The 57,671-nt window shown below is 69.2% G+C and carries 46 protein-coding genes, 2 tRNA genes and 1 pseudogene (2 of these 49 only partly in view); 12 read left to right on the top strand and 37 right to left on the bottom strand.

The annotated features are described in order from the left end of the window. Positions 1-1,086, bottom strand: the 5' portion of a protein-coding gene (locus E0L17_RS01905) for a homoserine dehydrogenase (RefSeq protein ID WP_167929594.1). It extends 39 nt beyond the left edge of the window; the window shows 1,086 of its 1,125 coding nt (coding positions 1-1,086); the start codon lies at positions 1,084-1,086; its stop codon lies beyond the left edge, outside the window. 108 nt (positions 1,087-1,194) lie between these two features. Between E0L17_RS01905 and thrC the strand changes: the two genes are divergently transcribed. Both thrC and thrB read left to right on the top strand, forming a co-directional pair. Further along, a complete protein-coding gene (gene thrC / locus E0L17_RS01900; protein WP_167929593.1) occupies positions 1,195-2,679 on the top strand; it encodes a threonine synthase in 1,485 nt (494 codons plus the stop codon). Then, positions 2,676-3,584 (top strand): homoserine kinase, encoded by a 909-nt coding sequence (gene thrB, locus E0L17_RS01895; RefSeq protein ID WP_353652930.1) that lies wholly within the window; start codon positions 2,676-2,678, stop codon positions 3,582-3,584. The genes thrC and thrB overlap by 4 nt, the downstream gene beginning before the upstream one ends. On the opposite strand, the gene E0L17_RS01890 is transcribed toward thrB, so the two are convergent. The 16 genes from E0L17_RS01890 to E0L17_RS01815 form a co-directional block, all read right to left on the bottom strand. Beyond that, positions 3,581-3,772 carry a hypothetical protein gene (locus E0L17_RS01890; protein WP_167929592.1) on the bottom strand — a complete coding sequence of 64 codons (192 nt, stop codon included), beginning with the start codon at positions 3,770-3,772 and terminating at the stop codon, positions 3,581-3,583. The genes thrB and E0L17_RS01890 overlap by 4 nt on opposite strands. A gap of 178 nt (positions 3,773-3,950) precedes the next feature. Beyond that, entirely contained in the window at positions 3,951-5,015 is a 1,065-nt protein-coding gene (locus tag E0L17_RS01885) for a hypothetical protein (RefSeq protein WP_167929591.1), read from the bottom strand. Positions 5,016-5,406: 391 nt separating this feature from the next. Continuing rightward, entirely contained in the window at positions 5,407-6,114 is a 708-nt protein-coding gene (locus tag E0L17_RS01880; RefSeq protein WP_167929590.1) for an ABC transporter ATP-binding protein, read from the bottom strand. Then, positions 6,115-6,969 carry an ABC transporter ATP-binding protein gene (locus E0L17_RS01875; protein ID WP_167929589.1) on the bottom strand — a complete coding sequence of 285 codons (855 nt, stop codon included), beginning with the start codon at positions 6,967-6,969 and terminating at the stop codon, positions 6,115-6,117. Next, on the bottom strand, positions 6,962-8,122 hold the full coding sequence (locus tag E0L17_RS01870; RefSeq protein ID WP_167929588.1) for a branched-chain amino acid ABC transporter permease: 1,161 nt from the start codon (positions 8,120-8,122) through the stop codon (positions 6,962-6,964). The genes E0L17_RS01875 and E0L17_RS01870 overlap by 8 nt, the downstream gene beginning before the upstream one ends. 12 nt (positions 8,123-8,134) lie before the next feature. After that, positions 8,135-9,007 carry a branched-chain amino acid ABC transporter permease gene (locus tag E0L17_RS01865; protein ID WP_167929587.1) on the bottom strand — a complete coding sequence of 291 codons (873 nt, stop codon included), beginning with the start codon at positions 9,005-9,007 and terminating at the stop codon, positions 8,135-8,137. A 105-nt stretch (positions 9,008-9,112) separates the two neighbouring features. Beyond that, positions 9,113-10,309 (bottom strand): ABC transporter substrate-binding protein, encoded by a 1,197-nt coding sequence (locus E0L17_RS01860; RefSeq protein ID WP_167929586.1) that lies wholly within the window; start codon positions 10,307-10,309, stop codon positions 9,113-9,115. A gap of 125 nt (positions 10,310-10,434) precedes the next feature. Next, positions 10,435-10,908 carry a VanZ family protein gene (locus tag E0L17_RS01855; protein WP_167929585.1) on the bottom strand — a complete coding sequence of 158 codons (474 nt, stop codon included), beginning with the start codon at positions 10,906-10,908 and terminating at the stop codon, positions 10,435-10,437. Next, positions 10,905-12,152, bottom strand: a complete 1,248-nt coding sequence (locus E0L17_RS01850; RefSeq protein ID WP_167929584.1) for a hypothetical protein — start codon at positions 12,150-12,152, stop codon at positions 10,905-10,907. Before E0L17_RS01850 ends, E0L17_RS01855 begins: the two co-directional genes overlap by 4 nt. A gap of 351 nt (positions 12,153-12,503) precedes the next feature. Further along, positions 12,504-14,480: a transcription termination factor Rho gene (gene rho / locus E0L17_RS01845; RefSeq protein ID WP_206108954.1), complete on the bottom strand. Its 1,977-nt coding sequence runs from the start codon at positions 14,478-14,480 to the stop codon at positions 12,504-12,506. A gap of 196 nt (positions 14,481-14,676) precedes the next feature. Beyond that, complete coding sequence (locus tag E0L17_RS01840) at positions 14,677-15,384, bottom strand: MarR family transcriptional regulator (RefSeq protein ID WP_167929583.1); 708 nt, start codon at positions 15,382-15,384, stop codon at positions 14,677-14,679. Positions 15,385-15,627: 243 nt separating this feature from the next. Next, positions 15,628-17,472 carry an arginine--tRNA ligase gene (gene argS / locus E0L17_RS01835; RefSeq protein WP_167929582.1) on the bottom strand — a complete coding sequence of 615 codons (1,845 nt, stop codon included), beginning with the start codon at positions 17,470-17,472 and terminating at the stop codon, positions 15,628-15,630. A 398-nt stretch (positions 17,473-17,870) separates the two neighbouring features. Continuing rightward, a complete protein-coding gene (locus E0L17_RS01830; RefSeq protein ID WP_167929581.1) occupies positions 17,871-19,358 on the bottom strand; it encodes a nicotinate phosphoribosyltransferase in 1,488 nt (495 codons plus the stop codon). 8 nt (positions 19,359-19,366) lie between these two features. Further along, a complete protein-coding gene (locus E0L17_RS01825; protein WP_167929580.1) occupies positions 19,367-19,657 on the bottom strand; it encodes a hypothetical protein in 291 nt (96 codons plus the stop codon). Between the two features lie 38 nt (positions 19,658-19,695). Beyond that, the gene (locus E0L17_RS01820) at positions 19,696-20,682 is read right to left on the bottom strand and encodes a radical SAM protein (protein WP_353652929.1); all 987 of its coding nucleotides are present in this window, start codon (positions 20,680-20,682) and stop codon (positions 19,696-19,698) included. 1 nt (position 20,683) lies between these two features. After that, entirely contained in the window at positions 20,684-21,853 is a 1,170-nt protein-coding gene (locus tag E0L17_RS01815) for a glycosyltransferase family 4 protein (RefSeq protein WP_206108961.1), read from the bottom strand. 498 nt (positions 21,854-22,351) lie between these two features. Between E0L17_RS01815 and E0L17_RS01810 the strand changes: the two genes are divergently transcribed. Next, a tRNA-Ala gene (locus E0L17_RS01810) sits at positions 22,352-22,427 on the top strand. A 149-nt stretch (positions 22,428-22,576) separates the two neighbouring features. Here the strand turns inward: E0L17_RS01810 and E0L17_RS01805 are convergent. After that, positions 22,577-23,410, bottom strand: a complete 834-nt coding sequence (locus tag E0L17_RS01805) for an ABC transporter ATP-binding protein (RefSeq protein ID WP_167929577.1) — start codon at positions 23,408-23,410, stop codon at positions 22,577-22,579. Positions 23,411-23,530: 120 nt separating this feature from the next. Between E0L17_RS01805 and ilvA the strand changes: the two genes are divergently transcribed. Continuing rightward, positions 23,531-24,751 (top strand): threonine ammonia-lyase, encoded by a 1,221-nt coding sequence (gene ilvA / locus E0L17_RS01800; protein ID WP_167929576.1) that lies wholly within the window; start codon positions 23,531-23,533, stop codon positions 24,749-24,751. 74 nt (positions 24,752-24,825) lie between these two features. Here the strand turns inward: ilvA and E0L17_RS01795 are convergent, their stop codons facing one another. Next, positions 24,826-25,530, bottom strand: a complete 705-nt coding sequence (locus tag E0L17_RS01795; RefSeq protein ID WP_353652928.1) for a transposase — start codon at positions 25,528-25,530, stop codon at positions 24,826-24,828. Positions 25,531-25,995: 465 nt separating this feature from the next. Here E0L17_RS01795 and ilvD point away from each other — a divergent pair, with 465 nt between their 5' ends. The 4 genes from ilvD (at position 25,996) to ilvC (ending at position 31,148) form a co-directional block, all read left to right on the top strand. Then, on the top strand, positions 25,996-27,660 hold the full coding sequence (gene ilvD, locus E0L17_RS01790) for a dihydroxy-acid dehydratase (RefSeq protein ID WP_167929575.1): 1,665 nt from the start codon (positions 25,996-25,998) through the stop codon (positions 27,658-27,660). Continuing rightward, positions 27,657-29,537 (top strand): biosynthetic-type acetolactate synthase large subunit, encoded by a 1,881-nt coding sequence (gene ilvB, locus E0L17_RS01785; RefSeq protein WP_167929574.1) that lies wholly within the window; start codon positions 27,657-27,659, stop codon positions 29,535-29,537. Before ilvD ends, ilvB begins: the two co-directional genes overlap by 4 nt. Continuing rightward, positions 29,537-30,016, top strand: a complete 480-nt coding sequence (gene ilvN / locus E0L17_RS01780; protein ID WP_075280381.1) for an acetolactate synthase small subunit — start codon at positions 29,537-29,539, stop codon at positions 30,014-30,016. The genes ilvB and ilvN overlap by 1 nt, the downstream gene beginning before the upstream one ends. Before the next feature lie 133 nt (positions 30,017-30,149). Further along, positions 30,150-31,148: a ketol-acid reductoisomerase gene (ilvC, locus tag E0L17_RS01775; protein WP_167929573.1), complete on the top strand. Its 999-nt coding sequence runs from the start codon at positions 30,150-30,152 to the stop codon at positions 31,146-31,148. Positions 31,149-31,741: 593 nt separating this feature from the next. Here the strand turns inward: ilvC and E0L17_RS01770 are convergent. The 5 genes from E0L17_RS01770 to E0L17_RS01750 all read right to left on the bottom strand — a co-directional run bounded on the left by E0L17_RS01770 (position 31,742) and on the right by E0L17_RS01750 (position 35,329). Further along, complete coding sequence (locus E0L17_RS01770; protein WP_167929572.1) at positions 31,742-33,103, bottom strand: LuxR C-terminal-related transcriptional regulator; 1,362 nt, start codon at positions 33,101-33,103, stop codon at positions 31,742-31,744. A gap of 177 nt (positions 33,104-33,280) precedes the next feature. Continuing rightward, on the bottom strand, positions 33,281-33,646 hold the full coding sequence (gene rplT / locus E0L17_RS01765) for a 50S ribosomal protein L20 (RefSeq protein ID WP_075280384.1): 366 nt from the start codon (positions 33,644-33,646) through the stop codon (positions 33,281-33,283). A 46-nt stretch (positions 33,647-33,692) separates the two neighbouring features. After that, positions 33,693-33,890, bottom strand: coding sequence for a 50S ribosomal protein L35 (gene rpmI / locus E0L17_RS01760; RefSeq protein WP_075280385.1), 198 nt, complete (start codon positions 33,888-33,890; stop codon positions 33,693-33,695). Position 33,891: 1 nt separating this feature from the next. Then, on the bottom strand, positions 33,892-34,464 hold the full coding sequence (gene infC, locus E0L17_RS01755) for a translation initiation factor IF-3 (protein WP_075280386.1): 573 nt from the start codon (positions 34,462-34,464) through the stop codon (positions 33,892-33,894). Between the two features lie 346 nt (positions 34,465-34,810). Beyond that, positions 34,811-35,329, bottom strand: a complete 519-nt coding sequence (locus E0L17_RS01750; RefSeq protein WP_167929571.1) for a ferritin — start codon at positions 35,327-35,329, stop codon at positions 34,811-34,813. 110 nt (positions 35,330-35,439) lie between these two features. Here E0L17_RS01750 and E0L17_RS01745 point away from each other — a divergent pair. Continuing rightward, positions 35,440-35,521 (top strand) — tRNA-Leu (locus tag E0L17_RS01745). 296 nt (positions 35,522-35,817) lie between these two features. Here E0L17_RS01745 and E0L17_RS01740 read toward each other — a convergent pair. The 6 genes from E0L17_RS01740 to E0L17_RS01715 form a co-directional block, all read right to left on the bottom strand. Continuing rightward, a complete protein-coding gene (locus E0L17_RS01740; RefSeq protein ID WP_167929570.1) occupies positions 35,818-36,453 on the bottom strand; it encodes an MBL fold metallo-hydrolase in 636 nt (211 codons plus the stop codon). A gap of 148 nt (positions 36,454-36,601) precedes the next feature. Continuing rightward, entirely contained in the window at positions 36,602-38,965 is a 2,364-nt protein-coding gene (locus tag E0L17_RS01735; protein ID WP_167929569.1) for a RelA/SpoT family protein, read from the bottom strand. 17 nt (positions 38,966-38,982) lie between these two features. Further along, positions 38,983-42,273: a single-stranded-DNA-specific exonuclease RecJ gene (gene recJ / locus E0L17_RS01730; protein WP_167929568.1), complete on the bottom strand. Its 3,291-nt coding sequence runs from the start codon at positions 42,271-42,273 to the stop codon at positions 38,983-38,985. Continuing rightward, the gene (locus E0L17_RS01725) at positions 42,274-43,689 is read right to left on the bottom strand and encodes a SecDF P1 head subdomain-containing protein (protein WP_167929567.1); all 1,416 of its coding nucleotides are present in this window, start codon (positions 43,687-43,689) and stop codon (positions 42,274-42,276) included. It abuts the gene before it with no gap. Positions 43,690-43,802: 113 nt separating this feature from the next. Continuing rightward, the gene (gene tgt / locus E0L17_RS01720; RefSeq protein WP_167929566.1) at positions 43,803-44,942 is read right to left on the bottom strand and encodes a tRNA guanosine(34) transglycosylase Tgt; all 1,140 of its coding nucleotides are present in this window, start codon (positions 44,940-44,942) and stop codon (positions 43,803-43,805) included. Between the two features lie 227 nt (positions 44,943-45,169). Next, positions 45,170-45,442: an HPr family phosphocarrier protein gene (locus E0L17_RS01715; protein ID WP_075280393.1), complete on the bottom strand. Its 273-nt coding sequence runs from the start codon at positions 45,440-45,442 to the stop codon at positions 45,170-45,172. A gap of 247 nt (positions 45,443-45,689) precedes the next feature. Between E0L17_RS01715 and E0L17_RS01710 the strand changes: the two genes are divergently transcribed. Continuing rightward, positions 45,690-46,961, top strand: a complete 1,272-nt coding sequence (locus E0L17_RS01710) for a coiled-coil domain-containing protein (RefSeq protein ID WP_167929565.1) — start codon at positions 45,690-45,692, stop codon at positions 46,959-46,961. 17 nt (positions 46,962-46,978) lie between these two features. On the opposite strand, the gene queA is transcribed toward E0L17_RS01710, so the two are convergent. The 4 genes and pseudogenes from queA to E0L17_RS01690 form a co-directional block, all read right to left on the bottom strand. Continuing rightward, on the bottom strand, positions 46,979-48,145 hold the full coding sequence (queA, locus tag E0L17_RS01705; RefSeq protein ID WP_167929564.1) for a tRNA preQ1(34) S-adenosylmethionine ribosyltransferase-isomerase QueA: 1,167 nt from the start codon (positions 48,143-48,145) through the stop codon (positions 46,979-46,981). Positions 48,146-48,359: 214 nt separating this feature from the next. Further along, positions 48,360-49,334: a magnesium transporter CorA family protein gene (locus tag E0L17_RS01700; protein ID WP_167929563.1), complete on the bottom strand. Its 975-nt coding sequence runs from the start codon at positions 49,332-49,334 to the stop codon at positions 48,360-48,362. Between the two features lie 183 nt (positions 49,335-49,517). Continuing rightward, a pseudogene (locus E0L17_RS01695) lies at positions 49,518-50,117 on the bottom strand (epoxyqueuosine reductase QueH); the annotation flags it as partial. Between the two features lie 125 nt (positions 50,118-50,242). After that, positions 50,243-50,773 carry a DUF3267 domain-containing protein gene (locus E0L17_RS01690; RefSeq protein WP_167929561.1) on the bottom strand — a complete coding sequence of 177 codons (531 nt, stop codon included), beginning with the start codon at positions 50,771-50,773 and terminating at the stop codon, positions 50,243-50,245. Positions 50,774-50,938: 165 nt separating this feature from the next. Between E0L17_RS01690 and E0L17_RS01685 the strand changes: the two genes are divergently transcribed. Then, entirely contained in the window at positions 50,939-52,966 is a 2,028-nt protein-coding gene (locus tag E0L17_RS01685) for a class I tRNA ligase family protein (protein ID WP_167929560.1), read from the top strand. A gap of 405 nt (positions 52,967-53,371) precedes the next feature. Next, positions 53,372-54,865: a bifunctional alpha/beta hydrolase/GNAT family N-acetyltransferase gene (locus E0L17_RS01680; protein ID WP_167929559.1), complete on the top strand. Its 1,494-nt coding sequence runs from the start codon at positions 53,372-53,374 to the stop codon at positions 54,863-54,865. A 167-nt stretch (positions 54,866-55,032) separates the two neighbouring features. Here the strand turns inward: E0L17_RS01680 and E0L17_RS01675 are convergent, their stop codons facing one another. The 3 genes in view from E0L17_RS01675 to E0L17_RS01665 are tightly spaced (at most 51 nt apart) and all read right to left on the bottom strand, a layout consistent with a single transcriptional unit that may run on beyond the window. Then, positions 55,033-56,424: a sensor histidine kinase gene (locus E0L17_RS01675; protein ID WP_167929558.1), complete on the bottom strand. Its 1,392-nt coding sequence runs from the start codon at positions 56,422-56,424 to the stop codon at positions 55,033-55,035. 51 nt (positions 56,425-56,475) lie between these two features. Continuing rightward, entirely contained in the window at positions 56,476-57,174 is a 699-nt protein-coding gene (locus E0L17_RS01670; RefSeq protein WP_206108951.1) for a response regulator transcription factor, read from the bottom strand. Between the two features lie 20 nt (positions 57,175-57,194). After that, a protein-coding gene (locus tag E0L17_RS01665; RefSeq protein ID WP_167929557.1) for a phosphate signaling complex PhoU family protein crosses the window boundary here: on the bottom strand, positions 57,195-57,671 show its 3' portion. The gene runs 219 nt beyond the window's last position; the window shows 477 of its 696 coding nt (coding positions 220-696); its start codon lies beyond the right edge, outside the window; the stop codon is at positions 57,195-57,197.

Below are 57,671 nucleotides of genomic sequence, written 5' to 3'. Positions count from 1 at the left end.
GAGCGCGGCGTCGAGAAGGGCGCGGGCGCCCGCGGCGGTGACGTCGCGGACGACCACGGCGCCCGGCGCGAAGGGCTCCGCGCCGGGGATCGCAGCGTCGGTGCGGAATACGTGGTCGGAGCGGAGCAGCTCCGGGTCCCACGCGAGGCCGCGCGAGAAGTCGTAGGCGGGCCGGCGAACGCCGCGCACGCAGTCGAGCACGTCCTGGACGATGGCGTTGCCCGTGGGGAGGCTGCCGGCGCCCTGGCCGTAGAAGCGCAGCTCGCCCACCGTGGTGGCGTCGAGGGTCACCAGGTTGAAGTTCGAGGGGACGCTCGCCTCGAGCGAGTCGAGCGGCACGGCGACCGGCTCCACCGCCGCGGCGTAGCGCCCGTCGCGGCAGACGCCGCGCCCGAGGAGCTTGGCCGTGCGGCCGCACCCGGCCAGGAGGTCGAGGTCCGACTTCCTGAGGTTGCGGATGCCCGTCACCGGGAGGTCCTTCTCGCACGCCACGTCAAAGGCCACGGAGGCCGAGATGATGGTCTTGTTGGCCACGTCGACGCCGTCGATGTCGGCGGAGGGGTCGCGCTCGGCGTAGCCGAGGCGCTGCGCCTCGGCAAGCACCTCGGAGAAGTCCGCGCCCTCGCGGCGCATGGCGTCCACGATGTAGTTGGTCGTCCCGTTCATGATGCCCGAGAATGACGTGACCTCGTCGATGCGACGGACCTTCTCGACGCTCGCGATCCAGGGGATGCCGCCTCCGACGGACGCCTCGATGTAGAGGCCCGCCCCCGAGGCCGCCGACGCCGCGGCGAACTCCGCGAAGTGCGCCGCCACGACGGCCTTGTTGGAGGTCACGACGTGCTTGCCCGCCTCGAGCGCCGCCATGATGTAGGTGCGGGCGGGCTCGACGCCGCCCATGCACTCCACCACGAGCCCGATCTCGGGGTCGGACACGATGTCGTCATAGCTGGAGGTCATCCTGGGATCGGTGAGGCGGTCGGGCAGCTCGAGGATGCGCGCGACCTCCACGTCGGGCACGCGCTCGGAGATGATCTGGTCTACGCCGCGGCCGACCGTGCCAAAGCCGAGGAGGGCGATCTTCATGCGTCTCGTCCAATCTTTCGAATGTGTATCCAACGCGCGGCGGGAGCGCGCCCCGCGGCTATGATACTTGCAAGCAAGGCACGGGTACCTCGGACGCAAGGAGCCACAGTGACCCCGTTCTACCACAGCACGCGCTCGGACGCGCAATCCGTAACAAGCAAGCAAGCTATCCTCGCGGGCATCGCGCCCGACGGCGGCCTCTACGTCTCCGACGCGCTCGGCGAGAAGGGCGTGGGCCTGGACGTCGTCTGCGGCCAGGGCTTCCGCGAGACCGCGCGCCTCGTCCTGGGGACGCTCCTGCCGGACTACACGGCCGACGAGCTCGCGGGGTGCGTCGAGGCCGCCTACGGCGCGCAGTGGGACGCGCCCGGCGTCTGCCCCGTCACGCCGCTCGGCGCGGACTGGCTGCTCGAGCTCTATCACGGGCCCACCCGCGCCTTCAAGGACGTCGCCCTCCAGATGCTGCCGCAGCTCATGCGCGTCGCGCGCGCGGACGACGGGCGCAAGATCATGGTGGTCACCGCCACCTCGGGAGACACCGGCAAGGCCGCGCTCGACGGCTTCGCGGGCGTCGACGGCACGGGCGTGACGGTCTTCTACCCGCACGGCAAGGTGTCCGACATCCAGCGCCTCCAGATGGTGACGCAGCTCGGGGGCAACGTCGCCGTGTGCGCCGTGCGCGGCACCTTCGACGACTGCCAGGGCGAGGTCAAGCGCATCTTCGCCGACCGCGAGCTGGCGGCACGCCTCGCCGAGGGCGACGTCGTGCTCTCGAGCGCCAACTCCATCAACGTTGGCCGCCTGGCGCCGCAGGTCACCTACTACTTCGACTCCTACGCGCAGCTCGTGCGCGCGGGAGCCGTCCGCATGGGCGACGAGGTCACGTTCTGCGTGCCCACCGGCAACTTCGGCGACGTCCTCGCCGGCTACTACGCCAGGCGCCTCGGCCTGCCCGTGCGCCGCCTCATCGTGGCGTCCAACGCCAACGACGTCCTCACGGACTTCCTCACCACCGGCACCTACGACCGCCGCCGCGAGTTCCACAAGACCATCTCGCCCTCGATGGACATCCTCGTGTCGTCCAACCTGGAGCGCCTGCTGTACTTCGCCTCCGACGGGGACTGCGAGCTCGTGTCCTCCCTCATGGGCGACCTCGCCGAGAGGGGCGTCTACACCGTGCCCGACCGCGTCATGGACGAGATCCGCTCCGTGTTCTCCTGCGGCCGCGCCGACGACGCCGACACACGCGAGACGATCCGCTCGACCTGGGGCGAGCTCGGCGTCCTCATTGACCCGCACACCGCCGTGGCGAAGCACGTGCTCGACGCCACGCCCGCCGACGGCTCGGCGCGCGTCTGCCTCTCCACGGCGAGCCCATACAAGTTCTGCGCGGACGTCCTCTCCGCCCTCGGCGAGGTCACCGACGGCATGAACGGCTTCGCCTGCATGGACGCCCTCGAGCGCCTCACGGGCACCGTCGCGCCCGGCCAGCTCTCCGGCCTGCGCGCGGACGCCGTCCTGCACGATGACGTCTGCGACCGCGAGCGCATGGGCGCCTTCGTCGAGTCCGCCTGCGCCCGGGTGTTCCTGTGATCGGTGCCGACGGCCGCGAGCGGCCCATGGTCATCGTCCGCGTGCCCGCCACCTCGGCCAACGTGGGCGTGGGCTTCGACTGCCTCGGCCTCGCGCTCGACCTCACGGCGACCTTTCTCATGACGCCGGCCGAGCGGCTCGAGGTCGTGGGGTGCGAGGAGCGCTTCCGCGGCGAGGACAACCTCGTCTGGCAGAGCTACCTCGACGCCTGCGGGCGGCTCGGCACGGACGCCGTGCCCCTGCACATAACGATCCTCTCGCCGATCCCGCTCTCGGGCGGCCTCGGCTCCAGCTCCGCCTGCGTGATCGCCGGCGTCGGCGCGGCGATGGCGCTCTCGGGCGAGGGCTTCTCGCGTGAGAGGGCCCTCGAGCTCGCCGTCGCCATGGAGGGCCACCCCGACAACGTGGCGCCGGCGCTCCTCGGCGGGCTGGTGAGCTCCTTCGTCGACGGCGACGTGACCACCTCGACCAGAATGGACGTTGCCGGCAACCTGCGCTTCGTCGCCGTTGCTCCCCCATACGAGGTTCGCACCGCCGACGCGCGCCGCGTCCTGCCCGAGGAGGTCTCCCGCGAGACGGCCGTCTGGCAGATGGGCCGCTGCGTCGCCGTGGTGCGGGCCCTCGAGCTCGGCGACGCCGACCTGCTCGCCGCCGCCTGCCACGACCGCCTGCACGAGCCGTACCGGGCGAGGCTGATCCCCGACTACGAGACCCTGCGCACAGCGGCCCGCGAGGCCGGGGCCTGCGCCTTCTTCATCTCCGGCTCGGGGTCCACGATGATCGCCGTCGCCGACGGAGACGCCGCGGCGGCGAAGGTGGCCTCCGCGCTTGCCGAGGCCTGCCCCGGCTACTGGCTGCAGACCCTTCCCGCCAACACCCTCGGCACCACCGTCGAGGTCCACTAGCGCACGGCGAGAAGGGCGTGCGACTCGACGCGCCGTTCTTCTCGCCGGTCCTTATCGCCGTCCTTCTCGCCGGTCCTTCTCACCGGCTCTTCTCGCCAGCCCTTATCGCCCGCTGCGGCGCCCCGCAGCCTTGCTGCCGCCCGCCTCCCCGCCCCGCATCGCTTAGGTGAGCAAATTCCCTCAACCATCCTGCATGGATTTCTTAGGTGAGTCGAAGATGGGCAGGTGATTCACCATCTCGCTCCTTAGGTGAGTCGCGACCGTTCGAATTATTTGCTCACCTAAGCGAGTGGGAATCCGAGCGGGAATCCGAGTGGAGGTCGTCCGCGCTCACCTAAGCAAGCGTGGGTCGTCCGGTCGGCGCCGTCACGGCTCGACCCAACGCCCGAGGAGGTCCCGGCGAAGCTGCAGGCGCTGCGTCATTGCCTCCCTGCCGCCGAGGACGAACGCCACGCCGAGCCGCTCCGCGAGCATCCTCGCGAGCTCGTTCATGAGGTCGATCTTCGAGAGCTGGTACTTCTCGAGAATGAGCACCTCGTAGCCGAGGTGGTTCAGGATGTTGCCCTTGCGTGCGTCGGAGAGCTTGGTCGCCCGCTGCTTGTGGACAAGCTCGCCGCGATACTCGACCATCGTTCGTCGGTCCGCCCACGTGAGGTCGCAGACGTATCCCTCGACCCCGTACGTCGCCGCGTCCGACGCGGACAGCGGGGTCAGCACGTTGAGGCGCGGCCTCTGCAGCCCGTACCCTCCGCGGGCAAGCGGTAGCGAGAAAAGCAGTGACGACCTCACCTCGCCCGGCGATGCGGCGCGCTCAACCGCCAGGTCGACAAGGGAGAGCAGGCGCCCCGTCCCATGCGGCATCCTCAGCCCCTCCCGTGACCTGAGATCGCGCGCCGCCCTGACCCAGTCCCTGATTCCGGTGGCCGTGACGAGCGGCGGGCCGTGGCGAAGGCCCGTCTCCGAGGCGTCGTCGATGACGAAGAACCCCATGAGCTCGCTGATGAGCTCGAGCATGGCGACGTCATCCAGGCGGTCCGCAAGCTGCAGGAGCGTGAGCGGCACGCCGGTGACGAGCAGGCCCGTCTCCGGGTCCCTGCAGATGGACCCCTCCGGATACGGGCCCGACAGCAGGTGGCAGGCCACGCCATGATGCCGCTCGCGCCCGCCGCGCGACGAGACGACGCAGTCCAGGGTCGGGCGCGCCGTGCCGAGCGCCCCTCTCGCGGGAAGGACGAGACGGCCCGCGAGGTGGGTCGGCATCAGGCTGGTCGAAACGGCGGTCGGGAGCGCGTCAAGACGGACGCGCGGCTCCCGGTCAAAGATGAGGCGCACGAGCAGATCGTCGGGATTCTGGGCGTCGACCCTCCTTCGCGCCCGGCGCCAGAGCTCGACGGCGCTGCCATACCCCAGACACAGCTCCCTGTTCTCCATGCTCCCCTCCCTATGCCATGTTTTCCTTATAGGGTATAAAACTTTAGATTCTGTTGTCTATATCTTTTTTATCCTCGCCACCTCCCTGCCGCTTAGGTGAGCAAATACTTCGAACGGTCACGACTCACCTAAGGAGAGGGGGCGCTGAACAACTGGCACTTTGTGACTCACCTAAGAAATCCGTGCAGGCTAGTTGAAAGTTTTTGCTCACCTAAGCTGTCGGGGGGCGTGGGGCGGCGAGAAGGACGGCGGAGGGGGCGAGAAGGACGGCGGCGAGGCGAGAAGGACGGGCGAGAAGGACCGCGGCACGAGAAAGGCGGCGGACCCGGGAGGGTGGTCCGCCGCCAGAGACGAGGGCGGCAGAAGGCCGCCGCCCAGGTACCCGATGTTGTCAGCCGCCGAGGTAGGCCTTTCGGACGTCGTCGTCGACGAGCAGCTCGGCGCCGGTTCCAGTCTTCTTGATCGTGCCGATCTCCAGGACGTACGCGCGGTCGGCAACGGAGAGCGCCATGTTGGCGTTCTGCTCGACGAGCAGGATCGTGGTCCCGGCCTCGTTCAGCTGCTTGACGATGTCGAAGATCTCCTGCACGAGAATCGGCGCGAGACCCATGGAGGGCTCGTCGAGCATGAGCAGGCGCGGCTTGCTCATGAGCGCGCGACCCATGGCGAGCATCTGCTGCTCGCCGCCGGAGAGCGTGCCGGCCACCTGCCCGCGGCGCTCCTTCAGGCGCGGGAAGTGCTCGTAGACCTTCTCGAGCGTCTCCTTGTTCTCCGCGTCCGTGCGCGTGTAGCCGCCCATCTCGAGGTTCTCGGCGACCGTCATCTGCGTGAAGACGCGACGCCCCTCGGGGCACAGCGCCAGCCCGCGCTCGACGATCTTGTGCGCGCGCATGCCGAGGAGGGTCTCCCCCTCGAAGTCCACGGATCCCGAGTCGGGCTTGATGAGGCCCGCCACGGTGTTGAGCGTGGTGGACTTGCCGGCCCCGTTGGCGCCGATGAGGGTCACGATCTCACCTTCATTGATTTCGAAGGAGATGCCGCGGACCGCCTTGATCGCGCCGTAGGAGACGTGCAGGTCCTTGACGGAGAGAAGGGCCATCTACTTCACCTCCTGCTTGCCGAGATAGGCCTCGATGACGCGCGGGTCGTTCTGGATCTGCTCGGGGGTGCCCTTGGCGATGATCTTGCCGTAGTCGAGCACGCCCACGACCTCGCACACGCCCATGACGAGGCTCATGTCATGCTCGATCAGGAGGATGGCGATCTGGAACTCGTCGCGGATCTTGAGGATGTTCTCCATCAGCTCCTCGGTCTCGGCGGGGTTCATGCCCGCCGCGGGCTCGTCGAGGAGCAGGACCTTCGGACCGGTGGCGAGGGCGCGGAGGATCTCCAGGCGGCGCTGGGCACCGTACGGGAGGTTGCCGGCCTGGGTGTCGGCATACTTCCTCATGTCGAAGATGTCGAGCAGCTCGAGGGCCTTCTCGCGGTACTCGGCCTCCTGGCGCCAGTGGCCGGGCAGGCGGAGCATGTCCGTGATGAGGTTCGTCCTCATGGCGTTGCCGTAGCCCACGAGCACGTTCTGCTCCACCGTCATCTGCGAGAAGAGCCTGATGTTCTGGAACGTGCGGGCCACGCCCATGCGGTTGACCTCGGCGACGGACTTGCTCGCGGTGTCGTAGCCGTCAACGAGGACGGTGCCGCGCGTAGGCTTGTAGACGCTCGTGAGCAGGTTGAAGATCGTGGTCTTGCCGGCGCCGTTGGGGCCGATCAGGCCGGAGATCTCCGTGCGGCCCATGGCGATGTTGAAGTCGTCCACGGCGGTGAGGCCGCCGAAGTCGATGCCGAGGTGCTCGGCCTGGAGCACGGGGATGGAGCCGAGGTCGCGCTCGGGGATGAGGTTGGGCGTCTCCATCTGCACGAGGACGGGACGGCGCTTCTTCTTGTCGCTAGGCATCGCGGCTCGCCTCCTTTCCGTCGTCGGCGCCCGCGGGCGCGGCGCCCTTCCTCGACCACGGGAAGTCGCGGTTCATGACGCGCTCGATGATGCGGGAGAGCGAGAAGTCGTACGAGCCGAGCAGGCCCTGCGGCCTAAAGATCATCACGAGGATCAGCACGATGGCGTAGGCGATCATGCGGTACTCGGAGAACGCGCGCAGCGCCTCGGGCAGGATCGTGAGGACGGTGGCGGAGAGCGCGGAGCCGAGCATGGAGCCCATGCCGCCGAGGACCACCATGACGAGGATCTCGATCGACTTCATGAAGCCGAAGACCGCCGGCTGCAGGACGCCGACGCACCCCGCGTAGAGGCCTCCCGCCACGCCCGCGAAGAACGCGGAGGCGACGAAGGCGAGCGTCTTGTAGTAGGTGGTGTTGACGCCCGTGGCCTCGGCCGCGATCTCGTTGTCGCGGATGGCGAGGATCGCGCGGCCGTGGCGGGACTTCATCATCGTGTGGATGAGGAAGCACACCACCGCCACGCAGCCGAAGACGAGCAGGAAGCTCGTGTAGCTGGGGATGCCGGTGAGCCCGGCGGCGCCGCCCGTGAGCTCGAAGCCGAGCACGCTGTCGATGTTGAGCATCACGACGCGGATGATCTCGGCGAAGGCGAGCGTGATGATGGCGAGGTAGTCGCCCTTAAGGCGCAGGGCGGGAATGCCGATGATGATGCCCGCCACCGCGGCGCACAGACCACCCACGACGAGGCCGCCCAGGACGAGCAGGACCGTCATCGGCGAGCCGGTCACGAAGTCACGCGCCCCGATGCCGAGGACCTCGCTCATGCGGATGATGAAGATCGAGCAGCCGTAGGCGCCCATCGACATGAAGCCGGCGTGTCCCAGCGGGAGCTGGCCGAGGTAGCCGGTGGCGATGTTGAGCGAGACGGCCAGGATGATGTAGATGCCCACCTGCTCGAGCACCGTGGACTGATAGCGGTTGATGGCGCCGCCGTCGATCATGAGCTCGCCCAGGACGAGAATGACGAGCACCAGGACGGCGTTGATCGCGTACCTCACGGGCATCGACAGGCTGCGGCGCCTGCCGGCGGCCGGCTGCGGGCCGCCCGTCGAGATGATGGGGCGCTTCTCGGTCATGACCTCTTCCTCCATGCGTGCACCCCCTTAGACCTTCTCGTTCATCGTGCGGCCGAAGATGCCGGTGGGCCGCACCACGAGGACGATGATGAGCAGCAGGAACACCACGGCGTCCTTCCAGACGGAGAGGCCGAGCGCGGTGACGACGACCTCGGCAAAGCCGACGAGCAGCCCGCCCACGACGGCGCCCGGGATCGAGCCGATGCCGCCCAGGACCGCCGCCACGAAGGCCTTGGTGCCGAGCATCATGCCCATGGTGGGGCTGGCCTGCGTGTAGGCCATCGCGTAGAGCACGGCCCCGATGCCGGCGAGCGCCGAGCCCACGGCAAAGGTGAAGGAGATCGTGGAGTTGACGTTGATGCCCATGAGGCGCGCCGCCCCCATGTCCTCGGACACGGCGCGCATGGCCTTGCCGAGCTTGGTCTTCTGCACCACGAGGGTGAGCGCGACCGTGGCCACGATGGTGACGATGACTGTGAGCACCGAGGGGAACGAGAGCGCGAGGCCGCCCACCTGGATGGTCTGCAGGTCGGTGTAGGCGGGGACCACCTTGGCGTCGGCGCCGAAGACGAGCTGCGCGCCGTTCTCCAGGAAGTACGAGACGCCGATGGCGGTGATGAGGATCGAGAGCCTCGGCGCGTTTCTCAGCGGGGCGTAGGCGACCTTGTCGATGAGCACGCCCATGAGCGTGCACGCGGCCACGGAGAGTATGACGGCGAGGACGGGGTTGAGCCCCAGCTGGGCCATGACCAGCCACGACACGTACGCGCCGACCATGATGATGTCGCCGTGGGCGAAGTTGAGCAGCAGGATGATGCCGTACACCATCGTGTAGCCCAGGGCGACGAGCGCGTAGATGCTGCCGAGCTGCAGGCCGTTGAGCACCTGCGTAATGAACAAGGCGAGCTCCTCTCATGAGGGGCGCGGCAGGGCCGCGCGAGCAAAGCGGGGCACCGGGCACGGCTTGCCCGGTGCCCCGTAAGGGGCGAGAAGGACGAGGGGCCGCTAGGCCTCGAGGACCTGGAAGGTCTCCTCGGTGCCGTCCTCGGCGAAGGTGATGATGAGCGAGGACTTGACCGGGTCGCCGGTGCCCTCGTAGGAGATGGAGCCCGTGACGCCATCGACGGTGCCGGCCGCGATGCCGTCGATCACGGCCTGCTTGTACTCGTCGGTGCCGGCCTCGAGCCCGGCCTCTTCGGCGGCGGTGAGGCCCGCGGCGAGGACCATCGCGGCGTCGTAGCCGAGCGCGCAGAAGTTGGTGGGAGCCTCGCCGTACTCGGCCTCGTAGTCGGAGACGAACTTCGTGGCCGTCTCGGACTCGTTGGAGGAGCTGAAGGCGCAGCAGTAGTAGCAGTCGTGGAGGTTGGCGGCGTCGGCGTAGTTCTCGGAGCCGCCGTAGATGCCCGACCAGCCGTCGACGCCCAGGAAGACCTTGTCATAGCCCTGGCCGCGGGCCTGGTTCACGATCATGCCGTCGTCCTGGTAGTAGTTGGGGACGAGGATGGCGTCGGGGCTGGTGGCGATGATGTTGGTGAGCTGCGCCTTGAAGTCGACGTCGCCCTCGGCGTAGGACTGCTGGGTGGTGATGGTGATGCCCAGGGCCTCGGCCTCCTCGCAGAAGGCGGCGTTGACGCCCTCGGAGTAGTCGGAGCCGGAGAGGTAGAGCGTGGCGACGTTCTTGTAGCCCTGCTCCGAGGCGAAGTGGGCCATGACGCGGCCCTGCTCGGGGTCGGTCACGCAGGCGCGGAAGTAGTTGGAGCCGTAGGTGACGACGTCGGCGGCCGTGGCGGACGGGGTCACGCAGGGCATGTTGTCGGCCACGGAGGCCTGGGCCACGGCGATGGTGGGGCCGGTGAGGACGGAGCCGACGATGCCCGTCACGCCGTCCTCCTGGACGAGGCGATTGTAGGCGTTGACGGCCTCGGTGGCGTCGCCCTTGGTGTCGTAGACGACGGCCTCGATCTGCTTGCCGTTGACGCCGCCGTCGGCGTTGAGCTGCTTGAAGTAGAGCTGCGCGCCGTTCAGGCACGCGAGGCCGTAGGACGAGTTGTCGCCGGTGTGCGGGCCCATGACGCCCACCTTGATGCCGGATGCGCCGGAGGACTCCCCGCCCCCGTTGCCGCCGCAGCCCACGAGCCCGAGGCCCAGGGCGAGCGCAGCCGAGCCGGTCACGAACTGGCGCCTGGAAACGTTCTCAAACATGTCTTTCTCCTCCCGTCGCTTCTTACGTAAAGCGTGCTGCTACCGTACGCCCGCCCCAAGCGAGGCAACAGCGATGTGGAGGAATTGTTAACCGAGCTGTGACGCTGCTAACAGCATCGAAACAATCACCGCGCCCGCAGCCTCGCGGCCAGGCGCGAGAGCGCCCAGGAGAGCGCGACGCCCGCCGTGACGCCCGCAAGGTCGATGCAGACGTCGACCGGGTTTCCCGAGCGTCCGGGGACGAAGAGCTGTATCGACTCGTCGATGACGGGCACAAGGGCGACGAGCAGGCCCGCGGGCAGCGCGGGCCTGCCGGACTCGGCGCGCCGCGCGACGAGGAGCCCGCGGACGATCACGCCGAGGACCGCATACTCGGAGAAGTGGGCGCACTTGCGGACGGCGAGCGACATGGCGTCGGCGTCCACCACCCCGACCGCCTCGAAGAGCGGCCTCAGCAGTCCCACGACGAGGCCGCTCTCGGCCGAGGACTGAGGGCCCTGGACGAGCGAGTGCCCCCAGATGAGGGCTATCCACAGAACGAGCGCGGCGGCCCATGAGAGGCTGGGCCGCCGCGCCGAGTCGCCATGCGCGCGCATCATGCCTCGATTGCCACCGTGCTCGAGAAGTGCCGCGGCGTATGGGCGGGGCGGGCGGACGCGGACCCCGCGAGGTGCGCCGAGCGCTGCGTCCCCCCTTCGATGACCTGCAGGAACCGCCTGGAGGTGCGGCGGACGGCATTGGAGGAGTTCTTGGAGAACTCGTCGTTGATGAGGTAGTCGACGTAGGACTCCGTGTCCACGACCTCGGGATGGCCGGCAGGCGGGCGGAAGGGGATGAACGCGGTGTCAGGCTCGAGGTTGTCGGGCTCGTCGAGCGTGTCGAACCCGCCCACCGGATCGATGAACTCGATGGGGTCGCGCTGCGGGAGCTCTGCGGCGACCAGCTCGTCGAGCGAGCGCAGGGCCGCGGCCCAGTCGTCGTCCTCGGTGAGCTCCTCGACCGTGCGGCGCTCGGGATACGCCCCCTCGTCGACGAAGGCAACGCGCCCGGAGATGCCCTCACGGGACGCGCCCGTCGGCGGGACGTCGAAGCCGTAGGAGAGGCCCGCGTCAAGCCTGCGGCCCATGCCGGAGAAGTCGGCGGGGATGGCGAGCGGGTCGTCCTCGGCGGCTATCGAGAAGGACGAGGGGATGGCGTCGGCGCCGACGGAGGCCGTCCACCAGCTCGTGCCCACGTCCCCCACCGTCCCGTCAGCGCGTTCGATGACGGGGACGCCCGCCATCCTGCCCGCGTCCATGCGCGCCCTGAGCGTCGCGGCGACGCCCTCGGCGCGTCGCGCCATGCGCTCGCGGAAGCTCAGGCGGCTGACGTAGTTCTCGGCGACGTCCTCGTAGTCGCGAGCGGCGTGGCTCGGCCCGCGGCGCTCGGGCGCGGGCTCCGCGGCGGCCCGCGTGACGACGGGAAGCGGCTTTTCGATGGGCGCCGAATCGGCAGGCGCGCTCCCGGCAACCGGCTCCCCCTCGACCGGGCGCATGTGGCGCGGGCGATACGCGGGTGCCTCGTCGGGCACCCCGACGGAGGCGGAGGTCTGCTCGGGAGGTGCCGTCACCGCGCGTCTCGCCGCGGCGCGTCGGGACAGCCCACGCACGAGCGCCGCCACGCCGAGCACGCCGCCCACGGCGACGACGCCGCTCGCGAAGCCGGCGACAAAAGACACCCCCGGGGAGGAAAGGACCTCGCCGACCACGTCCTCAAGCGAAAGGGCCGTCGCGGGCGCCGGCAGCGCCAGCGCGAGCGACCCGCCTATCCCAGCAAGGACGGCCGGATTCCTTCCCACTCTCATGCTCTCCCGCTCCTCCCAGAGACGGAAGACGAGACGAACTTCAAACCACGGTTCCCCACCAACGAATACGAGGTGGGAGGTGGCGTCTACGGTTTGGGCTTCGTTTCATCTTCGTGTTACCGCGACGACGCGCATGCGCGCTTTCATGAGACTATACCCATTCGCCAACGTAACACGCAAGGGGTTTCGACCTACAGATTAGGTCCCCTCCCCCAATTGGCGCGTTTTTCGCCGCGGGAGGCCCCACAAACCCGACGTCCTTCTCGGCAGATTCGACGGACGAAGCAGGCGCGCGCCCCGAGCGAACGGGGCGCGCGCCTGAGAGGATCGATGGGGAGGGACGGCCCCGTCCTAGGCGATGTAGCCGGTCTGGTTGGCCTTCTTGGCACTCTTGATCAGGAACTCCTCGTTGGAGTCGGTCTCCTTGAGGCCGCGCACGAGCGCGTTGGCGGCGCGCTCCACGTTGTTCATGTTGGCGAGAACGCGACGGATGCCCCAGACGAACGGCTGGTAGGCAGGGTCGATCAGCAGGTCCTCGTTACGCGTGCCGGACGCCACCGGGTCGATGGCCGGGAAGATGCGCTTGTCGGCGAGGTCGCGGTCGAGCTTGAGCTCCATGTTGCCCGTGCCCTTGAACTCCTCGAAGATGACCTCGTCCATCTTGGAGCCGGTGTCCACGAGCGCGGAGGCGATGATGGTGAGCGACCCGCCGTTCTCGATGTTGCGCGCGGCGCCGAGGAACTTCTTGGGCGGGTAGAGCGCGGCGGAGTCGACGCCGCCGGAGAGGATGCGGCCGCTCGCGGGCTGCGCGAGGTTGTAGGCGCGCGCGAGGCGGGTGATGGAGTCGAGCACCACCACGACGTCCTCCCCCATCTCGACGAGACGCTTTGCGTGCTCGATCACGAGCTCCGAGACGTGCGTGTGGTTCTCGGCCGGCATGTCGAAGGTGGAGGCCACGACCTCGCCCCTGATGGAGCGCTCCATGTCCGTGACCTCCTCGGGGCGCTCGTCCACGAGCAGGCAGAAGAGGTGCACCTCGGGATTGTTGGCGGCGATGGACTGGCAGATCTTCTTGAGGACCGTGGTCTTGCCCGCCTTGGGCGGGGAGACGATGAGGCCGCGCTGGCCCTTGCCGATGGGCGAGACCAGGTCGATGGCGCGGCCGGTGATGGAGTCCTTGCCGCACTCCATGACCAGGCGCTCGTTGGGATAGACCGGGGTGAGGTCGCGGAATCGGGGGCGCGCCTTGAGGTTCTCTGGCGCGCGGCCGTTCACCGCGGAGACGCGGATGAGGGGCGGGTACTTGCTGTTGGAGCGGCCGGGGCCGACGGTGCCCGACACGCGGTCGCCGGCGCGCAGGCCGAGCGAGCGAATCATCTGCTGGTGGACGAACGCGTCGTCGTCGCCCTCCATGTAGTTGCCGGTGCGGATCCAGCCGTAGCCCTCGTTGCCGATCTCGAGGATGCCCTCGACGGGGCGGAAGCCCTCCGCACGGGCGGCGGCCTCGTAGATGGCCTCCACGAGCGCCGGCTTGCGCACGCCCACGTAGTCGATCTCGAGCTCCGCGGCCTTGGCGCGCAGCTCGGCGACCTTCATCTCGGCAAGCTCCTCGCGGGTGAGCGAGGGCTCGGCGGTCTCCTGCTGGCGGCGGTTGCGACGGCGGCCCTGGCCGTTCTGGCGACGGCCCTGGCCGGCGAAGCCGCCCGAGGGGCCCTGGCCGGCACCGCCGCCGGAGGCCTCGCGGTCGCCCTTGTGGCGACGCTTGCGCCCCTGGCGCGGGGCCTGCTCGGCGGCCTCCTGCTGCGGCTGCTCGCCCTGGGCGGCGTCCTTTCCGGAAGCGCCCTCGTCGAGGGTCTGCGCGGGCATGGGGGTGGGCTCGGAGCTCGCGCGCGTCGCCGCCTCCGTCGCGCGGGTCATCTCGTCGGGCTGGGGGTCGGCAGGGGACGGCTGCTGCGGGCTCGCGGGCTGCTCGGGCGCCTCCGCCGCCTTGTCGGCCTTGCGGGGCCTCCCGCGGCGGCGCTTGGGGGCCGGGGCGGCCTCGTCGGCCTGCTGGGCGGGAGCGTCCGCCCCATCGGTCGCCTGCGCGACCGGCGCCTCCGGCTCGGCGGCCTGCTCCGCCTTGCGTGGCCTGCCGCGGCGGCGCTTGGGGGCGACGGGCTCGCCTGCGGCCTCGGCCTCCTCGCGCGCCTTTGCCTCCGCGGCCCGCGCGGCCTCCATCTCCGCCTTGGTGCGGCGGCGCCGACGTGGCTTCGCCGGCGTCGTCTCAGGCGCGGCGGTCACGGAATCGGCCTGGTCAGGCACGGAAACAGGCGTCTCGGCGTCCGACATATAACTACCTCTCTTGTTGCGACCCCACATGCGCCACGGCACGGGCGTCAGAAATGGCCCGGGTGCGATGTGCGCTCTCATATGGGTTCGGGGAACGCATCCCCATAAAACGGATGAAGGCGGCCGCGCACCTACCGTGCGGGACCGCCTTCAGACTATAGCACGTATCAGACGATGGCGCAGCAAAAACGTTGCATTACGCCACGTCGTCATCGGCGTCGGCCGCCTTGCGGCTGCCGCGGAGCTTGCGGCGCACGACGACGCCCTCGATGGTCTCGACGAGCGCCTCCGCCGCGCGGACGCCCTCCTCGGTGAGGCTCACGCTCGTGGTGTGCGCGCCCGCCGAGTCGTGGGAGCGCGTCGCGAGGCCGCGCTCGACGAGCGAGGAGACCGACATCGAGACCGTGGGCTGCAGAAGGCCGAGCGCGTCGACGATCTGCATGATGGTGAGCGAGTCGCTCTCGGAGGCATAGAGGCCAAGCAGCACGAGGTCACCGGCCTTGCAGAAGAGCGAGCCCATGGCGTCGACGTACTTCCTGATGCGCTCCGCCGACGTCCGGGAGAGGGCGCGGCCCGTGGGGATCTGCGCGCGGGTGAGGTCGGAGAGCTCCTCCACGCGGGCGCGGCCGCGCTCGGAGATGGAGCAGACGACGTTCCTGCGGTCCTCGGCGCCCTCGGCGCGCTCGATGAGGCCGAGCGCCGCGAGGTGGTTCGTGCGATGGGTCATCGTGGGCCTGAGCGCACCCTGGTACTCGGCGATCGCAGAGGTCTTCATCGGCTCGTCGGCGATCTCGAGCCGGCAGAGGATCGCGAACTCCTCGAAGGTGAGGCGCTCATCCGAGGCGCCCGCCTGCCTGACGATGTTGTACGCCCTTCTGACGGACATGAATTCCTTGAGGTCCACGGCCCCGCCTCTCACACACCTTCGCTAGCACGAAGGACTTCCTGCAAAGCAGCTGAGAAAAACTGCTTCCTTGATAGGAGGCAGTATACATAATTTTGAGAGCATTAACCATTGTTAATGCTCTCAAGCAATAAAAATCCTAGATAACAATTCGATTATTCGCAATCCTTACACAAATGGGACGGGCCCCGGCGCCGCTGTGACGCCGGGGCCCGGGGCACGAGGCCTAAGGCGAGCGAGGCCCTACATGCTCTGCGGGGCGTTGACGCCGACGAGCGTCAGGACGAGCGCGAGGACGCGGCGCGTGGCGTCGCACGCGGCGAGGCGCGCGTGCGAGAGCTCCTCGTCCATCGGCCTCCCCTTGCCCGGGAGCACCTGGCAGGCGGCGTAGAACGAGTGGAACTCGCCGGCGAGCTCCTCGGCGTAGTGCGTGAGGCGGAACGGCGCGCGGTCGCGCGCGCAGCTCTCGACGAGGCTCGGAAGCTCGCCTATCTTGCGCGCAAGGGCGGCCTCGGAGGCGTCCGAGAGAAGGCCCAGGTCGTAGGACTCCCCCACCGCGCGGCGCGCGACCTCGTCCATCCCGAGCTCGGCCGCCTCCTCGACGGAGACGCCCGCGCCGCGGCGCAGGATCGAGCAGATGCGCGCATGGGCGTACTGCACGTAGTAGACCGGGTTGGTGTTGTCCTGGCGCTTCACGCGCTCGATGTCGAAGTCGATCATCTGGTTGGACGACTTGGAGATGAGCGTGTAGCGCGTGGCATCGGCCCCCACCTCGGCGAGAAGCTCGTCGAAGGTGACCATCGTGCCCTTGCGCTTGGACATGCGCACGGGGCTGCCGTCGCGCAGCAGGTTCACGAGCTGGCCCAGGAGCACCTCGAACTGCGTGGGATAGCCGAGCGCCTCGCAGGCGGACTGCACGCGCTGGATGTAGCCGTGGTGGTCGGCTCCCCAGATGTCGATCACGTGGTCGACGCGCTGGAACTTGTTCCAGTGATAGGCCACGTCGGAGGCGAAGTAGGTGTACTCGCCGTTGGTCTTGATGAGCACGCGGTCCTTGTCGTCGCCGAAGGTCGTGGAGCGGAACCACAGGGCGCCCGCCTCGTCGCGGTAGAGGTGGCCCATCTCGTCCAGCGCGGCCAGCGCGCGGTCGACGGCCGAGGTGCCGTCCTCGCCCTTCACGTAGAGGCTGCGCTCGGAGAACCAGACGTCGAAGTCGCAGCGCGCCTCGTGGCAGGTGCCGCGGATGGAGTCGAGCATCCAGAGGTAGGCGCGCTCGCGGAACTCCGCCATGCGCTCGCCCTCCGAGGTCGCGAGCCACCTGTCGCCGTCCTCGGTCACAAAGCGCGCGGCGATGTCGACGATGTAGTCGCCGCCGTAGGCGTTGCCGCCCAGGGCCTCGTTGAAGGCGTCGGTGAGCGGGTGGGTCTCGGGGTGCTCGTCGCCCTCGTCGGCCACGAAGGCCTCGCGATCTGCCAGAAGGACCTCGCGGGCGCCGTCGAGGGAGACGCCGCGCTCCCCCATCACGGAGAGCAGCTGCTGGTAGCGCATCGAGATGGAGTGCCCGAAGACGTCCATCTGCGAGCCGTGGTCGTTGACGTAGTACTCGCGCTCCACGTCGTAGCCCACGTGCTCCAGCACGCGGCAGAGCGAGTCGCCGATGGCGACCCAGCGGCCGTGGCCGATGTGGAGCGGGCCCACGGGGTTCGCGGAGACGAACTCCACCTGGACCTTGGTCCCCGCCCCCATGCTGGAGCGCGCGTAGTCGGCGCCCTGCTCGCGCACGGTGCGGAACACCTCGTTTGCCGAGGCGGTGGCGAGGTAGAAGTTGATGAAGCCGGGGCCGGCGACCTCCACGCGGTCGACGGAGGGATCCTCGGGAAGGTGGGAGACGATGGCGTCCGCGATCTGGCGCGGCGCGCGGCGGGCGAGCTTGGCGGAGCGCATGGCCACCGTCGAGCTCCAGTCGCCGTTTGAGGGGTCGGCCGGCCGCTCGAAGCCAAGGTCGCCGACCTCGAACTCAGGCAGGTCGCCGGCCTCCTGCGCGGCGGCGATGGCGGCTCGTACGAGCTCCTCGATCTTCTCGGGCATGGATTCTCCTCTTGCTTGCATCGTGGCCGCGGTCGCCGAAGGCGGCGTCGGGGCGGCAACTCGGTTGCGCGGGTAACTGTGTGATTGTAGCAAAGCGCCCGCCCACGCGGGCCGGATGGACGCCCGGCACGCGCACCCCGTGGGAGCTTCCATCATTTATTACATGGAAAAGAAGGGGGCAACGGGGCTCGATGACCCGATTTTGGACGCCGGAGCCCCGTTGCCCCCTTCTTTTCCATGTAATAAATATTTGAATCTTGAGGAGACGGCGAGAAGGACGGTCGACGGGAGGAGATGGGGAGAAGGGCGCTGGGCGAGAAGGACGGCACGGCACGGGAAGGCCCCGACGCTCGCGCGGAGACGTCGGGGCCACGTCCTTCTCGGTTCTTCTCGTCTGCCTACGCCGTGGGGCGCCCGGACTCCGCGCGCTCCTCGAGGGCGAGACGGCTGCGCAGGTCGGCGAGGCCGAGCTCCAGGCCCACGGGATAGGTCTGCGGGTTGAGGAAGCGGGCGACCGCCGGGTCGAGCCGCATGAGGGCCTCGCGGCAGCGCTCGCGCGCGACCTCGATGCCCTCGGGCTCGCCGACGCGCCTGCCGTGCTCGACGAGCTTGACGAGCAGCTCCTCGGGCTCGCCCGAGAGGCGGTGCGTCAGGTACGGGTCGAGGACGTCGACCATCTCGCGCGGCGTCCCCTCACGCGCCACGTCGTCGACGACGAGCATGTCGGCCGTGGGACGGCCGGCCTGGTCGTAGTAGCGCAGGACGTGCTGGACGCCCGGGACGGTGCGCTTGTAGGACTGCTCGGAGAGCTTGATCACGGGCGTCCACGGCTCGCCCTTCTGGCGGCGGACGGCGGAGAGCTTGTAGACGCCTCCGAGCGAGGGCTGCGGGTCGCACGTGGCGAGCTTGGTCCCCACGCCGAAGGAGTCGATCGGGGCGCCCTGGGCGAAGAGCGACTGGATGGTGTACTCGTCGAGGTCGTTGGAGACCGAGATCTTGACGTAGTGCAGGCCGGCCTCGTCGAAGGCGGCGCGAGCCTCCTTGGAGAGGCGCGCGAGGTCTCCGGAGTCCAGACGCACCGCGGAGAGCCGCTCGCCGGCCGCCTCCATCTCCTTGGCAACGGTGATGGCGTTCCTGATGCCCTGGTGCACGTCATAGGTGTCGAGCAGGAGCACGCAGTTCTTGGGGCTCGACTTGGCGAAGGCGCGGAAGGCCTCGAGCTCGCTCGGGAACGCCATGACCCAGGAGTGGGCGTGCGTGCCGAAGACGGGGATGCCGTAGATCTTGCCCGCAAGGACGTTCGAAGTTGACGAGGCGCCGGCGATGTAGGACGCGCGCGCCACGGCGAGGCCGCCGTCAGGGCCCTGGGCGCGGCGCAGGCCGAAGTCGGAGACGGGGTGGCCCTCCGCCGCGCGCACCACGCGGGCGGTCTTGGTGGCCACGAGCGTCTGGAAGTTCACGAGGTTGAGCAGCGCCGTCTCGATGAGCTGGCAGTCGATGACCGGGCCCTCCACCCGCACCATGGGCTCGCGCCCAAAGGCGACCTGCCCCTCGGGGACGGCGTGGATCGTGAGGTCGAGGCGATGGTCGCGCAGGTACTCGAGAAACGCGGGCTTGAACATGGGGCCGCCGCCGGGCGCCTGGATGCCGGCGAGGTAGGCGATGTCGTCGTCCTCGAAGACGAAGTTCTCCACGAGGTCGGCGATCTGGCCGGTGCCGCAGCACACGGCGTAGCCGCCGTCGAAGGGGCAGTCGCGGAAGAAGGCGTTGAAGCAGGCCTCCCCGTCGGCGAGCCCCGCCTCCCAGAAGCCCTGGGCCATCGTGAGCTCGTAGAGGTCCGTGTTGAGGCAGACGTCGGTGGGCTTGGTGCGGTCGGTGAGAGACATGGCTCCTCCTATCCGAGGACCGTGGCGGCGAGCCAGACGATGGCGACGCCCACCACGGCGAGAATGACGACCTTCTGGCCGAGCGGCATCCTGAGGTCATCGTCGTCGGGCTCCATGAGGGCGCGGCCGCGCTCCACGGAGGCCCTCATGGCCTCGTCCTCGGCCTTCTGCCTGCGCAGGCGCTCGAGCTCGGCGCGCTCGGCGGCCGCGCGCTCGGCCTGCTCGCGCGCGGCCTTCTCGGCCCTGAGCTCCTCGAGCTCCGCGCGCTCCTCGTCGGTGAGACCGGTCCTGTCCGCCATGCGACCTCCGTCAGTCGTGCCCCTGCAGTGACAACAGTTTATACCCCAGGAGCTCCGCCCGCCGCGCCGAGCTCGGGACCCTCCACGCCCGTGGCGTCGAAGGCGGGCACGAAGCTCTCCGAGACCGTCCCGCCCTCCTGCCACCAGATCCTCTCGAAGCCCAGGTCGTCGGCATGGCAGAGCACGAGCTCGTACTCCTCGTCGGTGACGCCGCGCGCCAGCGCGCCGCCCGCGCGGCGGCACGCCTCGTTGGGCGTGTACTGGTTCATCACGGAGAGGTCCACGTCGTTGCCCGCGATGTCCCAGACGCGGTCGAGCACGGCGCAGGAGTCGTCGACGTGCTCCGGGAGCACGAGGTGGCGGACGATCACGCCGCGCCGCATGGCGCCGTCGGGCGCGCAGGAGCGGCCGCCCGCCGCGCGCACGGCGTCGACCATGACGGCGAGCGAGGCCGCGGCGAGCTCGGGATAGTCCCGGGCGCGGGAGAGCTCGGCCGCAAGCGCGGGGCTCGCGTACTTGAAGTCGGTGAGCCAGACGTCGACGACGTCCGCGAGGGCGCGGACTACCTCCGGCAGCTCGTAGCCGGACGTGTTGCAGACCACCGGCACCTCGAGCCCGGCGCCCCGCGCGAGAAGGACCGCCTCGCGGACGTGCGGGGCAAAGTGAAGCGGGGTCACGAGGTTGACGTTGAGCGCGCCCTGCGCCTGGAGCTCGAGCATCATCTCCGCGAGGCGCGACGCCGTCACGGGCAGGCCAAAGCCGCCGCTCGAGATCTCGTGGTTCTGGCAGAAGACGCAGCGGAGCGGGCAGCCCGAGAAGAAGATGGCGCCGGAGCCCGCCTCGCCGGAGATGGGCGGCTCCTCCCAGAAGTGCAGGGCGCTTCTCGCCACCGTCAGGGTCGAGGTCATGCCGCACATCCCGGGACGGCCCTCCGAGCGCGCGGCGCCGCAGCGCCTCGGGCAGAGCTCGCAGCGGTCATAGGCCGCGGCGTCGAGCTCCGGGGCGACGTCCTTCTCGCCCGCCACGCTAGTCGTCCCCCCTGCGCCGGCGGAGGTTCCTCTTCTCCTCCTCGAAGGCGGCATCCCCCGGCGCGACGAGCTCGTCCGCCCCGGTCTTGGGGTTGTAGTGATGCAGCAGGACCGGCTCGAAGAGGTGGAGGTGGCGGGCGAAGGCCATCGAGACCACCAGCAGCACGCAGAAGATGGCGATGCGCGGCACGGTCTCGACCTGCGTCATCACGAGTGACCCCACGCACATGAGCCCCGTCCACCCGTACATGAGCAGCACGGCCTGGCGCTGGTCGAAGCCCTCGTCGATGAGGCGGTGGTGGATGTGCCCGCGGTCCGCGTGGCCGATGCCCGTGTGCCCGCGTAGGCGCCGCACGATGGCGGAGAACGTGTCGATGATGGGCACGGCCGCGATCACGAGCGGCACGATGATGGTGGTGAGGCCCGCGAAGCGCGTGACGGAGAGCAGGGACACCGTCCCGAGGGCGAAGCCGAGCGTGAGGGCGCCCGAGTCGCCCATGAAGATGGACGCCGGGTGGAAGTTGAAGCGGAGGAAGCCGAGCGACGAGCCCGCCACGGCAACGGAGAGCGCGGCGGCGTCGAGCCGTCCCGCCCAGACGGAGAGCACGAACATGGTGAAGCTCGCGATGGCCGAGATGCCGGCGGCGAGGCCGTCGAGGCCGTCGATGAGGTTGATGATGTTGGTGTAGGCCACGAGGTAGACCACGGTCACCGGGTAGGCGAGCCACCCCAGGTGGACGAACCCGCCGGGAACGAAGGGGTTGGAGATGTCCCCGATGACGAGGCCGCCCGCCACGGCGATGACGGCGGCGAGCGCCTGGCCGAAGAGCTTCTGGCGCGGCGAGAGCGAGAAGCGGTCGTCGAGCAGGCCGGTGAAGAAGATGACGAGAAACGCGAGGACGAGCAGCCAGTAGTTGACCTCGAGGCGCGGAGACGGCACGAGCACCACGGGCCATCCCCAGAAGGTGGTCCCCAGGTACTGGACGACGAAGGCGGCGACGATGCCGAGGAAGATGGCGACGCCCCCCATGCGCGGGATGGGCTTCTTGTTGATCCTGCGGGCGTTGGGGTAGTCAACGGCGCCGCACCACACGGCGATTCGGCGCGCGAGCGGCGTCGATGCGAGCGAGACGAGGAAGGATGCCGCGAGTAGGCACAGATATGGCATCAGGTCTGAATCCACCTCGTCCCCTCCCCGGCACGCGGTCCCAGCAGCTGCCCTGCCATGATAGCGGAAACGGGTCGCATATGAGCTGAAGGGGAGCTTGAGCTGCGGCATAACCGCGCGACGCACACGTTCTCCCTAACTGTTGCCGAGAAGAAGCCCCATGTCAAGACTGGTATCCCCCGCAAGAACCCCTATAGTAGGTGGTGTCGTCCCCCTGCGGTCAAACTGGGTGAACCGACAAGCGTTACGAGGGAGTCCGATATCTCGTGTTCAGTACGGGTATTCCCCGTTGATGGGAAAGCCGGAACGCGCGATGGGGACACCCACCTTCTGAGAGGTGGGTTCATTATTCGCCGCAGGGGGCGTCTTTGTGCCGAGGCGACGTCCTTCTCGCCCGGCGGCGGCGCGGCAAGGCAGGAGCCCCCTGAGGGGCAATTCCCGATTGGCGCTTGACATCGTCGGTGCGCCCTGCCACAATAGCCAACGCGCAATGCGCCTGGGGACGTAGCTCAGCTGGGAGAGCGCTGCCTTCGCAAGGCAGAGGCCGGGGGTTCGAATCCCCTCGTCTCCACCAGGAAACGTCAGGCGGGTGCCCGGTACGGGTGCCCGCCTTTTTTGTGCGACGTCACGAGCGAGCATGCCCCGGCGCACGAACCGGACCCTCTGGCGAGAAGAACCGTGCGCCCGGGCATGCTCGAGCGCAGGGCGATCGAGAAGGGCGCGCTACTCCCCGTACTCGCCGCGCAGCGAGTACCAGCCGCACGACTCCCCCACCATGAGGGGCACGTCGAAGAGCTCGCTCATGACTCCGCTCGTGAGAAGCTCGGCCTTGGGGCCGTCCGCGAAGACCTCGGCGTCCTTGATGAGAAGCACGCGCCCGATCGCGGGGATGATGTCCTCGGGGTAGTGCGTCACGAGCACCACCGAGCGCCCCTCCGCCGCGAGCGTCCCCATGGTCTTGCGCACGTGGTACATGCCCTCGGGGTCGAGGCCCGTGCACGGCTCGTCGAAGATGAGGACCTGGGGGTCGCGCACGAGCTCGCGCGCCACGAGCACGCGACGCACCTGCCCGGTGGAGAGCGTCATCACGTCGCGCTGCGCGAGCTCGGCGATGCCGAGCCGCTCGAGGGCGTCGGTGGCGAGCGCGCGGTCCTTCTCGCCCACCTCGCCGCGCAGCGGCACGCCGAGCGTGCCGAAGAGGCCGCCGGTGACGATGTCGATCACGGGAAGGTGCACGCGCACCTGGTCGTGCATCGTGGAGCTCACGATGCCCAGGGTGCGCTTGATGTCGGCAAGCTGCGGGCGCTCCTGTCCGCGAAAGCGCACGGGAGGCTCGTCTCGCCACAGGGGAAAGACCTCGCGCGTGAGTAGCTGTATGAAGGTCGACTTGCCGGCGCCGTTGGGGCCAAGAAGCGCCACGTGCTCGCCCTCCGCGAGGGAGAAGTCCCCCACGTGCAGGATGGTCTTTCCACCCCGTACCACGCTCGCGTCGTGAATCTGGAAGAGAGGCGCGGCGAGGTCCTTCTCGTCCGCGACGCCTGTCTCGTTGGTTTCCATTGTGTGCCCCCTTTCGGCGTGCCGGCCCAAGCTCGCACCGGCGAGGACTACTATAGGCAGACAAAAACGTCCCCGGCGCGCCAGACCGCGCGCCGTCACCAACTAGCAAAGGAGCCCGCCATGGCAGAGATGCTTACGCTGGAGGCATTTGAGGAGGCGTCCGAGAAGGTCCGCGAGGTCACGCTCGAGACCAAGCTCGTGGAGAGCCCGCACTTCTCCGCGAGCACGGGCAACCGCGTGTGGCTCAAGCCCGAGAACCTCCAGCGCACCGGCGCCTACAAGGTACGTGGCGCGTACTACAAGATCTCCACGCTCTCGCCCGAGGAGCTGGGTCGCGGAATCATCACGGCAAGCGCCGGCAACCACGCGCAGGGCGTGGCCTTTGCCGCCACGCGCGCCGGGGCCCGCTCCGTCGTGGTGATGCCCGAGACCACGCCGCTCATCAAGGTTGAGCGCACCAAGCACTACGGCGCCGAGGTGGTGCTGCACGGCGACGTCTACGACGAGGCGTGCGATCATGCCCTCGAGCTGGCGGAGCGCGAGGGCTACACCTTCATCCACCCGTTCAACGACCCGTGCGTCTCCACCGGCCAGGGAACCATTGCCATGGAGGTCGTGCAGGAGCTGCCGCTCGTTGACACGATCCTCGTGCCGGTGGGCGGGGGCGGCCTGGCATGCGGCGTGGCGACCTTCGCCAAGCTCTACAACCCCAAGATCCGCGTGATCGGCGTGGAGCCGGCCGGCGCGCCGTCGCTGACCGCCGCCCTGGAGGCCGGACATCCCGTGCGCCTGCCCTCCGCCAACACCATCGCCGACGGCACCGCGGTGCTCGAGGTGGGCGACAAGGTCTTCCCGTACCTTCGCGACAACCTCGACGACGTCATGACCGTACCGGACGACGAGCTCGTGGTGGCCTTCCTTGACATGGTCGAGAACCACAAGATGATCGTGGAGAACTCCGGCCTTCTCACCGTGGCGGCGCTCAAGCACCTGCCCGCAGAGAACAAGCGCGTGGTCTCCATCCTCTCCGGCGGTAACATGGACGTCATCACGATGAGCTCGGTGGTGCAGCACGGCCTCATCATGCGCGACCGCATCTTCACCGTGAGCGTGCTGCTGCCCGACCGCCCGGGCATGCTCGTGCGCGTGGCGCAGGTCATCGCCGAGCAGAACGGCAACGTCATCAAGCTCGAGCACAACCAGTTCGTCTCCACCAACCGTAACGCCGCCGTTGAGCTGCGCGTCACGATCGAGGCCTTCGGCACCGACCACAAGCACCAGATCGTGGGGGCCCTCGAGGCCGCCGGCCTCACCCCCGCCCTCGTCCAGACCTCGCTGTGAGACAAAGGGGACAGGTTATTCTGTCTCATTCGATGTTTTATTTCAAGCGGGCATGCGGGGCACGCCCCGTCCGCTCATGCCCGGGCGACGATGTTCCTCCCGACCCCCGTCAGGCGCTCCACCTGACGGACTGATAGCCCTGCCGCACGCAGGTCTCTCAGAAGCTGGTTGCGGCGCCCGACAGGCAGGGCCTTCACCTCGGCGAGGGCGGTGCCCCCGAGAACCTGCTCCGCTACGTCACGAGCCTCCGACTCGTCGAGACGCTTGCCCGAAGGCGGCCGATACGCCCGCGGGCCCCGCTCCGCGGCGAACTCGACGAAGTTCTTCTCGCCTCCCAGCATTTCGAGGACGACCGAGGTGTCTACGGTCAGCCCGCAGGCGGAGCCCGGCGTTGCATACGCGCGGTAGCTGCTCCAGGGATACTCTTCTGCCCTGCAGACGCCGGCCTTCTCGGGATTGTTGTGAACATAGCGAACCGCCTCGAGAAGGTAGGCGTCGCTCTCAATGGGCGAGCTCATGAAGCGCTCGCGAAAGAGGTGGCCCACGCGCCCCGACCGGTCGTTGTAGTGTCGAGCGTACGCGGTCTCCAGGCGGTGCATCGCAGCGCTGAGCCCGTCGGCATCGTCCCTCAGCACAAGATGCACGTAATTCTCCATGAGGCACCACGCTATGACGGAAATGCCGGCCTCGGCAAAACACCGTTCGGCAAGACGGAGAAATGTCCGCCTGTCGGCATCGTCCTCGAATATCGCCTGCCTACCGTCCCCCTTGACCACCACGTGATAGTAGCCCGAACAAGACACCCGCCTCGGTACCCGCACTGCGCCCCCCTCCCCCAAAGGTGGCATTCCTGATACCCCATACGGCAGGGCGATAGTCACGGGACAATGAGACAAATGAACCTGTCCCCTTTGTCTCACCGCTCGCGGGCGAAACATGACCGTCCACGGGCGATTACTCGTCGGAAACACGCGCCGCGTAGAGTGCACCCTACGAGTAAATGCGACGACAGGGCCAGTACGGGCCGCATCCGTCCCACAGCGAGCGGGCAGCGTGAGAACCCGCGCCGGACGGCCCCGAAGACTCCCTCGAGCAGCTCGCGAGAACCTCCGCGCGGACGCCGGGCCAACCCCGACGCCTCGCCGAGAAGTACCGCGCGCCGGCGGCCACCGTGACGGCTTCGAGGCCACGCCTCGCATTTCTCGCCAGACGCAAAGACGCGCGAGATGAAAGCGAGGAGGAACGTGGAACTGAGAAGCGACGCGATTAAGCGGGGCCTGGCGCGCGCACCGCACCGGAGCCTGCTTAAGGCCGACGGTCTCACCGACGAGGAGCTCGACCGGCCGCTCGTGGCCGTGGTCTCCGCCCAGAACGAGGTCATCCCGGGACATCTTCACCTCCAGCAGATCGCCGACGCCGTCAAGGCGGGCGTTCGCATGGCGGGCGGCACCCCGCTGCAGGTCAACACCATCGGCGTGTGCGACGGCATCGCCATGAACCACGAGGGCATGCACTACAGCCTCACCAGCCGCGAGGTCATCGCGGACAGCGTGGAGTGCGCGGTCCAGGGCCACCAGTTCGACGCGATGGTCCTCATCCCCAGCTGCGACAAGATCGTCCCCGGCATGCTCATCGCCGCGGCGCGCCTCGACATCCCGACGATGCTCGTCTCCGGCGGCCCCATGCTCGCCGGCCGCGGGCGCGACGGCAGCCAGACCGACCTCAACTCCCTCTTCGACGCCGTGGGCCAGGTCACCGCTGGCACCATGACCGAGGAGGAGTGCCACTGGCTCGAGGGCACGGCCTGCCCCACCTGCGGCAGCTGCTCCGGCATGTTCACCGCCAACTCCATCTGCTGCCTCGCCGAGGCCCTCGGCATCGCGCTTCCCGGCAACGGCACCGTGCCCGCCGTCTACTCGGAGCGCATCCGCCTCGCCAAGCAGGCCGGCATGAAGGTCATGGAGCTGGTCGAGAAGAACGTGACGGCCCGCCAGATCATCACCTCCGCCGCCATCCACAACGGCATGGTGCTCGACATGGCCTTCGGCGGCTCCACCAACACGATGCTCCACCTCACGGCCATCGCCCAGGCCGCCGGCTGCCCCGTCACGATGGACGACTGGGACCGCGCCAGCGCCGAGACGCCCAACATCGTGCGCATCGCGCCGGCAGGCCCGCTCCACATCCAGGACCTCAACGACGTGGGCGGCGTCTCCGCCATCATCGGCGAGCTCGGCCGCACGGGGCACCTCGCGATGGACGCCCTCACCTGCCACGGCACCATGGCCGAGTGGGTGGCGGCCTGCCCGCCCGTTGACGGCGAGGTCGTCCGCAGCGTGGACGACGCCTACTCCCCCGACGGCGGCCTCAAGGTCATGCGCGGCAACCTCGCCCCTGACTGCGGCGTCGTCAAGAAGAGCGCCGTGGACCCGGGCATGTGGCGGCACAGCGGCCCCGCGCGCGTCTTCGACTCCGAGGAGGAGGCCTGCAAGGCCATCTTCGGCGGGGCGATAAACCCGGGCGACGTGGTGGTCATCCGATACGAGGGCCCCTCGGGCGGCCCCGGCATGCGCGAGATGCTCACCCCCACCTCCGCCATCTGCGGCATGGGCCTCGCGAGCTCCGTGGCCCTCATCACCGACGGGCGCTTCTCCGGCGCCTCCAAGGGCCCGTGCATCGGCCACGTCTCCCCCGAGGCTGCCGCCGGCGGCCCGATCGCGCTCGTCGAGGAGGGCGACGTCATCGACATCGACATCCAGGCGGGCACGCTCGAGCTGCGCGTCCCCGAGGAGGTTCTCGCCGAGCGACGCGCCGCGTGGCAGCCGCCCGCGCCCAAGTACACCACGGGAGTCCTCTCCCGTTACGCAAAGCTGGTCACGAGCGCAGACAAGGGGGCCTACCTCTCATGATCACCACCGAGGAGAAGATCGCCCGGCGGCAGCGCGCCATCGAGGGGCGCCCGTTCGGGCCCGGAAGCAAGACGAAGCACGAGGGCAAGACCATGACCGGGGCGCAGGCCATCATCGCCAGCCTCGAGGCCGAGGGCGTGGACACCATCTTCGGCTACCCCGGCGGCCAGGCCATCAAGATCTACGACGCCCTCTACGACTCCAAGAAGATCCACCACGTGCTCGCCCGCCACGAGCAGGGCGCCACGCACATGGCGGACGGCTACGCCCGCGCCACGGGCAAGGTGGGCGTGGTGCTCGTCACCTCCGGCCCCGGCGCCACCAACACCGTCACGGGCATCGCCACCGCCTACATGGACTCCGTCCCGCTCGTCGTCATCACGGGCCAGGTCACGCGCGGCGTCATCGGCACGGACGCCTTCCAGGAGTCCGACATCGTGGGCATCACCATGCCCATCGTCAAGCACAGCTTCCTGCTGCAGTCCACCGACGAGCTCACCAAGACCTTCCGCGAGGCCTTCTACATCGCCTCGACCGGACGGCCGGGCCCCGTCCTCATTGACATCCCGAGCGACCTCTCCGGCTCCGAGATGGTCTTCCACTACCCGGACACCGTGAGCATCCCGAGCTACCGCCCCACCTACAAGGGCAACGCCAAGCAGGTCAAGCAGGCCGCCGAGCTCATCTGCGGCGCCAAGCGCCCCCTCATCATGGCCGGCGGCGGCATCGTGGCGTCGCATGCCTGCCCCGAGCTCGTCGAGCTCGCCGAGCGCATGCAGATCCCCGTGGTCACCACCCTCATGGGCAAGGCGGCCATCCCCTGCTCCAACCCGCTCAACCTCGGCCCCGTGGGCATGCACGGCTCCAAGTACGCCAACATGGCCGTCACCGAGTCCGACCTCATCATCGCCTGCGGCGCGCGCTTCTCGGACCGCGTGACCGGCAAGGTCTCCGAGTTCGCGCCGCACGCCAAGATCATCCACATCGACATCGACCCCGCCGAGATCGGCAAGATCATCAACCCCAACGTCCCCATCGTCGGCGACGTCAAGGTGGTCCTCGCCGCCGTGAACGAGCGCCTGGAGAAGATGGGCGCGCAGCCCGCGTGCGAGGCATGGCGCGACGAGGTCTTCAGCTGGCGCGAGCGCTGGCCGTTCTACACCCCGGACTTCGCCGACTACGAGGGCAAGATCGCGCCCGAGGTCCTTCTCGAGACGCTCTCCGACAAGCTCGACCCGCACGCCTCCATCGTGACCACGGAGGTGGGCCAGCACCAGATGTGGGCGCTTCAGAACATCCACCGCGAGCACGCGCGCACCTTCATCTCCTCCGGCGGCCTCGGCACGATGGGCTTTGGCTTCCCCGCCGCCATCGGCGCCAAGATCGGCTGCCCCGACGAGGAGGTCGTCTGCATCGCGGGCGACGGCTCCTTCCAGATGAACAGCCAGGAGATGGCCACGGCGAAGATCAACAACGTGCCGGTCAAGGTCCTCATCATCGACAACCGCGCGCTCGGCATGGTCCACCAGTGGCAGCACCTCTTCTACAACGACCGCTTCTCGTTCACCGAACTCGCCGACAACCCCGACTTCGTCAAGCTCGCCGACGCCTACGGCTGGCGCGCCCGCCGCATCGAGAAGCCCGAGGAGATCGACGCCGCCCTCGACGAGATGCTCGCCTCCGACGAGCCCTACCTGCTCGACGTGATGATCCCCGCCCAGCAGACCGTCTACCCGATGGTCGCGCCCGGCGCCCCGATCGACGACATCATCGGCGCCCTTGACGTCACGCTCGGCGGCGTGCGCGTCAGCGAGAAGGGCTTCGGCGAGGCGGGCCGCCCGCGCGTCAAGCCGTCCCACGAAGGAGTTGATGAGTGATGAACTACCTGCTTTCCGTTCTCGTTGAGAACAAGCCGGGCGTGCTCTCCCGCGTGACGGGCCTCATCAGCCGCCGCGGCTTCAACATCGAGTCGCTCACCGTGGCCCCCACCGAGGACGAGAGCCTCTCGCGCATGACCATCATCGTGGAGGCGGACGAGGTCGGCTTCGAGCAGATCACCAAGCAGCTGCACAAGCTCGTCTCGGTCTACAAGATCTCCGACCTCACCTACGAGGAGGCCGTCGAGCGCGAGCTCGTGCTCTTCAAGGTCCAGGCAGCTCCCGAGCGCCGTCACGAGGTCATCGAGATCGCCAACGTCTTCCGCGCCAAGGTGGTGGACGTGGGCAGGAACACGCTCACGATCGAGGCCACCGGCACCGCGAGCAAGCTCGACGCGATGGAGGACCTCTTCCGCAGCTACGGCATCAAGCAGCTCACGCGCACCGGCAAGATAGCGATGTCCCGCGGCGCGCAGTAGGCAAGGTGTCACATGAGACAATGGGGACAGGTTCATTTGTCTCATCTCACATAGGAACGTACCGTCACGAGAACGTGCGTGATGAGACAAATGAACCTGTCCCCATTGTCTCATCACAGCAAAGGAGAAGAACATGGCCGTCGACATCTATTACGAGAAGGACGTGGACCCGAGCGTCATCCAGGGCAAGAAGGTCGCCATCATCGGCTACGGCTCCCAGGGCCACGCCCACGCGCTGAACCTCCTGGACTCCGGCGTTGACGTCCGCGTTGGCCTGCGCGAGGGCTCCAAGTCCGCCCAGGCCGCCCAGGAGGCCGGCCTCAAGGTCATGAGCATGGACGACGCGGCGGAGGAGGCCGACGTCATCATGATGCTCGTCCCCGACGAGACCCAGCCCAAGGTCTACGAGGAGCACGTCGCGCCGCACCTCAAGGCCGGCGACACCCTCGCCTTTGCCCACGGCTTCAACATCCACTACGGCTACATCAAGGCCCCCGAGGACGTCAACGTCATCATGTGCGCCCCCAAGGGCCCGGGCCACATCGTGCGCCGCCAGTACACCGAGGGCTCCGGCGTGCCCGACCTCGCCTGCGTCTACCAGGACGCCACCGGCGACGCCTGGGACATCGTCCTCTCCTACTGCTGGGGCGTCGGCGGCGCCCGCTCCGGCATCATCAAAGCCACCTTCAAGGAGGAGACCGAGGAGGACCTCTTCGGTGAGCAGGCGGTGCTCTGCGGCGGCCTCGTCGAGCTCGTGAAGGCCGGCTTCGAGACCCTGACCGAGGCGGGCTACCCCGAGGAGCTGGCCTACTTCGAGGTCTACCACGAGATGAAGATGATCGTCGACCTCATGTACGAGTCCGGCATCCACTTCATGAACTACTCGATCTCCAACACCGCCGAGTACGGCGAGTACTACGCCGGCCCGCAGGTCATCAACGCTGAGTCCCGCGAGGCCATGAAGCGCATCCTCGCCCGCATCCAGGACGGCTCCTTCGCGCAGGAGTTCGTCGACGACTGCAACAACGACCACAAGTGGCTGCTCGAGAAGCGTGAGGAGATCAACTCCCACCCGATCGAGAAGACCGGCGAGAAGATCCGCTCCATGTTCAGCTGGATCAAGAAGGACTAGGCGAGAAGAACGTTCTTCTCGGCACGTCACGGGGCCGTCGCCACGATTGGCGACGGCCCCTTTTGTCCTCCCCCTGCCGGCACTCATGAGTGCCGGCCCGACGACCGGTTGGAGCCGGCACTTCTCGATAAAGTCCGAGAAGAAGCCGACACTCCTGCCCATCGCCAGCGGGTTCGGCCGACACTCCTTGCCGGCACTCATGAGTGCCGGCAGGCGCCCCCCGTAACGATATCCGCCGCAGTCGTGCGTGGCGCGTTTCACCGACACAGAAACAGGGGCGGCGCCCCATTGCGCCGCCCCGCCTCATTACGTATTAGGGTGGAATCACCTGTCTCAGGAGTTGGTGGGCTGACAAGGCAATTCAATGCTTGGACCCGCTCCAGACGCTTCTTTCAACGACCCAAATCCGATGCTGATGTCGGAGAATGTCGGCGAGTGCGCTCGCCCGGTGTCTAACGGGTCTCGGTCACGCGGAAGGCGGGTCCAAACCCTGCTATATCTTCTGTGTTCACTGGACTCGCCTCCTCTGACGGTCGCTTTGTGGGTAGCGACGATGTTCTTTGTTACTGCTCTTCTTCCCTTCATGCGGCGGCTTACTCAGTCGTGACGGAGTCATCCGCGGACGGTCGCGTTTTGCCGGCGGATGGCACCCTCCCCACGTCGCGGGCCAGCAGGTCGGTGAGCTCGCGGCTGCTGTGCACCCCGAGCAGCTCGTAGCCCTGCGCGCGATAGGCGTTCACGGTCCCGCGCGCCACATGGAGCGACTCGCAGATCTCGGGCGCGCTGCGCCCGAGCGCGATCTGCGTGAGCACATGGGCCTGAAGCTCCCCCGCCCCGCGACCGCGCAGGTAGAGCACGCAGCGCTCCTCGTCGAGGGTCGTGGTCACGCGCTCGCGCGGCCAGAGGAGGTACGGCGCCAGCGCCGCCACCGCGCAGGCATTGCCGATGATGCCGAGCGCGTTGAGGCTGATGGATCCGCCGGGCATCTGAATCTCGAGCCCGTACCCTCCGCCGCCGGCGAGCAGCCCGAAGAGGGCGAGCGCAAGAAGGACAAGACCGAGTCGCATCGTGACCCAGCGCGGGCGAACGCGCATGCCGCGCAGACGCGCGTAGGCGAGAAGCACGAGCCAGGGGAACGCTAGGGCGACGGGGACACGGAGGAGCCCAAGCGCCTGGTCCATGGAGCTGCCGCTCGAAAGCGTCACGCGGGCGAGGAGCCGCACGACGAGACCGACGCAGAGCGTCATGACCATGAGCGCGGGCGCGCCAGGAGACGTCACGTCAAAGGCCGCGGGCGCGGCGGCTGCGCCCCGCACGGCCGGGCGCAGCTCGTCGAGCGAGGTCACGCCGAGCTTCTCGCACGCGCGCGAGCGATATGTCATCACGGTGGACGAGCTCAGTCCCAGCGCTGCCGCCACCTGCGCGACGGTGCTGCCCGTGGCGAGCGCCTCGGCAATCGCGCGCTCGCGCTCGCTGAGGGCGTCTGCGCCGCGGATCCCGTCGAGCAGGGAGGCCGGGGCCGCGGAGGACACCGCGGCACGAAGCACCCACACGGGGAGCGCCATGCCCCAGAGGGCCCACGACCCCCAGCGCAGGATGCGCTCGGCCCAGCCGAGGGCGCGCACGAGGCCGCCCATCTCCCAGGGGAACCACAGGTAGTACGCCGCCGCAGCGGCCAGGTACGCGAGAAGGACCACGATGCCCGCGCCCGTCAGAGCGCGCCTCCGCCGCCCCAGGCGGTCGCGAAGCGCCCACGCAAGCGCGGCCGTCACGACGGAAAGGGGGATGGCCGACGTCCAGAAGAAGTAGCTCAGCGGCATCGCAGAGTCATCCCGGCCGGGAGACAGCTGCGCGTTGTACTGATACGACTGAAGCAGCGCCGGCAGCAGCAGGAGCGCCAGCCCCCATGCCACCCACAGCACCGTCCGAACCGCCGTCCGTGATCGCTCGCCCATGGGACCCCCTTCTTCAGTCCTTCTCGTCTGACCGCAAAATCGTAGGCCCCGAGCAGGTCGGATGTCATGTCGTAAAGGTTATGCGGGTGGCACGACACGAACCAATCAGCCAAAAAAGCGCCCCGGGCGAGAAACCCGGGGCGCGCATGATACGAGGGGACGGTCCCCCTGTCTCATCTACTCCGCGTCAGCGAGGGCCTTCTTGGCAACCTCGGCGATGTCGGCGAAGGTCTGCTCGTCGCTGTAGGCAATCTCAGCGAGGACCTTGCGGTCGAGCTCGACGCCGGCGAGCTTGAGGCCGTGCATCAGCTTGCTGTAGGACAGGCCATTGATGCGGGCGGCGGCGTTGATGCGCTGAATCCACAGGGCGCGGAACTCGCGCTTCTTGTTGCGACGATCGCGGTAGGCGTACTGGCCGGAGTGCTGGGCCTGCTCCTTCATGCCACGGAAGGTGCGGGAGCGGACTCCGTAGTAGCCCTTGGTGCGCTCGACGAGCGTCTGACGCTTCTTACGGCCGGCGACGGCGCGCTTGACTCGTGCCATATCTGATCAACTCCTTGGTGAGACTGAATCGAGGACGCTCGCGCGCCTAGTTGGAACCCATGCGCTGGGAGACGGTCTTGACGTCCGCGGGGGAGATGACGGTCTCCTGGCGGAAGCCACGGATGCGCTTGGGCGACTTCTTGGTCAGGATGTGGCTCTTGAACGCCTTGGCGCGCATGATCTTGCCAGAGCCGGTGCGGCGGAAGCGCTTGGCCGTACCCTTGTGCGTCTTCATCTTGGGCATGCTAGTTCTCCTTCTCCGTGGTGACATCGCCGTCCCCATCAGCCTTCTTCTCGAAGGCGCCCTTGATCGGGACGATCGTCATGTGCATGTTGCGACCCTCCATGAGAGGCTTCTGCTCGACCGTTGCCACGTCCTTCAGGTCCTCGGCGAGGCGATCGAGCACCATGCGACCCTGCTCGGGGTGGGCCATCTCACGACCGCGGAACATGATCGTGATCTTGACGCGGGCGCCCTTCTTGAGGAAGCGGATGACGTGACCCTTCTTGGTCTCGTAGTCGCCCACATCGATCTTGGGGCGGAACTTCATCTCCTTGACCTCGACCCTAGCCTGGTTCTTGCGGGCGGCCTTGGCCTTGCGGTCCTGCTCGTACTTGAACTTGCGGTAGTCGAGCATCTTGCAGACCGGGGGCTCCGCGTTCGGCGCGATCTCGACGAGGTCGAGACCCTGGTCGCGAGCAATGCGCAGAGCGTCGCGCACGCCGAACAGACCAAGCTGCGAGCCGTCGATGCCAATCAGGCGGCACGTGCGGGAAGTGATCTCCTCATTGATGCGAGGACCGTCGTTCCTGGCTATCGTTCACACCTTCCTCTCGTTGCGGCTCCCGCCGCATAGAAAAAACTCCCGACGCCATGCAGCATCCGGGAGACGACACACGTCCCCGAGGGGACGAGAAAGCTACGTTGTCTGACCAGACAGCTGCCCGCAGGCGCCGTGTAGGTGGGGACCGAAGTCCCGCTTCGCAAAAAGCACACTAGAGGAGAATAGCACGCACGAGGTCACGAGGCAACGGGTTTTTCTCGCCAGACAACCTCCACAATAAGGATTTGGGGACGGGTTATTCCCGGCAGACGAAACGGGACAGGCCTCCCACGCGGCCTGTCCCGTTTCCTTTGCCGGGAATAACCCGTCCCCAAATCGACTAGAGCTTGAGGGAGGCGGACTGCACGTAGGTGCGGGCCTGGTACTCGCGATCGAGGTCATAGAGGCCCTTGGGGTCGCAGCCGAAGAGCTTCATGTTGGTGATCATGTCGCGGGCGTTGGTCTCCTCCTCGCCCTGCTCCTCCACGAACCAGTCGAGGAACTTCATCGTGCGGACGTCGTGCTCGGCGTGCGCGACCTCGTAGCAGTGGTGGATGAGGCTCGTGACGTACTCCTCGTGCTCGAGGCCCGCCTCGAGGGGCGCGAGGTCGTTGTCGAAGGTCTTGTCCGGCCTGGCGATGGCCTCCATCGTGGGCTTGAAGTCGTTGTCGAGCAGGTAGCGGCGGATGGCCAGCGCGTGGTCCATCTCCTCCTTGGCCTGGATCTCGTACCAGTTGGCAAAGCCCTTGAGGCCGCGGTCGTCATAGTAGTCGGCGAAGGTGAGGTAGAGGTAGCTGGAGTACAGCTCCTTGTTGATCTGCTCGTTCAGAACCGTGGTGACCTCGTTGGAAAGCGCCATGGGAGTTCCTCTCTCTCGTGGGATGTTCGACTACGCTGACTATATACCCCGCTGGCGACAAAAACGCGCGGTCTGGTATAGTTCTTCTCGCATGCGACATGCGCCCTCAAGCCCGAGTGGCGGAATTGGCAGACGCGACGGTCTCAAAAACCGTTGGGGAAACTCGTGCGGGTTCGAGCCCCGCCTCGGGCACCTTCCTCGCCCACCCCCTCACATGGATGCCCTGCCCAGACGCGGGCGCCCTATGAACAGGTATGGTGCCCTCCCGCATGGTGCCCTCCCGCATGGTGCCCTCCCGCATGGCGCCCTCCCACTTAGGTGAGCACATTATTTGAACCATCGCCGCTCACCTAAGGAGATGTTCCTCTCACAAGCTGCGCAAACGCGACTCACCTAGGAAAACCATGCAAGACAGTTGCGGAAATTTGCTCACCTAAGAGTGCGGGGGCAGGAAGGAACGCCGAGACGGGGCCACGCCCGCGGCGCTCCTACATCAGGAACGGGTTCTGGGCGAGCTCGCGGGCCATCGTCGTGGCCGGGCCGTGACCGCAGAGCAGCGTGGTCGCGGGCGGAATCTCCAGCGCCATCCGATGCAGCGACGCCATGATCTGCCCCTCGTCACCGCCCGCCAAGTCCGTACGACCGTGACTGCCGGGAAAGAGCGTATCACCCACGAAGGCCACGCCCTCGGCCGTGCCGCCGCCCACGAGCACCACGCCGCCCGGCGTGTGGCCCGGCGTCTCCATGACGGTGAACGTGGCGGTCCCCACGGAGAGGACGTCGCCCTCGGCAAGAAGGACGTTCGGCTCCGGGGCGTTCTCGTCGTAGCTCCTGCCGACCTCGCTCATCTCGCCGGCGCGGGCCGCAAGCTTGGCGTCCGCCGCGTGGATGGCGAAGGGGGCGCCCGTCGCGCGGACGAGGGCGGCCACGCCGCCGACGTGGTCGCCGTGGCCGTGCGTGGCAGCCACGCAGGTCACACGGACGTCGCTCAGGTGCTCGGCCACGGCCGCGCCGGATCCTCCGGGGTCCACCACGAGGCACTCCCCCGCGCTCACGTACGCGTAGCAGTTGGTCTGCAGCGGGGTCACCACGAACTGCCGCAGCTCGTCGTTCTTCTCGGCCATCTCGGCCCTCCTTCACAGGGTGAGACAAAGGGGACGGCGAGACAAGGGGGACGCGTGAGACAAAGGGGACGGGTTCTTTTGTCTCATGTACTCCAATGAGACAAAAGAACCCGTCCCCTTTGTCTCACCGCCCCCTTCGTCTCACCCGCTACTTCACGCGCTGCTTCATCTGGTTGGCGCCCTCGCCGGGCATGATGCGACGGGCGTCGTAGACCGAGGGGACGCGGCTCACGGCGGCGAGAAGGACGTCGAGCAGGCTCGCGTCGGAGATCGCCACGAGGAAGCGCAGCCGCGCCACGCCCTGCGCCGTGGTCTGCGTCGCAGCGGAGAGGATGTTCGCCCCGGCGTCGCCCACGGCGACGGTGATGTCCCTGAGCAGGCCCATGCGGTCCGTGGCCTCCACGACGATCTCCACGCGGAACTCGGTGGCGCCCGAGGTGTCCCAGGCGACCTCGATCATCCGCTCGGGGTTGCGCTTGAGGTCGGCCACGTTGGGGCAGTTCGCGCGATGGACGGAGACGCCGCGGCCGCGCGTGATGAAGCCCACGATCTCGTCTCCCGCCACGGGGTTGCAGCAGTGGGCGAGGTGCACGAGGAGGTCGGCGTCGCCCTTGACCACCACGCCGCAGTTGCTCTTGCGGCGCTTGCCGCGCGTGGCCTGCGTGAGCGCATAGGACTTCATGACCGGCGCGCCCGAGGACATGGCCCGCTCGTGGGCGGCGTGGCGCTCCGCCTCGGCGGCGGCAGCGGCCAGCTGCTCGGGCGAGCCCTCCTCGAGGATCTCCTCGATGCGGTTGGCCGCCTGCTTGACCGAGACCTTGCCGGTGTGGACGCAGGCGAAGAGGTCCTCCGGGCTCCTCAGCTCGAAGTGCTCGCAGACGCGCTCGATGGCCTTGACCGTGCGGCGCGTGGAGATGCCGTAGCCGCGCTTGCGCAGCTCGTGGGCGAGCTCCGTCCTGCCCTGCTCGGCGTCGTCGTTCTTGGTCTGGGTGGAGAAGTACTTGCGGATCTTGGCGCGGCTCGACGGCATGGCCACGAGCTGCATCCAGTCGCGCGACGGCTTGGCGTTCTTGTTGGTGAGGATCTCCACGCGGTCGCCCATGTTGAGCTTGTAGGAGAGCGGCACCACCGAGCCGTTTACCTTGGCGCCCACGCAGTGGTTGCCCACCTCGGTGTGGACGGCGTAGGCGAAGTCGAGCGGCGTGGCGTCACGCCTCAGGCTCATGACCTCGCCCTTGGGCGTGAAGACGAAGATCTCGTGCTCGAAGAGGTCCACGCGCAGGTTGTCGAGGAACTCGTGCGGGTCGTCGATGTCGTCCTCGGCGGCCCAGTCGAGGGTCTTGCGGATCCAGTTGATCGTGGAGTCTATGGCGCGGTCCTCGGCGCTCATGCGGCCGCGCGAGTTGCCCTCCTTCTTGTAGAGCCAGTGGGCGGCGATGCCGTACTCGGAGGCCTCGTGCATCTCCACGGTGCGGATCTGGATCTCTATGGGCTTTCCGTCGGGGCCCACGACCGTGGTGTGCAGGCTCTGGTAGAGGTTCGCCTTGGGCGTGGCGATGTAGTCCTTGAAGCGGCCGGGCATCGGGTTCCACAGGGAGTGCACCGCGCCGAGCGCCGAGTAGCAGTCCCCCACCGTCTGGGTGATCACGCGCAGGGCGATGAGGTCGTAGATGTCCGCGAACTCGCGGCCCTTGCGGGTCATCTTCTGGTAGATGCTCCAAAGGTGCTTCGGCCGTCCCGTGATCTGGTAATTCCTGAGGCCGGCCGCCTTGAGCTCGTCGTCGAGCGTCTTGATGGCGGCCTCGGTGTCGTCCTCGCGCTGCGCGCGGCTGTCCTGGACCATGCGGGCCACGCGCTGGTACTCCTCCGGCTCGAGCCAGAAGAACGCCAGGTCCTCGAGCTCCCACTTCACCGACGAGATGCCGAGCCGGTCGGCGAGCGGGGCGTAGACGTCCATGGTCTCGCGCGCCTTGAACTGGCGGCGGTCGGGCGGCAGGGCCGCGAGCGTGCGCATGTTGTGCAGGCGGTCGGCGAGCTTGATGATGACCACGCGGATGTCGCGGCTCATGGCGAGGAACATCTTGCGGAGGTTCCAGGCCTGCTTCTCGTCCATCGAGGAGACCTGGATGGAGGTGAGCTTTGTCACGCCGTCCACGAGGTCGGCGACGGTCGCCCCAAAGAGCTCGGCGAGCTCGTCCTTGGTCGCGGGGGTGTCCTCGACCGTGTCGTGGAGCAGCGCGGCACAGATGGTGTCCTCGTCCATGCGCAGGTCGTGCGCCAGGATGAGCGCCACCTCGACGGGGTGGTTGATGTAGGGCTCGCCGGAGCGGCGGCGCTGGTCGCGGTGGTACTCGGCGGCGAAGCGATAGGCCCGCTCGACCTTCTCGCTCCCCTCCTCGTCGAGATACGCCGCGCACGCCGCCTGGAGCAGCCGATAGTTCGCCGCGTCGGGAACCCCCCTCTTGGGGTCTCGCGCCGCCGTGGGGGCGGCCGTGTACTCGTTAGCGCTCATGGCTCCCCTCCTTCCCCTCACACGATGATACCGAAGTCGGGCGTGATGGGCCGGCTCACGCGGGCGAGAAGCTCGTCCGGGGTCGCCTCGAGCGCCCAGGAGCAGAACTCGGAGAAGGCGCGCTGGGCGCGCTGCCCCTCCGCGTAGCACGCGGACTGGGAGAGCTCCATGCGCGCCGGAGAGGAGGCCATGGAGACCCGGCGGGCGTCGCCCCAGCCCGTGACGGAGGCGAAGCCGAGCTCCGAGAAGACCGCGAGCCCGGAGGCGACCTCCGAGGCGTCGAGCGCGACGCGCGGCTCGAGCGCGCACGCCTCGCGGGCGATGCCCTCGTCGTCGAGGGCGATGGGGCCGCAGGAGCGATAGAGCGACGAGAGGGCGCGGTAGAGCGCCACGAGCTGCGGGCGCGCCGGCGCGGCCGCCGAGAGGATGCGCTCGCCGGCGTAGACGTCGCGCGAGCCGAAGAGCACGTGCACCGTGGCGGGCGCGCCGTCTCGCCCGGCCCGGCCGCTCATCTGGTTGAACTCGACCTCGCCGAGCGGCAGGCCGAAGAGCACCACGTGGCGGACGCCCGGGAGGTTGACCCCCTCGCCGAAGGCGCTCGTGGAGACGATGCACGCCAGGTCGTCGGCGCGGAACGCCCGCTCGACGCGGCCGCGGGCGTCGCGGGAGAGGCCGGCGTGGTAGAAGGCCACGCGGTGGGCGAGCTCGGGCACGCGGTGGCGCAGGGCGCGCACGAGCGACACCGCCTGGTCCCGCGAGCTCACGTAGACGATGGTCTTCTCGCCGAGCGCCACGATCGAGGCGAGGGCCGCGTCGCGGTCCCTGAGCTCGCGGCAGTCGTCGATCGCGAGGTTGGTCCGGGACGCATCGTCGACCACCACGTCGGCGCGGCCTATGGAGAGCAGCTCGCAGACGCGCGACGCCACGTCCGGCGCCGCCGTGGCCGTCACGGCGAGCGCCACGGGACGGCCGAGCTCCTCGAGGACCGCGGGCAGCTCGAGGTAGGCGTCGCGGTCTCCGGGCTTGGCGAGCCCGGCGTGATGCGCCTCGTCCACGACGACGAAGCCGACGCGCCGCGACTCGGCGAAGGAGGCGCGGTGGATGGCGAGAAACTCGGGCGTGGTCAGCACGACGTCGACGGAGCCCGACGCGAGCCCGGCGAGCACGCGGGCGCGCTCGGCCGCGGGCGTCTCCCCGGTGAGCACCTCCACCGAGACGCCGTCCGCCGCAAGGCCCTCTCGCAGGTGGAAGGCCTGGTCGGCGACAAGCGCGCGGAGCGGGTAGACGAAGACGCTCGCCCTGCCGCGCGAGATGGCCTCGCGCGCGGCGTGGAGGTGGAACACGAGCGACTTGCCCCGCCCCGTCGCCATGACGGCGAGGCAGGAGCGGCCGGCCGAGAGCCGGTCGAGCGCGGCGCGCTGCGCGGGGAGCAGCGGCGCGTCGCCGATGAGCGAGCGACGGAGGGCCCCCGTGAGGTCCTCGTAGGAGAGGCGCGCGAGCTCCGCGCGACGGCCCGCCGCGGGGGTCACGGCGTCGTCGCCCGGCGCCGGGGGCGCCTCGAGCACGCCGTCGGGGACCGCGGGCCGGGAGGGGGCGTCGGGCAGGCGGTACAGGATGTCCCTCACCATGAGCTTGGGCTTGGTCCTGCCCTGCCAGGTCTCGTTGACCGCCTCGTAGACGAGGTCGACGACGCCCTCCCAGGAGCTGGCGCGCTCGGCGTCGGGCGCGCGGAACATGATCGCCGGGACGCAGCCCGCGCCGTCGGTGGCCACGAAGCGCACGTGGGCGCCGTCGGCCCCGACGCGGGCGCGGTTCCTCATGCTCACCCCCACGGAGGCGAAAAGCGGCTTCTTGTTGCCCTGGCCGAAGGGCTGGAGGAGCTCGAGCGAGGCGATGCTCTCGACGGAGAGCTCCCCGAGCCGCACGATGGCCGTGACCTCGCCCGTGTCCTCGAACTGCTCGTCGGGGAGCTCCCCGAGCGCGCGGCACAGACGCTCGCGGAACTCGTCGACGCGGGACGCCTCGCAGGTCACGCCCACCGCGCCGGCGTGCCCCCCGAAGCGCACAAGCACGTCGGAGCACTGCTCGACGGCATGGAAGAGGTCCACGGAGCCCACGGAGCGCCCCGATCCCCGCGCGACGCCGTCCGTCACGGAGAAGACGATGGCGGGGACGTGATAGCGGTTGACGAGGCGCGATGCCACGATGCCCTTGACGCCCTCGTGCCAGCCCTCCCCCGCCACGACGACGGCCCGGCCGCCGCGATAGGTGCGCTCCGCCTCGGCGAACGCCTCCTCGGAGAGGGCGGACTCGGTCTCCTTGCGCTCGGCGTTTATCGCCTCGAGCCTCCCGGCGAGGATCGTCGCCTCGGAGACGTCGTCGGTGAGGAGCAGCTCGAGCGCCACGTCGGTGGAGCCCATGCGCCCCGCCGCGTTGAGGCGCGGGATGACGGAGAACGGCAGGCCGTCCGCCGTGACCTGCGCGAGGTCGACGCCCGCCGTGGCCGCGAGGGCCACGAGGCCGGGGCGCGAGGTCTCCCGCATGCGCGCGATCCCCTCCGCCACGAGCGCGCGGTTCTCGCCCGAGAGCGGCATCATGTCCGAGAGCGTGCCGAGCGCGGCGACGTCGATGAACTCGAGCCAGAGGTCGGGGGCCCCGCGACGGCGCCCGAGCTCGCAGACGAGCTTGAGGGCGACGCCGGCGCCCGCGAGGTCGCGCGAGGGGCAGCCCTCGTCGAGCTTGGGGTCGGTGACGGGGACGCCCTCGGGGACGAGGTCGGCGGGCTCGTGGTGGTCGGTCACCACCACGTCGATCCCCTCGCTCACGAGCCACGCGACCTCGCGGGCGGCGGCGATGCCGTTGTCGACGGTCACCACGAGGTCCGGGTCGCACGCCGCGCGCACCCGGGCGAGCGCCTCGCGGGAGAGGCCGTACCCCTCGCCGAAGCGGTGCGGGATGAAGGGGTGGACGTCCGCGCCGAGGCGACGGAGCGCGAGCGTGAGCAGGCAGGTCGAGCTCATGCCGTCGACGTCGAAGTCCCCGAAGACCGCGATCGCCTCGTGGGCGTCGAGCGCGCGCTCGACGCGCGAGACCGCGGCGTCCATCCCCGGGATGAGCAGCGGGTCCGCCCAGTCCCGCTCGAGCGAGGGCGTGAGGAACGCGCGCGCCTCGTCGACGTCGGTCACGCCGCGCGCCGCGAGGACGCGGGCCACGAGCGCGCTGACGCCGAGGCCGTCCGAGAGCGCGCGCTCGGCGGCCGGGTCATGGGCGAGCACCGCCCAGCGGCGGGTGTTGGCGAGGCCGGACATCTAGCGGTCGCCCTCGTCGCGCGGCGCCACGCCCCAGGCGTCGGGGTTCGCGCGCATGGCGCGGGAGCAGGCCCTCGTGAGCGGCAGGCAGACCAGCAGCAGCGCGAGCGCGCCGGCGACGGCCGCGACGGGCCAGGCGAGGCCCGCGGGGTTGGAGGCGAGCCCGCCCTCGGGGACGAGGAGGAAGAGCGCGATGCCGCCCGCCACGAACGCCACCGCGATGACGCCGAGCTCCCGCGCGAGGCGGCGCAGCGCGACGCGCCCGGCGTCGCGCGGGTCGGTGCCGCCGCGCACGCACGAGCGGACGCGCCAGAGGACGCGAAGCAGCTCGAGGAAGGCCGCGCACACGACGATGGCGGCCACGACGTAGGCCGTGACGGTGGGCACGAAGAGCCCGGCGCGGGAGAGCGCGGCGAGGCCGCCCACCTCGAGCACGGCGACGCTGACCAGGCCGGCGTACGCGACGAGGCCGAGCAGGCGCATGGTCGCGAGCAGCGCCACGAGCACAACGAGCGCCACGACGCCCGCGACGACGAGCGCCCGGAGGAGGCCGGCGCCGGAGACGGACGCGGCGAGCGGCGCGACGGTCCCCTCGCCGAGCTCGGCCGGCAGCACGCCGGTCCTGACCGCGGCCTGCATGCCCGCGGCGTCCGTGAGGGAGAGGTCCGCGGAGACGGTGACCACGCCGTCGGTGATGGGGTCGCTCACCCCGGCCGCCGCGACCACGGTGCCGTCGAAGACGACCGCGACCTGCCCACCCACGGGGGCGAGCTCGGACGTCACCTCGGCGAAGGCCTCGGCGCCCTCGGAGGTGAAGGTGATCTGCATGCCGTAGAGGTCGGAGGAGGCGGAGAGCCTCACCGGTTGGACGGAGGCGATGGAGGAGTTGTCGAGAAACGCCTCGTAGCTGCCCTCGGCGAGCGCCACACCGGATGCGCCCGCCTGCACCCGCGCAAGCGCGTCGGCGTCCGAGATGGCGTCGAGGCGGACGAGCTCGACCCTGCCCGGCCTCGTGGCGACCTCGACGGCGTCGGCGGCATCCTGCCCGGCGGGGACCTCGACGGTCACGCCCTCCCCCGAGCCGACGCGCGCGCCGCGCACGCCGAGCGCGGAGAGCCGCGACCTGACCGCGGCGGCGGTCGCCGCGGAGTCCGCGCCGCCATCGGCGAGCGGGTACGAGTAGGACGTCCCCCCGGCGAAGTCGACGCCCCAGCCGAGGACCTCGGCGGGGGGCAGGGCGAGAAGGACGGAGGCGACGAGAAGGACGACGGCCACCGCCAGTGCGGCAATCTGCGACCGCGCGTCGGAGGGGACCCCACGGCCCGCCTGCCCGGCCTTGCTCCTCGGCGCGGGGCCCGCCGCCGCTCCCCAGCGGCTGACGCCCGTGGCGCCCTTCCCGTTCTTCTCGTCTCTCATGGCATGCCTCTTCGGTTGGGTGGCGCTTCAGCGCCCTGTCAATCCGAACAATCATACCGCAACGGGCGGGGCGCCCCGAAAGCCGGCCGGCCGGGCGAGGGGCCTCCCTGCGCCTACCAGTCCCGCGCCGCCGGGGACGCCATCCAGTCCTCGACGAAGGCGGCGTAGGTGCCCGCCACGATGGCCTCGCGCGCGCGGCGCATGAGGTCGAGCAGGTAGTAGATGTTGTGCTGGGAGATGAGGATCGAGCCGAGCATCTCCTTCTGGCGCACGAGGTGGTGCAGGTAGGCGCGCGAGAAGCCCCCGGTGCAGGTGGGGCAGGGGCACGCCGGGTCGAGCGGGCCGTGGTCGTGGGTGAAGCGGGCGTGCCGGAAGTTCAGGCGGCCCTCGCTCGAGAACGCGGAGCCGGTGCGCGCCGTGCGCGTGGGCAGCACGCAGTCGAACATGTCCACGCCGCAGGCGACGCCGCGCACGAGCGTGGTGGGGTTGCCGACGCCCATGAGGTAGCGCGGCTTGCTGCGCGGCATGTGCTCGGAGACGAGCGGCGCGAGGGACTCGAACATCGTGTCGTGGTCCTCCCCCACCGAGTAGCCGCCGATGCCGTAGCCGGGGAAGTCGCCGATCTCCTCGAGGTGGCGCAGGGAGCGCAGGCGCAGGTCGAGGTGCATGCCGCCCTGGACGATGCCGAAGAGCGCCTGGTCGGGTCGGGTGTGCGCCGCGTAGCAGCGCTCGGCCCACAGGCTCGAGAGCTCGACGGAGCGCTCCACCTTGGAGCGCGGCGCCGGGTAGCCCACGCACTGGTCGAGCTGCATCACGATGTCGGCGCCGAGCTTCTGGGCGATCGCCATGTTCTCCTCGGGCGACCACTCGACCCAGCGGCCGTCGTAGTCCACCGCCCGGAAGCGCACGCCGTCGCGCGAGAGCCTGAAGAACTCCTCGTGGGAGAAGACCTGGAAGCCGCCGGAGTCCGTGAGGATGGGATGGTGCCAGCCCATGAAGTCGTGAAGGCCGCCCATCTCGGCCACGAGGTCGGCGCCCGGGCGCATGGAGAGGTGATAGGTGTTGGCGAGCAGGATCTTGGTGCCCAGCTGCTCGAGCGTCGAAGGAGGCAGGCCCTTCACCGTTGCCTTGGTCCCCACCGGCATGAAGATCGGCGTGGGGACGTCGCCGTGGGGCGTATGCAGGACGCCCGCGCGCGCGTGCGTCGCCGGGTCCTCGGCGAGGACTTCGTACTTGAACAGGCTCGTATCCACGGCTTCCTCCGCTCGCGTGGGGAGGTCGCCGAGAAGAACCGTGTGACCCGGCGCTCGGACAGCTTCGCCGCAAAGGGCGCGGCTGCAGAACTCGCGGCGGGCCACACGGTTCTTCTCGACGACCTCGCAGTCGCAACTTGGCGTGCCCATCCTACACAAAAGGACCCGGCGTCGCAGTGACGCCGGGTCGAACCATCGAGAAAAGGTGATGAGGTGTCGCTGATTGACTACTCGCCGAAACCGGAGTCGATGAGGGCGATCAGGGCGTCCAGGGCCTCCTGCTCGTCGGCACCGTCGCAGGCAACCTCGACCTTGGTGCCGGTGCCGAGGCCGGCGGCCAGGATCATCATGATGGACTTGGCGTTGACAGGAGCGGAGTCCTTGTCGACGTTCTTGATGGTGACGTTGCACTGGTACTTCTTGGCCTCGGTCACGAAGACGGACGCGGGACGGGCGTGAAGGCCGGTGGCGTTGATGATGCTCGTCTGCTTAGAAACCATGTTGCGGACTCCCTTTCCAAATACTCCAGAACAATCGGGGACGTCTGCATCCCCCCTGAGAAACACATAGCACATCCTAGCAAACAAGGAACGAGTTGGCGCCAAACTTCTGGCCAAGGGTGCAATCTCTGGGGATAAGCGGAATCAGGGCAGGCGGCGGGCGGTCGTGCGAGACAATGTTGATGACGGCGTCGCCGTCACACGAGACAGCGCGCCGCGAGCGCTCGCGGCTGAGAGGAGCGGACCCATGGCACACGAACCCGAGGAGCTGAAGAACGCCAAGGAGACGGACGCGCCGTCGACCGACCAAGCCACCGCCCCCGAGGCGGGCGAGGCCGAGGCGCGCGGCTCGTCGCGGGCGCTTGACGCAGCGCTCGGGGCGGCGCGCGGCGCCGCGGGGACGGCCGCCACGACCTTCATGAACGGCCTCTCCGCCGTCAAGGACGTCCGCGAGGCGGCGAGGCGGCACGGGTCCGCTCGCGCGCGGCTCCGCGAGCTGCGCGAGACGCTCGAGGCCGACGAGGCGGAGCTCTCCCACCGCGAGGAGGTCGAGTCCGGCTACGGGGACATCATCCGCGAGCAGGGCGCGATCGTGTCGGAGACCAACGAGACGCTCGTGGCCGAGCAGGGCAAGGTCGAGCGGCTCGAGGAGGAGGCGAAGGCGCTCGAGGAACGGCTCGCGGGCATGAGGCGCGACCACGAGCAGGAGCTGCGGCCCTACAAGCGGCTCGCCGACTCGGCACGGGAGCGCCACGACGAGGCGAGTCGCGTCGTGGCCGAGGCCAAGCGCGCCGTGAAGACCGCAGAGGGGCAGCTGAAGAGCGCGACCGACCGCAGGGAGCAGGGCATCGCCGCGGCGAACCGCGCGGTGGACAGCTCCCAGGCGCGTCTGCGCAAGGTGCAGGAGGAGCTCAGGCGCGCGCAGGAGGCCGACCCCTCCTCCAACGCCGTGACCCAGCTCAAGAACGAGATCGTGACCGAGCTCGCCCACGTTGAGGCCGCCCGGTCCGACGTCAGCGCCACCACGCACGACGCCCAGGAGGCGGTCGACGCGGCGAGCACGCACCTCTGGACCCAGAAGCAGTCCCTCGAGAGCGCCCAGCGCGAGGCGGACGACGCCCGCAGGGAGTACGAGGAGAAGAAGGGCGAGTACGACGAGCTCCAGGCCAAGGCCAAGGCCGAGGAGAAGGCGCTCGAGGAGCAGATCTCCGCCGCGCGCGACGGCGCCGAGGAGGCCAAGGCCGCCTACGACGAGGCGGCGGAGCGGCATGACGGCGCACAGGCCCTCATCGACGAGGCGGAGGAGATCCACGCGACGCCCGAGGTGACCGCCGAGCTCCGCGAGAGCATCGAGGGCCTCCGCGCCCAGATCGCCGACCAGGAGGCCGTCGTCGAGGGACTCTCGGAGGCCGAGCGCGGCCTGAGGGCGCGCACGCGCCGCGAGCGCGTCGCGTTCGGCGCCGTCATCGTCGCCGTCGCGGTCATCCTGGTCCTGATCGTCGTCCTTATCGTTCTGTAGCGAGGCCCCGGGGCGCCCTACTCGATGAGCATCGCGTCGCCGAAGGAGAGGAAGCGGTAGCGCTCCTCGATGGCGGCGTCGTAGGCGGCCATGATCTGGTCGCGCGTGGCGAAGGCCGAGACGAGCATCATGAGCGTCGAGCGCGGCACGTGGAAGTTCGTGATCATCGCGTCCACCACGTGGAAGTCCGACCCCGGCATGAGGTAGAGGTTCGTGGTGGCGTTCTCGCGCGCCACGACGTCGCCCGTTCCGGCGGCACCCTCGAAGCGGCGCGCGGCCACGGGCGGCTCGCTCGGCGCGGCGCCCTCCTCCCAGGCGCTCTCCAGCGAGCGGACCGAGGTGGTCCCCACGGCGATCACGCGACGGCCCGCGGCCTTGGTGGCGTGCACGGCGTCGACGACCTCCTGGGGCACGTGATAGCGCTCGGTGTGCATGACGTGCTGCGTGGGGTCGTCCTCGGTGACCAGGCGGAAGGTGTCGATGCCCACCTCGAGCTCCACCGTCGCCCAGCCCACGCCCTTCTCGCGAATCCGCTCGATGAGCTCGGGCGTGAAGTGGAGGCCGGCCGTGGGCGCGGCGGCGGAGTGCTCCTCGCTCATGGCGTAGACGGTCTGGTACTTCTCGGGGTCGCCCTCGTACTGGGTGATGTAGGGAGGCAGCGGCACGTGGCCGGCGGCGTGGATCGCCTCGTCCAGCGTGCGCGGCGTGCCGTCGTCCTTCTCGCCCGCCGGCGAGAAGCGCACGAGACGGCCGCCCTTGCTGCCCTCGACGAAGTCGACGATCTCCCCGGTGAGCACGACCGGCGCCGACTCCGGGGCGTGCAGGCCGCCGGCGCGGTACTCGATCACGATGCCCGGCTGGCGCAGGCGCTTGCCGGGGTTGACCAGGCACTCCCAGACGCCGCCGAGCGGGTCCACGTCCTCGCGGCGCTTGAGCAGCAGCGTCTCGCAGACGCCGCCCGTGCCGCGCTTGCGGCCCACGAGGCGCGCCGGCATGACGCGCGTGCGGTTTGCCACGAGCAGGTCGCCGGGCTCGAGGTAGTCGAGGATGTCCGTGAAGCGACGGTGCTCGACGGAGCCGTCCTCGCGGTGCAGCACGAGCAGGCGGCAGGAGTCGCGCGGCTCGGCCGGAGCCTGGGCGATGAGCTCGTCGGGAAGCGGGTAGTCGAAGTCGTCGGTGCGCATGGGTTCCTCCTTGGTCCAGCGCACTACGATAGCACGCGCAGGGCGCCCGGCGTGAGGGCCCGCCACCGCAATCCTGGGCGAGCCGGGCGGGGCGCTCTCAATATGGTGCGGGCACTCCCGGAGGGCACTCGATGCGCCCGAGGCGTCTACCTGCAAATTTGGAGAGCGCACTCGCGAGTGCCCCCAACGAGTGCGGCCTGCATGGGGAACGCCGCTAGTGCCAGAGGCCCTTGCGGTTGAAGATCCAGGCGGCGACGAGGCAGCCGGCCACGGCGAGCAGGAGCGGGAACGCCCAGTTGTCGAGCAGCGGGACGCCCTCGAAGGGCAGCCCCACGTTCATGCCGTAGAAGCCGAAGACGATGTTCGGGATCGCCATGACGATCGTGATGACCGAGAGCACCTTCATCACGATGTTGAGGTTGTTGGAGATGATGCTCGCGAAGGCGTCCATCGTGCCGGAGAGGGTGCCCGAGTAGATGTTGGCCATCTCGATGGCCTGGTGCACCTCGACGAGCACGTCCTCGAGCAGGTCCTGGTCGTCCTCGTAGAGCGGGATGATGCGGCCCTGCGCGATCTTGTTGAGCGTGACCTCGTCGGACTTGAGCGACGTGGAGAAGTACACGAGCGACTTCTCGAGGTTGAGCATCTGGATGAGCTCCTCGTTTCGCACGGAGGCGTGCAGGCGGGCCTCCGTGCTGGAGGAGAGGCGGTCGATGCGGCGCAGGTAGACGAGGTAGAGCTGTGAGATGTGCAGCAGCATCTGCAGCAGGAAGCGCGTGCGGTAGCGCGTGTCCACGTTGCGGACGCGACCGCCCTTGAGGTCGTCCACGACCTCGTTCTCGCTGATCGAGATGGTCACGAACATGCCCTTCTCGGGCAGGAAGATCATCGTGAGGGGCATGGTGTCGTACGTGAGCGGGAGCGAGGTGCGCGCCGCGGTGCCGTCCTCGTCCACGACCGGGTAGTCCACGATGACGAAGATCTGGCGCGCGTCCTCATCGTAGTCGATGCGCGAGGTCTCCTCCTCGTCGAGGGCGGAGCGCACGAACTCCGGCAGGACGCCGATCTCGCGCTCAAGCCAGGCGCGCTCCTCCTCAGAGGGCGCCACGGCGTTGATCCAGCACCCCGGACACGGGGCCTCCGCTCTCGTAATGGTTCCGTTTGCGCCGGTCATCAGGCACTCGATCATTTTTCCACCGTCCTTCTCGCGAATCGGGTCCGTCGGGCCCTATCACGGTAGCCCAATCGGGCGCGAGGGGCGGGGCGGGGCGGGCGCCCTTGTCAAATCCTTACACGCGCGGCCGTCGACGAGGCGTCTGATTCTCTCGCGGCCCCGGCCCGGCGTGCAAAAGTGACTGTCCCCTTTGCACGCCTTGGCGCGCTTTCGGGCGTCGCGGGCCTCGTGGCGCTCGATGGCGGCCTCGGCGGCGGAGAAGCGGCAGCCGCAGTAGTTCTGGCGATACATTCCCAGCTCGCGGGACTCGCGCGTGGCCTCGGGGTAGAGGGGGCGGAAGTCGCGCCACACGGGGATGAGCCCGTAGCGCGGGGCCGTCGCGCGCAGGATCTCCCCGCAGGCGTCGAAGAGCTGGTACGGGGAGACCACGAGCGTCGTGGACACGTACGCAAAGCCCCGGTCGCGCCCCACGCGGCACGCCTCGGCGAGCCGCAGCGCGTAGCACGCCCGGCAGCGGCGCTCGCGGTCGAAGCCGGCGGGCGCGGCGGCGCGCTCCCAGGCGGCGCGGTCGTCCCCCGCCACGATGACGTCCACGTGGGCGACCTCCTCCGCCCAGGCGCGCAGCGTGTCCAGGCGGCGGCGCCACTCGGAGACGGGCTGGATGTTGGGGTTAGTCCAGCAGATCGTGGGCTCGAAGCCCTCCTCACGCAGCAGCTTCACCGGCTCGAGCGAGCAGGGGCCGCAGCAGGCGTGCAGCAGCAGCGGCACGCGCTCCCCCGCCGCGCCCGCTCCTCCGATTGTCGGTGATTTTTGCAGTGACCCCACGACACCCCTCCCCCGCGCGCTCGAAAAGGCCTGCTCAAAAAATGCCATCAAGGAGATAGTACTTGAGGCGCGCCGCGAAAATCACCGACAATCGCGGCTCAGCCCTCGGCGAGCAGGTCCAGGCCGACGTCCGTGTCACGGACGTGCGTGCACCCGGGCTCGCGCAGGGCAGCGGCGGCCATGATGAGGTCCCCGGCGCAGCCGGAGAGGTGAGCGCCCGCGAGGAGGACGGCGAGCGCCGGGCGGCCCGCGCAGAGCGCCGCCACCGCAAGCGCGCCGGTGACCAGGATCGCCGGGGCGAGCAGGACCGCCACCATGCGCCCACGGGACGTCACGGCACCGTCGGTCTTGGTGTAGAGGAAGGCGTCCTGGAAGCCGAAGCTCACGCGGCAGCCCGGACAGAGCAGCCTGAAGCCCGCGGCATGCACGAGCTCGTGGACCGGGAGCGCCACGAGCGTGCCCACGGCGAGCGCAACCCACCACCACACATCGACCCGCTCGTCGCCACGCACCGCGGCAACGGCCACGGCGAGCGCGATCGCCGCCACGACGAACGCGAGCGAGAGGCGCCCGACGCGTCGCTGCAGCCCCTCGTCCCCCAGGATGTCTATGCGCTCCACGAGTCTCATGGCACCCATTCTAGACGAGCCCGCGCGCCCGGGGACGGCATTGCCTAAAAGGGGCCTGGCCCCTTTTAGGCAAGGACGAGCCCGCGCGTCCGGGGACGGCACCCGTGCGCCCGAGCGTGAGAAGTGCGAGAATGGGATGCTGCAACCGAGCAATAAGGAGCGCCCATGCCCGAGACCAGCTCACGCCCGAGCTTCCCCCGCCGCGCCGTCATCACCGGCGGCATGCCCTACGGCAACAAGAACCTGCACTTCGGCCACATCGGCGGCGTCTTTGTGCCCGCCGACTTCTTCGCGCGGTTCCTCCGCGACCGCATCGGGCCCGAGAACGTGCTCTTCGTCTCCGGCACCGACTGCTACGGCTCCCCGATCGCGGAGGGCTTCCGCAAGAAGGTGGAGAACGAGGGCTACGAGGGCACGATCGAGGACTACGTCCGCGCCAACCACGACGCGCAGAAGGCCGCCCTTGACGCCTACGGCATCTCGCTCGACCTCTTCGCCGGCTCCGGCCTGGAGCCCGCGCGCGAGGTCCACGCCCGCCTCACCGACGAGCTGATCCGCCGCCTCCACGAGCGCGGCTACCTCCACCGTCGCACCACGCGCCAGTTCTACGACGTCGAGGCCGGGACCTTCCTCAACGGCCGCCAGGTGCAGGGCCGCTGCCCCGTGCGCGGCTGCAAGTCCGAGAAGGCCTACGCCGACGAGTGCGACCTCGGCCACCAGTTCGACCCCGAGGAGCTCATCGCCCCCGTCTCGCAGCTCACCGGCACCACGCCCGAGCTGCGCCCGGTCGACAACTGGTACTTCGACCTGCCCGCCTTCCGCGAGGAGCTCGAGCGCCTCATGGACGAGTGGGACGTCGACCCGCAGGTGCGCGCCGTGGTCACCAAGACCGTGCGCGAGAGCCTCGTCGACCCCGTTATCTATATCCAGACCAAGTTCCGCGAGGCCTACGACGCCGTCGCCGCGGAGCTCCCCGAGCACGTGCTCGCGGAGGCCGAGAAGGGCCAGCAGTCCTTCTCGCTCACCTTCTCCGGCTGGGAGGCGCGCGACGAGGCGCGCGAGAAGCTCGACGCCGCCGGCGTGCGCTTCCGCACGGGCAAGTGCCTGCTGCCGCTGCGCATCACCGGCAACATCGAGTGGGGCGTGCCCGCGCCTGACCTCGAGGGCAGCTCCGGGCTCACCGTGTGGGTGTGGCCCGAGAGCCTGTGGGCGCCCATCTCCTTCACGCAGACGGCGCTCGGCCTCGCCGAGGACGGCCGCTACTCCAGCCGCGACTGGCGCGACTGGTGGTGCTCCGAGGACGCGCGCGTCTACCAGTTCATCGGGCAGGACAACATCTACTTCTACTGCGTGGCGCAGCCGGCGCTCTGGGAGGCGCTCGGCTGGGGCCTCACGCAGGACGTCCCCGTTGCCAACTACCACATCCTGTTCATGAACAAGAAGGCCTCGAGCTCCGGCAAGATCACCCCGCCCATGGCCGCCGAGCTGCTGGAGCACTACACCCCCGAGCAGCTGCGCGCGCACTGGCTGTCCCTCGGCCTCGACCAGAAGGCCGTCTCCTTCAACCCCAAGGCGTTCGACACCTCCGTCAGCCACAAGGACAAGAAGACGGGCGAGGACGTGCTCGTGCGCGATGACCCGCGCGTGGTGGACCCCGCCCTCAAGGAGAGCGCCTTCCTCACCAACATCTTCAACCGCCTGGCGCGCTCGTGCTTCTACGGCGCCGCCAACGTCTGCGACGCGCACCTGCCCTCCGCGACGCCGTCGGCCGAGGCCGTTGAGGCCGCACGCGAGGCCGTGCTCGAGTTTGAGCGCCGCGCCTACGAGTTCGACGCCCATGGCGCGCTGGCGGTGGCCGAGGAGTTCTGCCGCGCGGCCAACAAGCGATGGGACGAGGCGTCCAAGGCCGCAAAGGGCGACGATGCCGCCTACGAGGCCGCACTCGCCGACGCCTTCGTCGCGCTGCGCACGACGGCGCTGCTCATGCACCCGGCCGTGCCCGCTGGCTGCGAGAGGATCTGCGAGCACATGGGCTTCTCGCCCGAGCTGTTCTTCTCGTGGGGGCACGCCCTCGAGGGACCGGTCGAGCTGGCGGCCTCGCTCGGGGAGGCGCCCGCGGAGCACAAGATCGTGCCGCTGCCGCCGCGCTTCGACTTCTTCGAGAAGCACCCGTCGCAGGTCAAGGGAAAGTAACGAGAAGAACGGGTGGTCTGCCGCCCCGTCCGCGCATAGCGTCGCGACGCCCCCGCAGCCTCATCCTGCGGGGGCGTCGCGACGCTCTTCTCACCAGTTCTGTCGCAAAGGCCCCGCAGCGGCGCTCCGCGGGGCCGTCGCGACGCTCTTCTCGCCAGTTCTGTCGCAAATCCCCCGCACGCCGGTCCTGCGGGGCCGTCGCGACATTTGGCACGGGAGGAACGTCGCGAATCCCCCGCAACTCAACTCCGCGGGGCCGTCGCGACGTTCTTCGCGGACGGGGCGTCGCCAATCCCCCGCACGCCGGTCCTGCGGGGCCGTCGCGACGCTTTCCGCCGAGCCGCGGCAGGGCGGGCGCAGCAGGCAGGCTATCATGTTCGAAGGCCAACAGGAGAAGGAGCCCCCATGCCCGTCGAGTTTCCGCCGGTACACGTCCCGCGTCCGTACGCACTCCCGCAGACCGCGCTCGCGGCGCGCGTCGAGTGCCCGATGCCCGACGGCGCCACGATCGTGGCCTGGACCTATGCGCCCGAGGGCGCGGCGGACACGCCGGGCACGCCCTTTGGCATCGACCTCGCCGTGCCGCCCGTCCTCATGCTGCATGGCAACGGCGAGGAGCACGGCATCTTCGGCCCCGTGATCGACGCCGTCTGCGCAACCGGCCGCTCCGTCGTGGCGCTCGACTCCCGCGCGCAGGGCGCGAGCACGCGTGGCACGGCGCGGCCGCTCACCTACGAGCTCATGGCGGCCGACGCCATCGAGGCCTGCGCTCGGCTGGGCGTGGGGCAGGCCCACGTGCTCGGCTTCTCCGACGGCGGCATCCTGGGGCTTCTCCTCGCGCGCGACTGGGGCGACCACGTCCTCAGCCTCACCGCGCTCGGGGCCAACCTCACCCCGGCGGGCCTGCCCAAGGAGGACACCGACTGGATGGCCTTCGCCGCGGCCGAGAACCGCCGCTGGGCCGAGGAGGGCTTCGAGGGCGCCGCGCTCGAGGACGGCACGCCGGTGCCCTCCCCCGCCGAGTCCGCGCAAATCGCCGAGCTCCTGCATCTCATGGTTGAGAACCCCCAGATAGACGCAGCCTCGCTCGCCTCCGTGAGCTGCCCCGTCACCGTGATGGTCGGGGAGTTCGACGAGATCCTCCCCGAGGAGACGGACCGCATCGTGGCGGCGATCCCCGGCGCCCGCAAGGTCGTGGAGCCCGGCATTGACCACAACCTGCCCAAGATGGCGCCCGCCGCCGTGGCGCGCGAGCTTCTGGCCACGGTCGGGAAGAACGACGTGAGACACCCCCGTCGCCCGATCGAGATGCCCGCCGGCCTCGCCGTCTGCCGCATCCCCATCTCCGGGCTCTGGGCGGAGAAGCTCGACGAGCTCTACCGGCGCGTGGACGCCGAGCCCGGGACCTCGGGCTGGGTTCAGGACGTGTGGCCGCCCGTCGGGATGGCGGCGGAGCTGCTGGCCGCCGGCGTGTACTGGGGCACCTTCGACTCCACGGCCGTCCGCGACGGCAGGCCCGCGGACGACGCCGCCCTTCTCGGCGCCGTGGCCGTGAACCACGACGCGGACATGGGGGACGGCAACGCCCCCGGGCACGGCTCCGGCCTCGGCGGCCCCTCCTGGGAGAGGCAAGCCGAGAAGGACGTGGCGTGCTGGCACCTCCTCGCGGCAGACCCCGCCGCCCGCGGCCGCCACGTGGCCGACGCCCTTCTCGCCGCCGGCGTGCGCGGCGCGCGGGAGATCGGCGCCCGCGCGGTGCGCCTCAACACGAGCGTGGCCAACGTGCCCGCAAACGCGCTCTACGCCAGCCGCGGGTTCATGCGGCACCGCCCGCTCTGGCTCCCCTACCCGGGGCTGCCCCTGCCCGGATGGACCAACCTCTGGGAGCTGGAGCTGTAGCGCGTCCGGGGGGCGCCCCGTCCCACGCGGCCCTGGCGCCTCCATATCAAATCTGGCCGCGGATTTCTGGCACTTTGGGGCCCGTTTTGAGCCCGGAAAGTGCCGGAAATCCGCGGCCAGATTTGATATCCCCTCCCCAGCGGGAGCGCGTGGCGAGAAGGACGCGCCTACTGCCTGGGGAACGTCACCGTGATCGTGGTGCCCTTGCCGACCGTGCTGTCGAGCCGGATGTCCGCACCGTGGTAGGTGGCGGCGTGCTTGACGATGGCCAGGCCCAGGCCCGTTCCGCCCATGTCGCGGCTCCGCCCCTTGTCCACGCGGTAGAAGCGCTCGAAAACCTTGTCCTGCGCCTCGGGCGGGATGCCGATCCCGGTGTCGCTCACGCGCAGGCAGGGGCGGCCACCCTGCGGCAGCACCCACACGAAGACGCGCCCGCCCGGGTGGTTGTAGCGGATGGCGTTCTCGATGAGGTTGCTCACGAGCTCGTCGAGCAGGCGGGCGTTGCCCATGATGGGCGTGGAGACGCCGGAGAGCGAGATCGTGACCTCGTACTTGCGCTGCGCCCTGCCCCGCATGCGCTCCACCGCGTCGGACGCGACGGAGAGGAGGTCCACGCGCTCGGCGGCGCCGAAGAGCTCGCGGTCGCCCGAGCGCTCCGACTCGTCGAGGCGGGAGAGCGTGAGGATGTCGCTCACCAGGAGCGACAGGCGGTGCGCGTCCTTGTAGATGCGGCCGGCGAAGCCCTGGACATCCTCGGGCCGGGCGATGCCGTCGCGGATGAGCTCGGCCGCGCCCTGGATGGAGGCGATGGGCGTCTTGAGCTCGTGCGTCACGTTGGCCGTGAAGTCCCGCCGCATGTCGGCGGCGTCCTGGATGGCGTTCATGCGCTGAACGAGCTCCTTGTGCTGCTCGTTGAGGCGGCTCACGAGCGGGTCGAGCTCCTCGTAGGGCGCCACGCCGTCGCCGGAGGCCGGGTCGATCTCGAGGATCGGACGCACGAAGCGCCGGGAGAGGCGGCGTGAGACCACCCAGCTCGCCCCCACGAGCAGGACGGCAAGCCCGCAGAGCATCGCCAGGTCCTGGAAGAGGAAGGCGACGACCCCGGCGCGGTCCACGGACAGTCGGACCACCTCGCCGGACTCGAGCCGCACGGCCTCGTAGAGGCTCATGTACCCGACGGTGTCGCTCGAGCGCTCGGAGGAGCCCGCGCCCTCGGCGAGCGCGGCGGCCACCTCGGGACGCTCGGCGTGGTTGGGCAGGGCGGCGGCGTCGGCGCCCGAGTCGTAGGTGACGGTCCCGTCAGGGCTGACGAGGGTCACGCGGATGTCCCCCATGTCCAGCTCGCCGAGGACGGTCGTGTCGTCCTCGGCGAGGTCCAGCAGCGAGGCGATGGTGCGGCACTCGCTCGCGAGCTGCTCGTGCTCGTCGGAGAGGAAGGCGGACTGATAGATGAGGGAGGCCGCCGCGGTAACCGCGACGGCCACGAGGGCGCACGCCACGACGAGCGCCACGAACATGCGATGCGAGAGCGAACCCTTTGCCCCGGGCTCCCGAGTCATGGCACCCCTCCTCAGATCATGACGAACGACCCGGACACCTCTGTCAGGTTATCACCCGCGGGCGCGGTAGCCCACGCCGCGGACGGTCTCGATGAGATCCGAGGCGTCGCCGAGCTTGGCGCGGATCTGCTGCACGTGGACGTCCACGGTGCGGGAGCCGCCGTCGAAGTCCCAGCCCCAGACGCGCTGGAGGAGCGTCTCGCGGGAGAACACCACGCCGGGCGAGCGCATGAGGAACTCCAGCAGGTCGAACTCGCGCATGGTGAGCTGCACCTCCTGGCCGTCGACCGTCACCTCGCGGCGGTCGGGCCAGAGGGTGACGCCGCCGATCGAGAGCGCGGCGGGCTCCTCCCGCACCGCCTGCTCGCGGGCGGCGCGTCTCAGGAGGGCGCGCGTGCGGCTCACCATCTCCATCATGCCGAAGGGCTTGGAGAGGTAGTCGTCGGCACCGGAGTCGAGCGCCTTCACGGTATCGAGCTCGGTGTCCTTGGCGGTGAGCATCATGACGGGCACGTGGGAGAGGCCCGGGGTCCGGCGCAGGCGCGCCAGGATCTGGAGGCCGTCGGTGTCGGGCAGCATGATGTCGAGAAGGACGGCGTCGGGCGTGCGCTCGGCGCAGGCGCGGCGGAACTCGGCGTCGTCGGCGCAGCCGCGCGCCTCGATGCCGCCCTGGCCCAGCGCATAGACCGTGAGCTCACGGATGTTCTTGTCGTCCTCGACGTAGTAGACCACGCTGCCCGCCTTCCCCATCGCGTCCTCGACTCTCGATTCTACTGCTCCGCGGGAGCCTGCTGCTGGCTCGCCTTCTCGGCGACGGTGTGCTCCCCCGTCACGCGGAAGACGGCCCAGGCGGCGATGCGCTTGGCGAGGTCTCCCATGCGCTCGAAGTACTTGGCCACCATGAGCAGCTCGGGCAGGTACTGGGCGGAGGACTTGCCGTCGCGGATGAGGCCCACGAGCTTCTCCTCCGCCTCGGCGTAGAGGTCGTTCACGGCCGTGTCGGCCTCCATGACCTGCTGGGCCTTCTCCACGTCGGAGGTGCAGAAGGCGTCGACGGCCTTGTCCACCATGTTGGCGGCGTAGGCGGAGAGCGTCGTGAACTCCTTCTCGAGCTTCTTCGCGGCCTTGGCGGGGATGTCCTCGGCCAGGAAGACCGCGTCGCGCGTCATGGAGTCGATGTGCGAGAGGTCGCTCACCATGCGGAAGGATCCCGAGACGAAGCGCAGGTCGACGCCGATGAGCGGCTG

The organism is Olsenella sp. SW781 (genome assembly GCF_012027725.1).
GTDB lineage: Bacteria > Actinomycetota > Coriobacteriia > Coriobacteriales > Atopobiaceae > Thermophilibacter.
The sequence above is the reverse complement of the archived record's forward strand: the minus strand, read 5'-3'. Positions and strand labels throughout refer to the sequence as shown.

What these genes read in the sequence shown, in the direction of transcription:
- E0L17_RS01875 (WP_167929589.1), bottom strand. Translation starts at nt 6,969, where the DNA reads ATGCCTAGCGACAAGAAGAAGCGCCGTCCCGTCCTCGTGCAGATGGAG.
- E0L17_RS01715 (WP_075280393.1), bottom strand. Translation starts at nt 45,442, where the DNA reads ATGGTTTCTAAGCAGACGAGCATCATCAACGCCACCGGCCTTCACGCC.
- E0L17_RS01885 (WP_167929591.1), bottom strand. Translation starts at nt 5,015, where the DNA reads ATGGAGAACAGGGAGCTGTGTCTGGGGTATGGCAGCGCCGTCGAGCTC.
- E0L17_RS01700 (WP_167929563.1), bottom strand. Translation starts at nt 49,334, where the DNA reads ATGATCGAGTGCCTGATGACCGGCGCAAACGGAACCATTACGAGAGCG.
- E0L17_RS01770 (WP_167929572.1), bottom strand. Translation starts at nt 33,103, where the DNA reads ATGGGCGAGCGATCACGGACGGCGGTTCGGACGGTGCTGTGGGTGGCA.
- E0L17_RS01685 (WP_167929560.1), top strand. Translation starts at nt 50,939, where the DNA reads ATGCCCGAGACCAGCTCACGCCCGAGCTTCCCCCGCCGCGCCGTCATC.
- E0L17_RS01740 (WP_167929570.1), bottom strand. Translation starts at nt 36,453, where the DNA reads ATGGCCGAGAAGAACGACGAGCTGCGGCAGTTCGTGGTGACCCCGCTG.
- E0L17_RS01680 (WP_167929559.1), top strand. Translation starts at nt 53,372, where the DNA reads ATGCCCGTCGAGTTTCCGCCGGTACACGTCCCGCGTCCGTACGCACTC.
- E0L17_RS01890 (WP_167929592.1), bottom strand. Translation starts at nt 3,772, where the DNA reads ATGGTTGAGGGAATTTGCTCACCTAAGCGATGCGGGGCGGGGAGGCGG.
- recJ (WP_167929568.1), bottom strand. Translation starts at nt 42,273, where the DNA reads ATGTCCGGCCTCGCCAACACCCGCCGCTGGGCGGTGCTCGCCCATGAC.
- queA (WP_167929564.1), bottom strand. Translation starts at nt 48,145, where the DNA reads ATGCGCACCGACGACTTCGACTACCCGCTTCCCGACGAGCTCATCGCC.
- ilvN (WP_075280381.1), top strand. Translation starts at nt 29,537, where the DNA reads ATGAACTACCTGCTTTCCGTTCTCGTTGAGAACAAGCCGGGCGTGCTC.
- E0L17_RS01690 (WP_167929561.1), bottom strand. Translation starts at nt 50,773, where the DNA reads ATGAGACTCGTGGAGCGCATAGACATCCTGGGGGACGAGGGGCTGCAG.
- E0L17_RS01675 (WP_167929558.1), bottom strand. Translation starts at nt 56,424, where the DNA reads ATGACTCGGGAGCCCGGGGCAAAGGGTTCGCTCTCGCATCGCATGTTC.
- E0L17_RS01670 (WP_206108951.1), bottom strand. Translation starts at nt 57,174, where the DNA reads ATGGGGAAGGCGGGCAGCGTGGTCTACTACGTCGAGGACGACAAGAAC.
- rpmI (WP_075280385.1), bottom strand. Translation starts at nt 33,890, where the DNA reads ATGCCCAAGATGAAGACGCACAAGGGTACGGCCAAGCGCTTCCGCCGC.
- E0L17_RS01750 (WP_167929571.1), bottom strand. Translation starts at nt 35,329, where the DNA reads ATGGCGCTTTCCAACGAGGTCACCACGGTTCTGAACGAGCAGATCAAC.
- E0L17_RS01815 (WP_206108961.1), bottom strand. Translation starts at nt 21,853, where the DNA reads ATGCCATATCTGTGCCTACTCGCGGCATCCTTCCTCGTCTCGCTCGCA.
- ilvB (WP_167929574.1), top strand. Translation starts at nt 27,657, where the DNA reads ATGATCACCACCGAGGAGAAGATCGCCCGGCGGCAGCGCGCCATCGAG.
- ilvA (WP_167929576.1), top strand. Translation starts at nt 23,531, where the DNA reads ATGGCAGAGATGCTTACGCTGGAGGCATTTGAGGAGGCGTCCGAGAAG.
- ilvC (WP_167929573.1), top strand. Translation starts at nt 30,150, where the DNA reads ATGGCCGTCGACATCTATTACGAGAAGGACGTGGACCCGAGCGTCATC.
- E0L17_RS01870 (WP_167929588.1), bottom strand. Translation starts at nt 8,122, where the DNA reads ATGGAGGAAGAGGTCATGACCGAGAAGCGCCCCATCATCTCGACGGGC.
- E0L17_RS01830 (WP_167929581.1), bottom strand. Translation starts at nt 19,358, where the DNA reads ATGTCTCTCACCGACCGCACCAAGCCCACCGACGTCTGCCTCAACACG.
- E0L17_RS01725 (WP_167929567.1), bottom strand. Translation starts at nt 43,689, where the DNA reads ATGAGAGACGAGAAGAACGGGAAGGGCGCCACGGGCGTCAGCCGCTGG.
- E0L17_RS01880 (WP_167929590.1), bottom strand. Translation starts at nt 6,114, where the DNA reads ATGGCCCTTCTCTCCGTCAAGGACCTGCACGTCTCCTACGGCGCGATC.
- E0L17_RS01710 (WP_167929565.1), top strand. Translation starts at nt 45,690, where the DNA reads ATGGCACACGAACCCGAGGAGCTGAAGAACGCCAAGGAGACGGACGCG.
- E0L17_RS01850 (WP_167929584.1), bottom strand. Translation starts at nt 12,152, where the DNA reads ATGAGAGTGGGAAGGAATCCGGCCGTCCTTGCTGGGATAGGCGGGTCG.
- argS (WP_167929582.1), bottom strand. Translation starts at nt 17,472, where the DNA reads ATGCCCGAGAAGATCGAGGAGCTCGTACGAGCCGCCATCGCCGCCGCG.
- E0L17_RS01825 (WP_167929580.1), bottom strand. Translation starts at nt 19,657, where the DNA reads ATGGCGGACAGGACCGGTCTCACCGACGAGGAGCGCGCGGAGCTCGAG.
- E0L17_RS01860 (WP_167929586.1), bottom strand. Translation starts at nt 10,309, where the DNA reads ATGTTTGAGAACGTTTCCAGGCGCCAGTTCGTGACCGGCTCGGCTGCG.
- rplT (WP_075280384.1), bottom strand. Translation starts at nt 33,646, where the DNA reads ATGGCACGAGTCAAGCGCGCCGTCGCCGGCCGTAAGAAGCGTCAGACG.
- E0L17_RS01805 (WP_167929577.1), bottom strand. Translation starts at nt 23,410, where the DNA reads ATGGAAACCAACGAGACAGGCGTCGCGGACGAGAAGGACCTCGCCGCG.
- E0L17_RS01735 (WP_167929569.1), bottom strand. Translation starts at nt 38,965, where the DNA reads ATGAGCGCTAACGAGTACACGGCCGCCCCCACGGCGGCGCGAGACCCC.
- E0L17_RS01855 (WP_167929585.1), bottom strand. Translation starts at nt 10,908, where the DNA reads ATGATGCGCGCGCATGGCGACTCGGCGCGGCGGCCCAGCCTCTCATGG.
- rho (WP_206108954.1), bottom strand. Translation starts at nt 14,480, where the DNA reads ATGTCGGACGCCGAGACGCCTGTTTCCGTGCCTGACCAGGCCGATTCC.